Genomic DNA, 57671 nt, shown 5'->3' on the forward strand with positions numbered 1-57671 from the left:
TTGAGAATCAAGATACCCAATTGGTGAGATTTCGCTCCGGCGATTTAGATGTGATGGGAGATACTAGACCGCTTCGACCGGAGTATTTCTCATTGCTGAAGCGAGAAGACAAACGTGGAAACTTCCAAGTTCTAAACGGCGGGCCTTGGTCGGGAGTATTGTATCTAACGTTCAATCTCAGTAAAGCAAAAGATCAAAATGGAAAGCCGTTCGTTGATCCGATTAAATCGAAATGGTTTAATACACTAGAATTTCGGCAAGCGGTGGCATACGCGATCGACAGAGACCGCATCAATACAAACCTATTTCGAGGACTAGGAGTTGTACAAAACTCTCCGATTTCTGTGCAAAGTCCTTTCTCGCTTAAAGAAGGCTTAAGAGTTTATAACTATAATCCACAAAAATCGAGGGAGCTACTGAAAAAGGCGGGATTTAAGTATAACGATCGCGGACAGTTGTTTGACTCCGAAGGGAATCGTGTTCGGTTTACCTTGATGACTAATGCGAACAATCTGACGCGAGTTGCGATCGGCGCTCAAGTTCGACAAGACCTATCAAAAATTGGAATTGAAGTTGATTACAATCCGATTAATTTTAATGTTTTGATCGACCGGATCAATGGATCGAGAGAGTGGGATGCTCACATGATTGGTTTTACGGGTGGCATCGAACCACAGGGACTTGCTAATCTCTGGATGACCAGTGGTGGATCGCATTCGTTTAATTTGACCCAACAGCCAGGGCAACCCAAGATGCAAGGGTATGTGGCAAATGATTGGGAGAAAGAGATCGATCGCTTATTCATTGAAGGAGCGCGAGAACTCGACCCAGAAAAACGTAAAAAAATCTACGATGAATTCCAAAAATTAGTGCAAGAGCAACTTCCGGTGATTCATCTGGTGAATGATTCTGCACTCATGGCAGTGCGAAATCGAGTGCAAGGATTGAAATACTCTGGTTTACCGAGTTGGGGACTGTGGAATATTCAAGAACTTAGAATTAAAGAGTAAACTATGTCTCCTTAATAATGAGTCAACCCGAAGCGCTCAAAGCCTTACTTGATGAAGTTTCTCAAGGCAAAATTAGTTCAGCCGATGCTCTCAATAAGCTGAAGTATCTGTCGTATGAGCCTGTCGGTGGATTCGCCAATATTGATCATCATCGATCGCTTAGAACCGGATTTCCTGAAGTAATTTGGAGTCCCGGCAAAACACCCGAACAGATTGCCCAGATCATGGAATCCCTGCGCGGTAACGCTCCGGTTGTGATGGCAACTCGCATGGAAGCGGAAGTCTATGCTTGGGTCAAAGAAATGGTTCCTGATGCAATTTACTACCCGATGGCTCGAATCTGTGCGTTAAATTCAGTTCAAGCCCCAACGCATCTAGGCACGATCGGCATTCTTTCGGCAGGTACGGCTGACTTACCTGTTGCCGAAGAAGCAGCAATTACGGCTGAACTGTGTGGTTTTCGAGTGCAACGCCTTTGGGATGTGGGAGTTGCGGGTATTCACCGTTTACTCAGCAATGTTCAGGTATTGTCTGAAGCGGATGTGTTGATTGTTGTTGCGGGAATGGAAGGAGCGTTGCCGAGTGTGGTCGCGGGATTGTCGGACTGTGCGATCGTTGCTGTTCCCACAAGCATTGGTTACGGTGCAAGCTTTAACGGATTGTCGGCATTGTTGACGATGCTGAATTCTTGTGCAACCGGAATCGGAGTGGTCAATATTGATAATGGCTTCGGCGCAGCAATGTTAGCAGGTCAGATTTTGAGAACGGCGGCAAAGCTGAAATCAAGATGAAGCCGATTCGTTAAGTTGCTGTTGAAGCTGTTGAACTTGTTCGATCGTCAGTCCTGTGGCACGTGCGATCGTGGTGGCTGGAAGTCCATCTCTCAGTAAGTTAAGGGCAATTTCACGCTGTTTTTCTGCTGCTCCCTCCGCAAAAATTGAACGGTACACAGATGATTCCTGCATGATATCCCTCCGCAAAATTCGATAAATGATCTCATCTTCTAATCTTATCCCAGCCAAAATTGCTGAAGCTGCTGATAAATTTGCTCGAATTGTTGGATCTGTGATTCCGCCAATTACCTGAGAAGCTTGGCGCAATGCCATTTCTGAATCTGTTCGACCAAGAGCCGCAAACGGAATTAGTCCGGGATATTGCAAAAATAAATCCGTTGGTTGCTCCCACAGACGAATCACATCGAATTCATGTTGAGTCCGTTGCATGACAAAGCGAGTTCGGCGAACAAGCTCTGCTCCGGTGGGCTGGAGATAAATCACGACTTGCTGCATCGCTTTGTCTGGATACTTTCGGTAAACTCGCACCCGGTAATCCAACATTCGGAAGGGAATGGCTTTATCAGGGCGGGTCTGAAATTCCAAATGCAAAACAGTATCGTCGGACTGAAGCAGAATCAAAGCATCCGCCCGAATGGGATCAAGCGAGAGTTCGGAGGGTTTGAGTTCGGTCAGGGTAACAGACCTTCCAAGCAGCCAACTGGCAAAGTCGGTGGAGAACTGTTCAGCAAGAAAGCGGCAGGTGTCATCGTACATGGAGAAACTGTACGACTTGTTGTACTGATTGAAGAGGGTGAGGAGTGCGATCGTATTATTGTTAGAAACACTCACAAGGCTGTTTTTGCGGTTGCAGTCGCGCCAGAATTTGCTTCAGCACGATCGCACTCCAATCAATATCTTCCTCAGTCGTATACCGCCCCAACGTTAAGCGGATTCCCGATTTTGCCGCACGCTCGCTATATCCCATTGCTAACAAAATCGGACTTGGCTTCAGAGTGCCACTACTACAAGCAGCCCCCGCACTAATTCCAATGCCTGCTAAATTCATCTGACGGACTAAGACTTTTCCATTCAATGTTTCGCCATCTGCATCCGGCAAACAAAAACTGACATGATGCGGCAAGCGATGAATGCGATCGCCCGTCGTCACTAATTCAGGAACATCAGAAAGCTGATCGAACAAACGATCGCGCAATCGAATCAATCGCGGCGTTTCGGTTGGCAATTCTTGAGCGCTTAACTCGGCGGCAGTTCCAAAACTGGCGATCGCAGGTAAAGCTTGAGTGCCCGATCGTAACTTTCCTTCCTGCCCACCGCCCCCCAGGATCGGAACCAATTCCACACCCGGACGAACATACAACGCTCCGGCTCCCTGAGAACCATAAAGCTTATGGCTTGAAAGAGATAATAAATCGATCGGCAACTGTTGCACATCAAGCGGCAATCTTCCTGCGACTTGAACCGCATCGGTGTGAAAGATTGCGCCATGATTCCGCACGATTTGACCAAGTTGCGCGATCGGCTGAACGGTTCCGACCTCGCTTTGACCATAGATGATCGAGACTAATACCGTATTTGATCGCAATGCTGCCTGCAAATCAGCCGGATTTACCTGTCCCAACACATTCACCGGCAAGCGCGTAATTTCCCAGCCCCACTGCTCTAGAAGTCGAGCAGGTTCGGAGATTGCCGAATGTTCGACGCTCGAAATGATCATGTGTTGGGGGGTGCTGTACTGATGCGCGATTCCCATCACGGCAAGATTATTTGACTCTGTACCGCCAGAGGTAAAGACGATCGATTCAGCAGAAGCATTAATCAGCATCGCAATCTGCATCCGCGATCGCTCCAAAATCGTAGCGGCGCGGTTTCCCCAGGTGTGCAAACTCGACGGATTGCCCCATTGTTCCGCTAAGACTTGCTGCATTTGCGCGATCGCTTCGGGTCGCGTGGGAGTCGTTGCACTGTAATCAAGGTAGATTTGCATGAGCGGTGTTGACAAGAGAAGAATGGGTACGCTACGGATGCTGTAGAACTGCTGCTTTAACAGTAGCAAGCTCATCTTGCGGGGCAATCTAGCTTATGGGTAGACTCAATCACCTTCTTCAGTTTAGTCTCTGTGTGGCACTGTTTACAGGTTGTCAAGTTGCGTCTTCCGTGAGCGATCGCCCAAAGCTGCTCCCACAAGACCCCAATATTCAAGTTTTTACCAATCATGATCCGTCGTCTGAATACACCGAGCCATACCGGAAAATTACGCGATCGGGCAACAATCTAGAACAAGTTTTAATTGACGCGATCGCGACTGCAACCTCAAGTATTGATATTGCGGTGCAAGAATTTCGATTGCCGAATGTAGCGAAAGTCTTGCGCGATCGTGCTGCATCTGGGGTAAAAGTTCGAGTCATTTTGGAGCATGAGTATGCTCGTCCCTACAGCGCGTACACGACTGCGGAAGTTGAGAAGCTACCAGAGCGCGAGAAAGCAAGATATCAAGAATCACGATCGCTGATTGACGAGAACAACGATGGACAATTGAGTGAAGCTGAGATTCGAGAGCGTGACGCTTTAGTAGTTCTAGACACTGCGAAGGTTGCTCGAATTGACGATCGTGCTGATAACAGTCGCGGTAGTGGCTTGATGCACCATAAGTTTATGGTTGTAGATGGTAAGACGACGATCGCCACTTCAGCCAATTGGACAATGTCCGATGTTCACGGCGATCTGTCCCGTCCGAGCAGTCGCGGTAATGCAAACACGCTTTTGAAAATTAACAGTCCTGAACTTGCACAAGCATTTACTCAAGAATTTGAATTGATGTGGCGCGATCGTAAGTTTGGCGTGAAAAAGCCTGTTCGACCTGTGCAACAGTTCAATATTGGTGAAACGCAGATTGATTTACACTTTTCACCGCATTCTAATAAAGTTCCCTGGGAACAGACCTCGAATGGCTTAATTGCAAAGACGCTGGAACAATCAACCCAGTCGATCGACCTCGCCTTATTTGTGTTCTCGGATCAAGAGTTGGTCAATGCGATCGAACCTCGTCATAGTCAGGGCGTATCTATTCGGGCATTGATTGATCCTGGCTTTATCTATCGATCCTATAGCGAAGGCTTAGATATGCTAGGTGTTGCTTTAAGTGAGGATTGCAAGTGGGAAGTAAACAATCGCCCTTGGCAAAATCCGATTACAACAGTAGGTATCCCACAACTACCGCCTGGTGATCTGTTGCATCATAAGTTTGGTGTTGTCGATCGCCACACTGTCATCACAGGTTCACATAATTGGACAATTGCCGCCAATCGAAACAATGATGAAACCCTACTGATCATTCGCAGTCCAATTGTTGCAGCACACTTCCAGCGAGAGTTCGATCGACTTTATGCAAACCCAATTTTGGGAGTTTCGCCTGCAATCCAGCGCAAAGTTGAGGCTCAACAAAAACAATGCTCTCCTCCGACTGCTAGAAGCGATGGCAAAGTTAATCTAAACACTGCAACACAAGCTGAACTAGAAGCATTACCGGGTGTTGGTTCTGCATTAGCAAAACGGATGATTCAAGCAAGACCATTTAACTCAATAGAAGACCTCGATCGAGTTCCCGGTGTTGGTAAAAAGCTAATGGAACAATTGCGCGATCGTGTGGTGTTTTGAATGCATCGGTACTAGCATAGATAGAATTTTTCCCGATCGGGCAAAGATTGATCGGGCTTGTAAATCCATATTTGAAATTCAGAAATTGAAATGCGGAATTGAGTAACACAATTCCTGCACTCGATATCGTAATTGCAAAACTCAATGATCTAATTCGTTTACTCAATAAAGGAATTCTGAAACGAAATGACAATATCTACTTTCTTAAAATGCAATTCGTTTATCAAATTACGTAATACCAAAATTAAGAAACACAATTCTGAAACTCGATACTGCAATTTTGAAACAAGATGACAGAATTCATTGACTAGATGTTGGATTTTGCTCGTTGCGTCGCCCCGCCTACAAAAAAATTGCCAAAAATCCCCCTCGTCGCATTAGCATGAAAGAGTGATGGATTTTTATTCGCCCCGACGATCGCTACAACAAGGTCACTGGTTCAAACTCATTTGCGGAGCCAGTTTCCAACATCTCCCTGCCATTCGCACCCTTGCACTCGTGTATGCGCTTGCCGGGGCAGATTGTATTGATGTCGCTGCTGATCCGGCGATCGTCTCCACCGCACGAGAAGCGTTAGCCGTTGCTAATCAATTTGCCGAGGAAGCCCGCGATCGTGGCTATCGTCCCTCAATTCCTTGGCTGATGGTGAGCCTCAACGATGGCGAAGACCCGCACTTTCGCAAAGCAGAATTTGATCCAGCCGTTTGTCCACCCGATTGCTCAAGACCCTGTGAATCGATTTGTCCCGCTCGAGCGATCGTGCATTCTGGCGTGATCGACGATCGGTGTTACGGCTGCGGTCGCTGCATTCCGATTTGTCCGATCGGACAAATCACCACGCGGTCGTATGTCTACACACCCGAAGCAATTTCGCTGATGTTGCTTGATGCCGGAATTGACGCGATCGAGATTCATACGCAAGTGGGACGATTCGAGGACTTTCAGAGGCTTTGGAGCGCGATCGCACCCTGGGTCGATCGGCTCAAACTCATTGCGATTAGCTGCCCGGACGGAGACGGCTTAATCGAATATCTTTGGTCAATTTACAACTTGATCCGTCCGCTTCCTAACGAATTGCTCTGGCAAACCGACGGCAGACCAATGAGTGGAGATATTGGTGATGGAACAACCCGTGCTTGTGTGAAATTGGGCGAAAAAGTTCTCACCGCAGGTATACCCGGTCATATACAGCTAGCAGGAGGAACGAACCCGTACACTGTCCCTAAGTTAGAAGCATTGGGAATGTTGCACAATAGAGATAGAACATTCGTTTCGAGGTGCGTTTCTGGAATTGCTTACGGTAGTTACGCTCGGCGCTTACTTTTACCTGTCCTTAATCAGCTAGAAGCAATGGAGATGATACCCTTGAGCCGTCAATCGATCGTGTCGCAGAATGCAAGCCATTGTGCGATTGAAACCGTTCCTGAACTTCTGTGGCAAGCCGTTGATCTTGCCGCCTCGCTAGTGACTCAAATCAAATCTCCCGATCGTATCCGGCAAGTGATTTGACAGACATCAGCAGGAACCAAAACCTCCTACCCTAATCACAAGACAGTTTTTCCTGTCTTTTCCTCCCAGACTCAGAACACATGGCAGAATACAGCTCAGTTCCTTCCGCTCAACCCGATTCTCAGTTTTCCTCTGACCGTGAACTGACCGCTACAGACAAAAACCGGATGCAAATTACTGACGATTTAACGAAACTTCTAGATATCCTGCCGACGCATTTACGCGATCGCTTAATGCAGCACCCCGAACGCGATCGCTTAGTCGAAGTCGTGATGGACTTAGGACGCTTCCCCGAAGCTCGTTTCCCTGGCAGGGCTGAATATTTGTCCGATACGCCAATCACAAAAGCAGATTTGGCAGAAAGCACGAAAAAAGTCGGAGATTTTGGCGGCGATAACCGTGCTGGGATTGAGAAAACGCTGCACCGGATTAGCGCGATTCGTAACCGTCGCGGTGAAGTGATTGGGTTAACTTGCCGCGTGGGTCGAGCGATTTTTGGCACGATCGGGATGATTCGCGATTTGGTCGAAAGTGGTCGATCAATTCTGATGCTTGGTCGTCCGGGTGTGGGTAAGACTACGGCACTGCGGGAAATTGCGCGGGTGCTAGCAGACGAACTCGATAAGCGAGTAGTCATCATCGATACATCGAACGAAATTGCTGGAGATGGTGATGTCCCACATCCGGCGATCGGTCGCGCTCGTCGAATGCAAGTGGCTCGTCCGGAACTGCAACATCAGGTGATGATCGAAGCGGTGGAAAACCATATGCCCGAAGTCATCGTGATCGATGAAATCGGCACTGAATTGGAAGCGCTGGCAGCCCGAACGATCGCAGAGCGTGGCGTGCAACTTGTGGGAACGGCTCACGGTAACAAGCTGGAAAACCTGATTAAAAACCCAACTCTCTCGGATCTCGTTGGTGGGATTCAGTCGGTGACGCTGGGTGACGAAGAAGCCCGCAGACGTGGCACACAAAAGAGTGTGCTTGAACGTAAAGCCCCGCCGACTTTTGATATCGCTGTCGAAATGATGGAGCGGCAAAAGTGGGTAGTGCATGAGGAAGTGTCGGATACGATCGATATCCTCCTACGCGGCAGACAGCCGAATCCGCAAACCCGCACGACCGACGAAGACGGCAATGTGACGATCACGCACGAAACGCCGTCTGCACCCGAACCCCGGAGTCGTCCGCAAGCGGTTCCCGAAATCGGTAACTACTTTTCGGGGCAAGCGCGGGGCTGGCGATCGTCGGGACGGATGAAAGCGGTGGCAAGTCCGACGAATGTGCGATCGTTGACTCCAGAGCAGCAATCGTTTGAGCGGATGCTGGATGAGTCCTTGGGACGGAGCTTTGATCCCGTTGAGTCCACATCGTTTCCAGGGCCAAACGGTGAGGAATTGCCGTTGCACATCTATCCCTATGGAGTAAGTCGGCAGCAACTCGACCAAGTGATTCAAACGCTGAATTTACCTGTGCTGTTGACGAAGGACATGGATGGGGCTGATGCGGTGTTGGCGTTGCGATCGCACGTCAAAAACCATGCGAAGCTGCGCCATCTCGCTAAAACGCGCCAAATTCCGATTCACACCGTCAAATCAAACAGTGTGCCGCAGATTGCGATCGCGCTGAGACGATTGCTGAATATGGATGATTCGGGTGTACCCGGCGAAGCAGAGCTAAGCTTGATTGTGCGGGGCGATAACGAGGATGAAATCGAAGCGCTCGAAGAAGCACGGCTCGCCGTCGAGCAGATTGTAATTCCGAAGGGTCAGCCTGTGGAATTGCTGCCGCGATCGGCGACGGTGCGAAAGATGCAGCATGAATTAGTCGAGCATTACCGCTTGAAGTCGCGGAGTTTTGGTGAGGAACCGAATCGACGCTTGCGGATTTATCCCGCTTAGAACTGGGAGTTTGGTAGACTCAATATCTGCCAAACTTCTAGTTTTCTTGATCATGCTTGAGTTCATTCGCTCGGATCTGGCTCAATTTGCGGCATACAACACGCAGCACACGGACAATTCACATCTTGATCGCCCCGATCGCTTAGACGTGAACGAAAATCCGTATGACCTGCCCGAAGAACTCAAGCAAAAACTTGCCTGGAGTTGGCAAACTGCGATCGAATCAAATCGATATCCCGATGGCGGATATTTGTCGCTAAAAGACGCGATCGCCCAATATGTCAACGAAACGGCACATTCAGAATTTACAAACACAAATATTTCAGTGGGAAACGGCTCGGATGAATTAATTCGATCGTTGCTGATGGCAACCTGTTTGAATGGAGAAGGCTCGATTCTGGTTGCGAATCCCACGTTCTCGATGTACGGAATCTTGGCGCGAACGTTAGGAATTCCGACTATTAGTGTCGATCGGTCTGAGCAAAGTTTCGAGATCGATTTGACTGCTGCACGAAGCGCGATTGCCACTCATCCGATCCGCGTAGTTTTTGTCGTGCATCCTAATTCACCGACTGGAAACGCTCTCACAGAGTCAGAAATTCAATGGTTACGAAGCTTGCCGCAAAACATCTTGGTGGTGATCGACGAAGCGTATTTCGAGTTTAGTCAGACTACTTTAGCAGGGGAATTACCGCAGCATCCAAACTGGGTCATTTTGCGAACCTTCTCTAAGGCATTTCGGTTAGCGGCGCATCGAGTTGGATATGCGATCGCGCATCCTGAACTAATCGAAGCGCTAGAAAAAATGCGGCTCCCGTTCAACTTACCAAGCTTTTCGATCGCAGCCGCCCGCTTTGCCGTCTCCGAACGCCATTCCCTTTTAGCAGTCGTCACAGAATTGTTAAATGAACGCTCAAAGCTACAACAGCAATTAAAACAACTTCCAAATCTACAAACCTGGGATAGTGCAGCGAATTTCATTTATGCACGATCGCCCCAAGACCTAACTGAACTGTGCGATCGCTTAAGGCAGCAAGGCACGATTATTCGGCATACAGGCGGCGGCTTGCGAATCACAATCGGGACTCCTGCCGAAAACCAGCGAACGCTCGATCGACTGGCTGCGCTTCTGGGGTAAAGGTACCAAAAAAGAGCCTACAAGCTGTAAGCTCTCTAATCTTTGAGTAAACCAATTTCTCTAACCCAGTAAATACGCAGATTTAAGTGCCCACAAAATCAGCACTGCAATGCTTCCCAAAAGTAAAGTTGCAGAAACGCCAACCACGATCGGACTATCTGCACCGTCAAATTTCATAATGCCGCGATTCAGATCTGACATAGCTCAACACTCCAACATGACAACTCGGTGACTAACTCAAGGCTATTCAAGAAATTGCGTTGTTCCTTCTTTCTCAAGCATTATTTTATCTTCTCATTTTCATAAGTCCAAGTAATGAGCAGGATTTCTGCATCAATCTCTCTAAGAGCAGCCAAGATAGTAAGGCAAATTATATAGGCCCCGGATGAATTGGATCGTCCTAGCGATCGCCCTGATCACGATCGCGCTCATTCTTCTTGAACTCGCCCTTAGAACTTTGTTTGGCTTCGGTGAGCCACCGCTTTACATTCCAGATGCGGAAATCGGCTATCTGCTTGCTCCCAATCAATCGGTGCGGCGATTTGGCAACCGGATCGAAATCAATTCATATTCAATGCGATCGCGCCCCTTTGCCCCAAAACCCTCCACTGGCACAAAGCGCGTTTTGATGCTGGGCGATTCGATTATTAATGGGGGATGGTGGACAGATCAAAACGACCTGATTTCAGAGTTGATGATGCGATCGTCGGATCACCAGATCGAAGTCCTCAACGCCTCAGCGAATTCTTGGTCGCCTCGGAATGAACTCGCCTATCTCAAACGCTTTGGAACGTTTAATGCTGATGCAATTGTGTTAGTCATTAATACCGATGACTTATTTGGAACACCGCCGACAGCCCTCGGAGTCGGGCGCGATCGCAATTACCCGGATCGAAAACCAATGAGCGCGATCGTCGAGGTGATCGATCGCTATCTTCTACCTGCACCGAAATTACCGGATGAATTGAGAAAAATTCAGGCGGAACCGGGCGATCGAGTCGGCATTAATCTAGACGCGATTCGACAAATTCGAGATCTTGCGATTCAAAACAAAGCGAAATTTGTTTTAGTCATGACCCCACTATTACGAGAGCTAACGCCACCTGGATCACGCGATTACGAAATCACCGCACGCCAACGACTAACAGAAATGGCGCAATTAGAGCAAATTCAGTACCTTGATTTTCTCACTATTTTTCAAGGCGAATCGACCAGCCCACAAGAACTCTACCGGGATTCCATCCACCTCAGCTTACGTGGGAATCAACTGCTGAGCCATTGGATTTGTAAATCAATTTAATCGCATCTTCAACTAATCTCAGGCAAACTTGGGGAATTAAATCCTTCAATCGTGAATGTACCCAGTAGCAAGGTTTAGAGGTTTGAATTATGGCTTTATTAGGGATAGATGTCTCGACCTACCAGGGCGATATTGATTGGGCAACCGTCGCCAGCCAGGGTGTGTTTTATGGATTTGCCAAAGCCACCGAGGGCGCAACTAGCCGAGACGATAAATTTACGCGCAACTGGGCAGGAATGCGATCGGTCGGCATTGTCCGAGGTGCGTACCATTTTTTCCGCCCCGGTCGAGATCCTGCTACTCAAGCGAATAACTTCCTGCAAACTGTGCAATCGATCGAGGCATTCGATTTGCCTGCTGTGCTTGATTTAGAAATCGACGACGGATTAAGCGCGGCAACAGTGATCGATCGAGCGCTGCAATGGCTTGACATTATCGAAACCAGAACCGGACGCAAACCCATTCTCTATACATTTCCAAGTTATTGGGAAGAAAAACTTAAAAATCCTAAACAGTTTGCAGCCTACCCGCTTTGGATTGCGAACTTCGGCACCCGATCGCCCTTTGTTCCTGCCACCTGGAGCCGTTGGACATTCCATCAATACTCTGAATCCGGGACACTGCGCGGAATTGTAGGCAATGTCGATTTAAACCAATTCAATGGCAATTTAGATGGACTACAAAAGCTGTTAAAAGGTCGCATTCCCCTTAGACAAGGCTCAGAAGGAGATGTCGTGCAAGAAATGCAGAATTTGTTGGAAGCGCAGGGATTCGATGTCGGAACGCCCGATGGGGATTTTGGACCAAAAACCAAGGCGCAAGTCGCTGCGTTTCAAAGAGCAAAAAATCTAGTGGCAGATGGCATTGTTGGAGCGGCAACTTGGGCAGCGCTACTAGCAGGTAAAACCGCAGTACCGACTCCGACTCCGACTCCGATTCCAACTCCAACTCCCGCCTCTCCGCCCCCGATCGACCTCATCAACGTCGCGAAGTCCTACCGGGGTGCAGCCCATCAAGATGCTGCCCTGAAATGGCTGCAAAGCCAGATTCCTCGATCGGTTCTGGATGACTTCGCGAAGCGCTGGAGACAGCCATAGACACAAAAGAAGTCCGATTTCGCAAAAGAACCGGACTTCTGATACAAGTTGAGAACTATAAATTAGGTGTTTTTCTCGTCGGTTTCCTGTCGCCAGCAATGCTCCAGAAGGTAAACTTCCGATCGCTCCCAACAGCGCTCTAGCTTCTGAACACGATGGGTATGCCAAAACTTCTCTAATTTCCAAACAAACGGACGCTCACGGTCAAACAAGTGTTGATTCAGATAGTCCCACCACGGGAAACGATCGGAGGAATAGTTCATGCAAGGGGGTCGAGTAATCTGTGCTAGGAGTAGAACAAGTTCGGATGCACCTATCTAAGGAGTGATTTTTTGCATCACAAAGCTGTCCAATCAGTATGGCATTGAATTATTAAAATCGATCACAAAAAAGCCTGAATCTGTCAGGGTTTTCTAGCTTCTTTAAGAAATATCTAGATTGCGTGAAATTTCTATAAGGCTTGAAACCTTAGTTGTCATCGATCTGGCTGACTCGTCGCATATTCAGCACGTCTGTCATCTTTTTAATCTGAGCAAAGGTGCGTTCTAGCTGAGCGTGGTCGCAAATATCAATGCCCAGGTCAATCACCGCCGTTTGATCCGGAAAGGTTTTGACTTGGGCATTGCGGACGTTGATATTGTTGTCGGTAAGGCGGGAAAGAATGTCTTTGAGCACTCCCACGCGATCGATGACTTCGATTTGAATGTCGATCGGATAAGTTTGAGCGCGTCCAGTGATCTGTTGGGTAGGATTCCAGCTCAGGGGTACTAAACGATCGCCCGGAACAGAATCGACGTTGGGACAGCCTTGACGATGAATTGAAATGCCGCGATTGCTGCGGGTAATGACTCCAATAATCGATTCTCCGGGCAAGGGATGACAACAGCCTGCCATGTAATGCAACAAGCCTTCAACTCCCGAGATCGGGCATTTCGTCGTTGGTGCAGGTACGGCTCTCGGTGCTGCAGGAAGCAAGGGAATGAGAGCCGCATCGTTTGCCAAGCTTGACGGTGAAGGTTGAGGGTGAGACAGCGATTGCTGTGCTTTAACGGCATCTCGAATGCGGTTGAGTGCTAGATTCAAAGTGATTTCGCCGTATCCGACTGCCCCAACGAAATCTTCAACGCTGTGATAGTTGCATCGTTCAGCTGCCGTTAGCATCGGAGCGGATTTCATCAACGCTTCAAAGCCATTTTTGCCGAGTTCTTTCTCCAGCATTTCACGACCGCGCAGCACGTTCTCGTCATGATGCGATCGCTTGTACGCTTGTCGAATCCGGTTTCTTGCACCTGTGGTGACGACAAAATTTAGCCAGTCCAAACTGGGGCGGGCGTTCTTTTGAGTAATGATTTCAACGATATCGCCCATTCTCAATTGCGTATCGAGCTGAACCATGCGACCGTTCACTTTCGCGCCTGCACAGTGGTTGCCAACTTCGGTATGAATCCGGTACGCAAAATCTACCGGAGTCGATCGCGGACTGAGAGCAACGACTTCTCCTTTCGGCGTGAACACATACACATCGCCATCGAAGAGGTTGTCTTTAATGCTTTCAAGGTATTCTTGCGCGTCTTTAAGATCGTTTTGCCAGTCAAGCAGTTGACGCAGCCAGGTAAATTTCTCGTCGTCGCTAGTGAGCTTCGAGGTTGAGCCGCCGGATTCTTTGTATTTCCAGTGCGCTGCAATCCCGTATTCTGCGACATGGTGCATTCCGAGCGTCCGAATCTGGACTTCTAAGGGACGACCAGAATCTCCAATCACAACCGTATGCAGCGATTGATAACGGTTCGGTTTAGGTAAGCCGATGTAGTCTTTGAAGCGTCCGGGGATCGGACGGAAGGTGTCATGCACGATTGCGAGAGCGCGATAACATTCATCGTTGTTTTCTACAATGATTCGGACAGCCGCGACATCGTAAATTTGCTCATAGTCTTTTTGCTGACGCTGCATCTTTTGGTAAATGCCGTAAAGATGCTTGGGTCTACCGCTGACTTCGACGCAATGGACTCCTACTTGATCAAGACGACGTTTGAATGTCGCTGCAACTTCACTGAGTCTGGCTTCGCGATCACCCCGTTTTTCTGAAACTAATTTCTGAATTTCTCGATAAGCATCGGTTTCGAGATACTTGAATGCGAGGTCTTCGAGTTCCCACTTGATATTACCGATCCCCAAGCGGTTCGCCAGTGGCGCAAAAATTTCGCGGGTTTCGAGCGAGATTCGCTGCTGCTTCTCGGATGGCAGATGCTCCAGCGTTCGCATATTGTGGAGTCGATCGGCGAGTTTCACTACAATCACGCGGATGTCCTGCGCCATCGCCAGAAACATGCGGCGGAAGTTTTCTGCCTGTCGCTCGGTCTTGCTAGAGAAGTTAAATTTAGAAAGCTTGGTCACGCCATCAACCAGACATCGAACTTCAGACCCAAAGCGCTCTTCGATTTCTTCGGGTGTGACATCGGTATCTTCGACGACATCATGCAAAAATCCGGCGGCAATCATGACACCGCTCCCACCGAGATCCCTCAAAATGCCTGCTACCGCTACAGGATGAGCGATGTACGGTTCACCGGAGGCACGCTTCTGCCCTGCGTGCAGTTGATAAGCAAATTCAAACGCACGACAGATCAAATCTTGATCGCGTTGGTTTTCGTCGGAGGGTTTGAGGAAACACTCACGCAACCAATCGGGTAAAGCAAAGTCAATGGTGGGGATGGATGCCGCTACATTCATGCTGATTTGCGTGACTAGAGTGCAGGTTCAGACAATCAGATCTAGACAATAAAGAAATCGTGGAGGAAATTCAAATCCTAAATTAATGTATAGCGCTATACAAAAGAATCAATGAATAGAAAATGAGTCTAGCATAAGGAGCTTTCCTAACGGCTAGACACTAAGATTTGAACTTCAGAATCGACAAACAGCGGAACAAAAATTTCACAGAGATAGCGCCCTTGAAATCGTCTCGCACTCAGGTCGATTCAAGTGAAAATAGAGGGTATATCTTAAGCTTGTTAAAACAATCGTAACGCTCATTCTATCGAATGGTGATCTGTTTCTTGGCGGAAATTTTGGATTGTTGAGAAATTTTGCGATCGTCCTCAACTCAAGCAAAACTCAGGGTCCTGCATACCTACTCCCCACGATGTGGACAATTTCGAGCGAATTTATACCGAAAGCTTCAACAATCTACTGAAACACCGTTCTACATCAATTATGCTTTTCAGCGATCCCCGCTCTTTCACTAAAGTTCAAGCATGTTAACAGAGAACCAAGTCCGCGTTTTCCAACGATTCCAAAGCGCGATCGTTGCACTCGATCAAACTCTCAACACGGTCGAACTGGATCGACCTGCGCTTCATCAAAAGATACGATCGCTCCAGCAGATTTTCCAGGAGGAGATTCAGCCGATTCAATCCGAGCACTATCAAACGCATTCTGTCTTAGTGGAAATCAATAAACAAATGCGGTTGCTTGGGATGGATGGAATGTTTTTGCAGACTGCGCGGCAGGCTGGAACCGTCGAAATGCGGCTTGGGCAGGTTCGCGATCGCATTAAATTCTTGACAACCTATTGCAGTGCGATTCTAGGGACTGAGCCTGATTAAATAAGAAACGTCGGATTGAGGATTGCGCCATGCAGTGCCCAAAAGAGAGAAAAATCACGCTAATTGATGGCACATTAACCGAGGCATTAGCGGTGAAACAGTGTCCTGACTGTAAAGGAACTTGGATTCCGTCTGAGAATTACAAGGCATGGCAGGCAGAAAGACCCCATCCTAAAACTGTTGCAGATCTAATTCCCAAAACATTAGATGTGGAGTTCGTGCAGTCGCCGCTTGATGCTAAGGCAGCGCTGTGTCCTGAGTGCGGGAGCTATCTTGCGCGAGTCAAAGTCGGCATGAAAACGCCCTTCTATGTGGAACGCTGTTTAAGCTGTGGGGGAATTTGGTGCGATCGTGGTGAATGGGATGCACTCGAAACAATGGGATTGCACCTTGCGATCGAGCAGTTGTTTTCCAGTGAGTGGCAAACTTTATCGAGAGAGCGCGAACATCTAGCCATTGAGAAGCAGGCGACGATCGATCGCTTAGGAGTCGAGTTAGCAAGTCAAGTGTTTGAGTTAGCGGAAGTGCTGAAGAACCATCCAAACGGGGATTTTGGTGTAGCTTATTTGATGCGGCGATTTGAGAATTTTGCTCAGGAAGTGAAGCCGCAAAATTCTGAACCGAGGTAACTCCCAAAATTTGAGCAGTGTTTTAACCTTCAAAGTCCCCCATTCTGGGGGATTTAGGGGGCACCCCGGATACAGCATTGCAGCGAATACTTATCTGTAACGATCGCTCACTTTCTCACAGCGCGGAACATACCAAAGCGACACAATCCCGCCCCAAACGCTAATCGCATCAATAGCAGTGTTGGCACTTCTCGCAAAGACTTGATCAAGCCAGGAACTCCGAAGCGGATTAACCCTTGAGGACGTGCAACTCCTTGCCAAATCGAATCTAGCCAAGACGGTAGCGTTTCCCTTGTCCAATCTGCCGTCTGAACCGTGCCATCCGTCGAATGTGTTGCCTCTAATTGTTCTGCAAATCCTCCAATACTGGCAAACTCTGGATGTGCCCACTGATCCAGCAGTTGGCGCATCACCCAACGCTCCCACAAAACAAGCGGCTGCTTTCTCGCGTCTCGCTGATTCCAGTCCGCAACTACCAGAATTCCACCGGGTTTAAGCACTCGCATGAGTTCTTTTGCAAATACCGCTTTATCTGGCATATGTGGGCCTGCTTCAATGCACCACACCACCTCAAAACTGGCATCCGGGAACGACAGATTCATTGCATCATCCTGCTGGAATTTTGCCGAAAGTTCCGATGGCGTGAGTTCCTGTGCTCGTTTGACTTGTCCAGGACTGATCGTAATTCCCGTCACATCAAAGGCATAGTCTCTTGCCAAAATCCGGCTACTTCCCCCAATTCCACAGCCTACATCTAAAACGGTTGTCCCAGCGGGAAGCTTGTCTAATCCACCCCAGCGCACCATTTCATGCACAAAGTCTGATTTTGCTGTGAGAAAGTTTTTAGACCGAGGCGGAGAGCCGTAATGACCGAGGTGGATATGTTCTCCCCAGTAGAACTCTAGAATGCCGTCTTGAGTCCATTCATCATAAGCGGTCGCAACCGAATCACCCGATTGATACCGACGCGGATTAAGTAGATAGATCAGCGCCAATACGATCGACACCATCAACAAAAGCCAGACGATATTCATAAAACCATTGAGCAGAACTCTTTTATGATAAAAGCTTCTCCGCGCAAGATGAAGAAATGCTAATCTAGCAAAATCAGCCGGAAATTCAGTAATGACGCAATCGAACACACCCGGCGAGCGAGACATCAATCGACAATTTAAAGATTTAAACCGCCGAGTTGAGCGCATGGAGTACGCACAAATGCGGAGCAAACTAGATTGATTGAACAATCACTTCTGCGGCTTCGGCTAAGTTGGCAATCTTAAAATGAGGAGTTCGCGCTTCATTCAGAATCCACTCCGTCTCATTGCCGTTGTCGATCAAAATCGTCCGACATCCCGCACCTCGACCGGCTTCCACATCATTCAAAATATCGCCAATCATCCATGATCGCGCTAAATCAATCTGATGTTCCTGTGCCGCCTTGAGCAACATTCCAGCACGGGGTTTACGACACTCACACTCAAGGCGATATTCGGCGATCGTGCCCTGCGGATGATGTGGACAGTAATAAAATCCATCTAACTCAATCGGGTTCAGTAATTCCTGTAATCGCTGCTCAACGCCGATCAAGGCAGACTCAGGAAAATAACCCCGCGCCACTCCCGATTGATTCGAGACCACAATCAATTTGAATCCAAGATCGCGCAAAAGCCTCAACGCCGATCGTGCAAACTCAGCTAACTGAATCTTACTTGGTTCCACATTGTAAGGAATATCCGGAATCAGCGTTCCGTCTTTGTCAAGAAAAATAGCGGGAAACATACGATCGACGACTCCAAAAAAATTCTGCGAAATCTACCGATTTTCGCCTGAAGTTTTTAAACTAAAGGAGGCTGTCCGATTTGCATATCTGACGAGGCTCCGACCCTACTTTACGGGATCATTGAGCTAAACCCTACGCAAGTGCTGCAACATCAGCGGTGTGAGCTAACGTATAAAGCAACGGCAACTTCAACTCTAAGAAACGCCAGAAGGAAAGAACTATGGGATTATTTGACCGCATCAGCCGCGTTGTCCGCTCCAACGTGAATGACATGGTGAGCAAGGCAGAAGATCCAGAGAAGATTCTGGAGCAAGCTGTCCAAGATATGCAGGAAGATTTGGTGCAGCTTCGTCAAGCCGTTGCGCAGGCGATCGCTTCGCAAAAACGCACCCAGCAACAATATAATCAAGCTCAAACGGAATCGAACAATTGGCAACAACGGGCACAACTCGCCCTGCAAAAAGGCGACGAAAATCTTGCCCGCGAAGCCCTCACCCGCAGAAAAACTCATACTGAAACTGCGACCGCGCTCAAAACTCAACTCGATACCCAATCTAGTCAGGTTGATACCCTCAAGCGCAGCCTCATCGCCCTCGAAGGCAAGATCTCAGAAGCCAAGACCAAAAAAGATATGCTCAAAGCCCGCGCCAGCGCAGCCAAGGCTCAAGAGCAACTGCAAGGGATGGTTAACAACATGGGAACCAGCACCGCAATGGCAGCATTCGAGCGGATGGAAGACAAGGTGCTGCAACTCGAGGCACGATCGCAAGCCGCAGGTGAACTGGCTGGAGCCGACCTTGAAGCGCAATTCCGGGCGCTCGAATCTGGTGATGTTGACCTTGAACTCGAAGCAATGAAGCAGCAAATGCTAGCAGGTTCACAGCCAGCGCAGCAATCGCTACCCGGAACGGCAGCCCCTCAGACCACGCAAGCCCCGAAAGATACAGCGATTGATTCTGAGTTAGAGGATCTCAAAAAGCAGTTAGACAATCTCTAGGTGGGGAGTGGGGAGAGTTCCTCCCCGCTTCATCCCGTTATTAATAAGAAATCGTTACAATCAAAGAAAGTCTCTAGATTGAAACGAAAAGGTTTTTCATGGCTGACCAGTTAATTCGAGCAACTGCCGCAGAGGGTGGAATCCGGGCAGTCGGGGTGATTACCACCCGCCTCAGCGAAGAAGCAAGACAGCGCCACAAATTATCATATGTTGCGACCGCTGCACTCGGCAGAGCAATGTCGGCAGGATTGTTGCTGGCATCGAGCATGAAGCGATCGGAGTCACGAGTGAATATCCGCATTCGCGGCAATGGTCCCATGGGCGGATTGATGGTCGATGCAGGCACAGATGGAACAGTTCGCGGGTATGTGGACAATCCAGAGGTCGAATTGCCAGCCAACGCGAAGGGAAAATTAGATGTCGGCGGTGCAGTCGGTAACGATGGATATGTGTATGTTGTACGAGATGTCGGCTATGGTTATCCCTACTCCAGCACCGTAGAACTCGTTTCAGGCGAAATTGGCGACGATATTACTCACTATCTGGCATCATCAGAGCAAACCCCTTCTGCCTTGTTTCTGGGAGTTTTCGTTGATCCGAGTGGTGTGCAGGCGGCAGGGGGATTATTAATTCAAATTCTCCCGAAAGCCGCAGAAAATCCTGAACTTGTCGCCCTGCTAGAGTCGAGATTGGCCACGCTGCAAGGATTTACGCCTTTGCTGCAAGCGGGTAAAACTCTGCCGATGATATTCGAGGAATTGCTAGGGGATATGGGCTTGCAGCTCTTTTCCGACACGCAATTGGTACGATTTCATTGCGGCTGTTCGGTCGATCGCGTCCTGGGAGCGCTCAAACTGCTGGGCGAAGCCGAACTGCGTGACATGATTGAAACCGATCAAGGTGCAGAAGCAACCTGTCATTTCTGCGGCGAAGTCTATAAAGCAAACATCGACCAACTAGAACAGTTGATCGATGAGTTAAAAGAAGCAAACTAAATTCAGCAAAAAATCAGCTACAAAAGATCAACTACTCTGGGCGGCTCGATACGGGCTGTCCAGTTCTTTGCTCAGCATACATTGCCCGGAGAACAAGCGCGGGGTCAACCCATTGGCTTGAGTATTTCAGTCCCCAGTGCAGGTGTGGGCCTGTCGTGCGTCCGGTCATACCGATTCGTCCAATGCGCTGCCCTGCTGTCACCGTCTGACCTTCATAGATTTGGACATCGCCCGATCGAATAAACTTGCCTTGACCGTTACGCCCTGCTGATCCTTGCATATGGCAGTAAATATGCTCCCAGTCACCCGATCGGATTACAACCGATGTACCACAGGCGCTACCGTCTGAAACTTCAACGACTTTTCCTGTCCACCAGTTGCGAATGTAGCTGCCTTCCGGAGCTGCCATGTCTAAACCACGATGAAACTCGCGGTTGTAGGAGCCGTCCGGCGACAGCCGATAGCCAAAAGGTGAGGTGTAGCCTTGAAAGTTTTCTACAGGGAAAGATGCGCCCTGCCAGCTACTTCCAGTTGCGATTAAATTGGTCTCGGATGCTAAGAGTCCTTGTTGGCCCCAAGATAAAGCGATCGCTGCTAAAAATCCGAGACTGATGACGATGCAAAACCGTTTCAGCGTGAACCGCGATCGGGTGATTAATGACCTCCATACTTGCCTCATTCATTTCTCCTTGTGTGTGAAGAGCGCGGGCAGATGCGAACCAACAGACATCACACCGCAGAGCGTTGCGCTTTGGCGATGGAGCCAGCCAAGGGTAATTTAATCACAAAAAATCTTCATTACCCCCGTAATTTCCTGTAAACCTGTTTGAATCTTTTCCGTTTTATTACGGTTGCCTTACAAAAACTTCATTTTTCTCTGTATTGCTGCATGGAAAACAACTCAATGGAGTTTGTCTACCGCGAATTTTTTGAATAATTCTGTAAGCTGCAAAATTAACCTGCGTTGTTCACGGACTAATTGTCTCGTACCAAATTGATCTTTAATCCCTACAGATCTTGCAAGCCCCCTAAATCCCCCACGAGTGGGGGATTTAGGGGGCTTGCAAGATCTGTAGCATTAACAAATTGATTGGGTATCGGCTGCAATCGCTCCGGTTTTGTCCCAAGCAAAAACCTCCAGGCTCTCAAAGAGCCTGGAGGTTTGACCAACGATCAAGGGTTCTACAACGTCAAGGATTGAGCATCGGTTTCAATCAGTTTTGCTAAATCGCGCAGAAATGCTGCGGCATCAGCACCGTAAATAATTCGGTGATCGCAAGTAATGTTGACTTGCATTTGCCGACGAACGCCCAGCATTCCATCATCGGTGGCGACGACATTGGCGCGGGAAGCTCCGATCGCCAGAATTGATCCCTGCCCCGGCGGCAAAATTGCATCGAACGTATCGACTCCAAACATCCCTAAGTTTGAGATGGTGAAGGTTCCAGAGCTATATTCGTCGGGTTGGAGTTGTTTGGCGCGGGCACGATCGACCAAATCTTTCCAACTGCGAGACAGCGAGTAGAGATCCTGCTGATTTGCATTCTTCAATACCGGTGTGATTAATCCGCCATCTTCCATGGCAACAGCAACAGCAATATTAATCGAACCATTAAAGTGAATACCATTTTCAACGTAGCTTGCATATAGCAGCGGATGTTTTTGCAACGTTACAGCAACCGCTTTCGCCAATAGAGCAGTCATCGTTACGCCTTTCGATTTCACTTGCTTGTAAAGCTTGTCAAGTGCATCTGTCGTAATGGTGTAGCCGACGCGGAAAACTGGAACTTCCAGACTTGCCATCATGCTTCGCACAACGGCACCTTGCAGCGTCGTCATCGGCTGGATTTGTCCGGGCTGTGCAGGTGTTGGAGCGGGTGCGGGACGAGGTGCAGGAGCGACTGCGGCAACCGGAGCAGGAGCAGAAATCGTAGGAGCTGGAGCAGCGGGTTTTGCAACGGTTGCTGCGGGTGTTGGAGTTTTTCCAGCAGCAGATTCGACATCTTCCGCGACAATGCGACCGTGAGGCCCAGAACCTGCGATCGTCGCTAGATCAACTTTGAGATCTTTGGCAAGTTTGCGGGCGCGGGGAGAGGCGATCGTTCTACCGTTTTTGGCGGCGGTGCTGCTGCCGTTGGTCGAAGCGGCAACAGCAACAGGTGCGGGCGCAGGCGCAGGCTCAGCAGCCGGAGCGGAAACTGAGGCGGCTTGCTGTTTGGCAAGTTCGATTTCGGCTTCGGTTTCAGCAAGCAGCGCGATCGCGCTGCCAACGGGCGCGGATTCACCTGCTTGGGTGACGATCGTGGCGAGATAGCCTTCGTAAAACGACTCGACATCCATGTCGGCTTTGTCCGATTCCACCACCACGACGGTTTCGCCTTTTTCAACTTTGTCGCCCGGAGATTTGACCCAGGACACGATTTTTCCTTCGGTCATCGTGGAACTGAGAGCGGGCATGAAAATTTCGTGGATCATGGCGGTTAATCAGGGATAGGTCTAATCACAAGCAGTGCAGATCAGATTGTACCGAAGATTGGTCGGGACACCGCTATTTCTGCACGGCTGCCCGGATTGCCTTGAACAGTTCCGCAGGTTCGATCGGCTTAGTGACGTGCGCCTGAAATCCAGCCGCGAGGGCCGCTTGACGATCTTCTTCCCGCGCATAGGCAGTCACGGCGATCGCTCGAATCGATCGACCTTCTGCCCGGAGTTGCCGAATCAGTTGAAATCCATCGACATCGGGCATTCCCAGGTCGCTAATTAAAAGATCGGGCTGAAACTTTGCTAGCTTCGCTTGTGCTTCTTTGGCGGAACTGGTAGCCGTGACGATCGCACCTTGTTGCTCTAGCAAAAAGGCAAGCAGTTCGCGGGCATCGGCTTCATCATCGACAATCAGCAGCGATAGCCCGGTTAACTGCTCATCGGGGGTGTGATCCAGGGGGGCAATCGCAGAGTTTACAGGAGTATTCAATAACGGTAGCTCCACAATGAAGGTTGCGCCTTGATTTTCGCCCCTACTTTCGACGCGGATTTGACCCTGATGACGCTCGACAATATGACGCACGATCGCAAGACCCAATCCTAAACCGCCAAATTGCCGAGTGATGCTGCTATCGGCTTGGCGAAATTGCTCGAAGACGTGCGGTAAAAATTCGGGTGCGATGCCTTTTCCGGTGTCCTGAACCCTAATGTCGATCGTAGAGTCGGTGGCGCATAGCTCGATCGTAATGGTGCCGTGGTCGGGGGTGAATTTTACGGCATTCGAGAGCAGGTTCCAGACGACTTGTTGAAGTCGATTAAAGTCGCCGGAAACATAAGTGAGGTTGGCGTTGACGCGGGTTTGAATCTGAATATTTTTGGCTTGAGCAGAAAGGCGAACGGTTTCGATCGCCGATTCGATCACCGTGGCTAAATTGACAGGTGTGATTTTCAGCGCCAATTTCCCACGCAGAATTCTGGACACATCAAGCAGATCTTCGATCAGCTGGGATTGCAGCTTGGCGTTGCGCTCGATCGTTTCAAGGGCTTGCTGAGTTTGAGCTTCTCCCATTTTTCGGGTTCTGAGCAGTCTGATCCAGCCCAAGATCGGATTGAGGGGCGATCGCAGTTCGTGTGAGACGACGGCGAGAAATTCGTCTTTGGTACGGTTGGCTTTTTCTTGTTCAAGTCGGGCGGCGCGTTCTCGTTCTAAGGCGTTGTCTCGCTCTTCAATGAGTAATTTCTGATCGTGAATATCCGTGCAAGAGCCAAACCATCTGACGATGTCGCCGTCTGAATCGTGCAGGGGGAGCGCCTGGCCGAGATGCCAGCGATATTCTCCAGTTTTGGCGCATCGGAGGCGATACTCGACGTTATAAGGCTGTCCCGTTTTGAGGCATTCTTGCCAGGTTACAGCCGCTTTCTTAGCATCTTCCGGATGAAGGCAGGTTTGCCAGCCCTCGCCGTCAGTTTCTCCCGGCTTTGTTCCGGTGTAATCATACCAGCGTTGATTAAAGTAATCGTGATAGCCATTGCCTTGTGTGATCCAAAACATTTGCGGCATTGTGTCCGCCAGCGTTTTATAGATCAACTGACTTTCTTCTAACGCTTCTTCTGTGCGTTTTAGTTTTGTGATATCCGTTTGTGATCCGGTGACTCGAATTGCACGTCCAGTTTCATCCCAAGTCGCCTGACCCCGATCGAGCACCCAAACGATCGTTCCGTCTGGCTGTACGATCCGATATTCTTCGCTGTACTGTCCTGATCCCTGAGCAACATAGTGCCGAAATCCGTCTAAAACGCGATCGCGCTCGTCTGGATGTGTAGATTCGTACCAAGTAGTAACAGTATCTGCGATGGTGGCATCGGGGGCAATTCCGCGCAGTTGCTTCCAGCGATCGGAGACGTACCAGCGATCACGTACAACATCCCAGTCCCAAAATCCGTCCTGACTGCCTTGAACAAATCGCTTAAATCGCGCTTCACTTTCCTGTAGAGCAGCTTCTGTTTGGTGAAGGCGCTCTAGGATTTGGGAATTAGTTGGCTTTACTTTAGAAGCTTCTGCACGGCTCTCACCCTCGGAATTAGGGCGCGTTTCATAGAAATCATCGGTTTGAGAGCAAGAATCGTCCATCATGAGCAGACCAAGAATGGAGAAAATACCCGCATGGGGGCATTTTGATTAACCTAACACTGCGGATCTCTAGAAACTTCTATCCAAAGATGGAGGCGATATTTCTTTGTTGTTTGAAAAAGTCACCAATTAAATAGAGTGAGCCACAGAATACGACTAACTCAGCGTGGGCGATCGCGCTGTCTAGGGCAGTAGCGACATCTGGATAAATTTGACAATGTTCCAAACCGGGGCAAATTTCTTGGGCAAGATTGGCGAGTTCCGTGGGATCAGCCGAACTATGACCCGGAACGGGAACTAGAAAGAGGGAGTCTTGCGATCGTAAGAGTGCTTTGAAGATATCAGCATGATCTTTTGTGGATAACATTCCCATGACCCAGTGGGTTGGAGAGTGGTTTGAGCTTTGTTTAAGTTGATCAACATATTGTCTCAATGCTTCGGCACTCGCTGGATTATGTGCGCCATCAATCAGGATTTTATGCCCTTTCCACTCATACCACTGTAACCGCCCTGCCCATTTTGTGTTGCTAATTCCATTGACGATCGCACTATCAGAAATATTCCAGTTTTGCTGCCGGAGCAATTGAATCGCAGCGATCGCTAAGGCTGAATTGTGCAATTGAATGTCACCTTGGAGCGGCAATTGATATTTGAGTGTGCCTTGATGCGCCCAGCCGTCGATCAGCTTTGCGGGTTCGGGATAAACTGCGGGACAATTGAGATCAGCAATTCGACGATCGATCACCAATGCCGCTTCATCGGGTAGCTGTCCGATCACGGCAGGACATTCAGGTTTAAGAATTCCAGCTTTTTCACCTGCAATGCTCGATAACGTAAATCCCAATCGTTGCCAGTGTTCTCGACTAATCGAAACAATCACGCTGACTAAGGGATGCTCAATCACATTGGTGGCATCTAATCGTCCGCCTAAGCCGACTTCGATGATCGCAATGTCTACCTTTTGTTCAGCAAAATAGAGCCACATTGCCGCCGTGATCACTTCAAACTGAGTCGGAGAACAAGCCGGATCAATTTTCGACTGCACCTTCAGCAACGTTTGATAGAGTGCTGTGGGATCGATCGGTTGATTGTTAATACAAATTCGCTCTGTCCAATCGATTAAGTGCGGCGAAGTGTAGCGACCCGTTTTATAGCCTGCTTCGGTCAGAATGGTTGAGAGATAAGCACAGACCGAACCTTTTCCATTGCTGCCTGCCACATGAACGACAGGAACTTGCGCTTGAGGGTTTCCCAAGTCTGTTAACAGCTTTAGACTCGCCTCTAAGCCAAGATGCACCCCGGAGCGCTCGTAGGATTGCAGCAACGCTTCTATTTTGTCGATCGGTTCCGAATGGGTCATAGCCAAGATTCAAAATGCTTCTCTATTAAATCATTGTGATCGCTTACCCCTACAATAAAGGACTGAATTCTTAGTGCGATCGCTGCTCATGTCTAATGTTACTGTCCGTGTTCCTGCGACTACTGCCAATCTCGGTGCTGGGTTCGATTGTCTTGGAGCGGCGTTAACGCTCTACAACGAATTCCAGTTTTCCCGCACCGATTCTGTACTGAGAATTACCGCAACGGGAGCAGAAGCGAAGCGGGTTTCGCTGGGTTCGAGTAATTTGGTGTATCAGGCATTTGCAAAGCTTTACGATCGTATCAATCAACCCGTTCCAGCCGTCCAGCTCGATATCAAAATGGAGGTACCGTTAGCGCGGGGATTGGGCAGTTCGGCAACTGCGATCGTCGGCGGATTAGTCGGAGCAAACGAACTCGCAGGATCACCGTTATCACAGCTTGAACTTGCAGAGTTCGCGACCGAGATCGAGGGACATCCCGATAACGTCGTGCCTGCGTTAATTGGGGGCTGTCGATTAGCGGCATCAGGCATCGATCGCGCCTGGGAAATTTGTGACTTAGCTTGGCATTCGAGCATTGTACCGATCGTAGCCATTCCCGATTTTGAACTATCAACTGCCGAAGCTCGTAGTGTTTTACCTGCAACTTATAGCCGCGCTGATGCGATTTTTAATGCGTCTCACTTGGGGCTATTGATTCGGGGCTTAGAAACCGGAAATGCAGATTGGTTGAAAGCAGCATTGCGGGATAAAATTCACCAACCTTACCGGGAAAAGCTGATTAAAGGATACGACGCAGTGAGAACAGCGGCGATCAGTGTTGGCGCTTATGGCATGGTGATCAGTGGAGCGGGATCGACGGTGTTGGCGTTGGCGCATCAGGAAAAAGCTGAAGCGGTCAATGCAGCGATGGAGAAGGCTTGGATGGGATTAGGAGTTGGGGTGCAAGTGAAAAGTTTAGCGATCGATGTTCAAGGTACAAGTGTAACTTAACTATCCTGTTTGAGTTGTGAAGGAGTGGGGAGTAGGAGTTAAAAAGAACAATACCCCACTCCCCCTTATGTCAACATAACTGTAGAACAATAAAAAAGTTAAATAGTTTTGCCGACTGAAAGCACTGATTTTTCGTTTAGTCACAGACCTATTAAAAAATAAAGTTAAACAATTTTTTGCCAAAAGCTGGGTTTTGAAATAGGAAACATGGGCTTTTGCAATAAAGAAGTTAAACAATTCCTGAAGCCCTTTGTAGGAAACAGTTTGGCAAATCCTCAACTACAACCTTCTTAGGAAGCCTATATCGTGCTTAGGATATGGCAATTGCCCAGCCAACATCTTGCCGCTGCCAATAGCACCGCTCAATTTCCAGCTTTTCTAAGGTGCCTTGTGACTGCAGATCTTTGGCGCACTTAATTGCCCTTTTCTGAGCATACATACAGAAATCGATTGCAGAGGCAATGTCGGAGTTAGCAGTATTTTAACCACCGTTACTACATTAGACCTGCTTTGAAAATAGAGAACTAAGTTGATGGTTGAGCGGTATCAATGGAAGTCAGCTGCACTTGATAACCCAACCGCTCAATTTGAGCCTGTAAGGTTTGAACCTGATGTGATTGGGCAGGTTGCCCCAGTTGTAGTCGCCCGACAATCGCGATAAGGTTCGTGGCGCTTGAGAATGTGATAGACCGCAATCAACAGGCGATGGGCGACCGCAACGATAGCCCGTTTATGTCCATGGCGCGGGGCAAGTCGGCGGTAGACTCCCGCAAAGTGGGGGGATTTGCAGCACACCGCCGCATTTGCCATTTGCACCAAGATGCTTCGTAACCAGCGATTGGCAGGTGGAATTTTGCCAGAGGCTTGTTTGCTCGCATTTTCATGATTGCCCGGACAGACGCCCGCCCACTTACATAGATGTGCGGCACTGGGAAAGCGTCGCATATCACTGCCAGTTTCTGCCAGCAGTTCGGCACTTTGGCGTGCAATGCCTGGAATCGAGTCGAGTAGCGGGAGTGCTTGCTGCCATGCCAAGGGAAGATCGGGGGTCTCGGTCTGGCTTGCCGTCTCTGAGGTTGCAACCGCAGCGTTGCCTGCCACCATGTGTTGCTCAATCAATTGTTCAATTCGGGTATCAAACGGATTGAGTTGAGCATCGAGAAACCCTAGATGCGCGAGATGCGTTTGGATCAAGAAACGATGATGATCTCTGACTCGACCCGACAGCGATTCGACTAACTCCGCTTGCTTTGAGCGCATTCGCTCTTTGGCAAGGTCAGCTAACGCTTGCGGGTCTTCAGTTCCCGCCACGATTGCTTTGAGCATGGCGGGAACTGAGACTCCGCCAATATCACTGACCACTGAGGCAAGCTTCAGATTTGCCCATTCCAGCACTTTCTGTAAGCGATTGATCACGCTGGCACGTTCGCGAATCAGTTGGTCCGTTGTCGGGTTAAGTCGCGTAGATCGCGTTGTGGTAACGGTGGAATGAAACTACCTTTGACTAGTTCATAACTCAGGAGTTCGGCTAACCATTCCGCATCTTTGACATCGGTTTTGCGTCCGGGCACTTGCTTAAAGTGCTGGGAGTTGACCACCATTACCTCAAAGCTGCTCTCTAACAAGTTATACACGGGCTTCCAATATTCCCCCGTGCTTTCCATCGCTACATGCGTAATCTCAAAACTTGCCATCCAATCACACAGGCGTAATAGATCGCTTGTGGTCGTCGTGTAAGTCCGAATTTCGTGACAGGGATTGCCCGTTGCGTCGACACTCAGGCAACACACCATCATGGTCTTTTTGTGAGCATCGATTCCAGCACATCGAACATGGGTGACTTGCATGACTTTTCCTCCATTGCGTGAGAGTTTGCTGATTCACCCGTGGTTGCGACGATAGATCCTGCTTTGCGTGCTGTTTCGCGGGCGGCGAAATGCACAGTGGGGGATACCAAAAACGGGCGCAGTCAGTTTCCTGCTCAGGTTCAGGACACTAATTTCAATGCGACCTCTTCACCAGCTATGGTGACGTTACCATTTTCATTCCGGGAGGGTGAGCGCGAAAGCGGTCATGATGTCTCCTGCACGAATCCTGAACAGTGCGCCAAGCCCCACCGCGAGAATCTTCAGATCAGCCCGGACGATCGCGTCGTAATCGCCCCTGCTGTGAAGACAACTGCAGCTTAGATGAATATCTCGGTGCAGAAGGATCAGCACGATTTGATTTCGATGTCGATAAAGATGGCAATGTGTTCAACGTGCGCTTGAGACAATCCAGCGGCAATCCAGAGATTGATCGCAAAGCTGAAGAAGCAATCCGTCGGCGCAGATACGAAGCCTCAGAAAGTGGCTTCCAGAGTCAACGTATTCGAGTCACTTCGGAACAGGAAGGCTCCGATTTCCAGCGTCAAAATGCCGATCGCCGTAGTCAAGAAGAACAAGACCGCGCCGCACGAGAAGCAGAACGCGCTGCATAGGAACGTTTGGATCAAGAGCGCATCCAACGCGAAGCGCAAGCAACCTCCTGCATCTGCAACGCAGCCGAAGCAACCCTCGCTAAGTGTGCCACCTGTCCCTATCGCGCCCTCGCCCGAACCTGTCCCCGCTACACCCCCTGAACCTGCCCCAACAGAGGCACCCCCTGTCGCGCCCTCGCCCGAATCCGCGCCAGTCACAACTCCGCCCATTGAGGCCCCACCGCCTGAGCCTGCTCCTGCAGAGATGGCACCGCCTGCGGATCCTCCGTCAGCAGAGCCGTCTAATCCATAGCTTCTGCTATCAGTTCTGATTACTCTAGTTCAGTGTGCAACGTAGCCTGCTCAGTGCAGGTCTTTAGTTTCACTCGCTTGGAGTTGCATCATGATGGGGTAGCATGCGCTCAACGTGACGCAGCGTGGAAAAAGCATACCCACCTAAGCCGACCAGAATGAGTCCTAGCGAGGTAATGCCATAGAAAAGCGTCACTCCTGCGCCCCGCCCAGTGCCGACGATGTTCCCAAAAATAAAGGTTAGACCATTGTTAGACATCATTATCGGCTCAAATATACGATCAACCAACGGCCCAGCTATCAGCATCGCGCTTGCGGAAATGATCTGCAAAATCAGAGATCGGGTTGCGAGAACCCGCCCTTGAACATCGGGGTTCACTTTTGCAAGCCAAATGGCTTGTTCAGAACTGGTGAGCAGCGGAAAATTTAGCGAAGAACAGAATTGAGCAGGGTACCAGACCAACGGCATGCGAGCTAGACCAAAAATTGTTTTGCTCAAGCCTGCCCCGACCATTCCCAAAAGTACTCCATGAATGTGGCTTTTTGGTCCTCCCCAAGTGCTTAAAATTAACGCGCTAGTCATCCCGCCCAAGCCTGCCGCAGACGCAATCGTGCCAAGGATCTGAGCATCATTTCCGGTGCGCGCCAGAATCAGCGGGGCATAAACAGCGCCTCCTAAATCGTGAGCTAACCAAAACAGGGACATTAAGACAACGATCGCCCGTAAGCCAGGACGAGCGACAATGTAGCGAAAGCCAAACACAAGTCGATGCCAGATTGTCGCTGCCGTTTCATGATCGTTTTGGCTGAGTGCCAGTTGAGGAATCTGCACTGGCAGGACTGTCACCAGCGCGACGACGAAAGCAATGAGATCAATCATCGCAATGCCTGCAAGACCAATCTTGGCGTAGAGTGCACCTGCCAAAGCAGGCGCGAGAATAATGGCTCCATAGTGAATTGAAGCGTTGAGACTGCTGGCACGTCCATACTGGGATTTGGGAACCAATAACGAGATCGAAGCCGAGTGAGCCAGCGTTTGAATTTCGACAAAAATTCCTTCAATTGCGCCCAATATGTAGATCTGCCAAAGTTGCAACTGGTGGGTGAGAAACAGACACAGAATGGTCAGCGTCGAAAGTGCCGCTACAGCATCTCCAATAATTAATAGCCATTTGCGATTCCAGCGATCGATGATCATTCCTGCAAAAAACATGACCAAGATACTGGGCAGAGTAGAAAAGAATCCCACTAATGCTAGGGCGGTTGCTTGTCCCGTCAGTTCCCATGCCCAAATCTGAATGGCAAAACTGGTCATGCGGCTACCAAACGTAGACACAAGCTGACCCAGCCAGATGATAAGAAAAGTACGCATCGTGATGTAACGGCTAGGATTCAGTTTGTGCGGTAGGCAGCAGTGATCGAGCAGGGAGCAGAAGCTCGATCACTTGCTTCAGAATGAGTTCAGCAGCGATCGATCCTTCGATACGGCTCCAAAGTTGGCAATCAACAAAGTGAACTTGTTGAGTTTGACCGGCAGGCAGCGATTGAAGAATAGCAGGGATCACTACTTGCTCTCCAGCGCTATTGCATTTTTTTGCTCGACTAAATGTTGAAACAGATCATCTAACACCCGATTTGCCGCAATAACTCCCCATCCAGCAATCCAGATGTAGCTATCAACCTCATACACTTTGTTCTGTTTGACAGGCTTCAACCGCGACCACAGCGGATGCTGTTTAAACTGCGTTAGGTTTGACTCATTGTGATCGCCCAGGAGCAAGAATATGACATCTCCGTTCATTTGAGGAATCAACTCTAACGACACGCGTTCCCATAGTTTGTCTTTATTCTGATCTGGAGGACGGGGCAACCCCACTTCTTGCAAAATCAGTCCGCTGAAAGACTGCTTCATGTAGATGCGAACGTTGTTTTGCCAGAAATTGACGACAGAGATTTGGGGGTTAGGCGAGCGATCGCCCATTGATCGCTTTAAGGTTTGCACTCGTTGTTCGTAGTTCTGCAAAAGCTTTTCTGCTTCTAGCGTTTTTCCTAGCGCTTCTGCTTCTTTTTTCAGCCAGGTTTTCCACAAGCGGTTGTCATCGGTTTGCACAAAAACCGTCGGTGCAATTCGAGAGAGTTTATCGTAGGTCTCTTTACTATCCCAAGTGGTTCCCAAAATCAGATCCGGCTTCAGCAGAAGAATTTTTTCTAAGTTAGGTTGGCTATAAGTTCCGACACTCTCGATGCCTTGGGTTTGATCAGCAAGATAGTTGATAAACTTACCATTACCAAGCGTGGATGCTCCGACGGGTTTGACTCCCAACGCTAAAACATTATCCAGGTTGGTGAGAACAACCACCCGTTTTGGATTGAGTGGAACGCAAGTTTGGCCCATGCCGTGTTCTACAGTTCGACAGGGCGTTGAGGCAGTGGGAGCATTAGGCTTATTGCTATTCGCTGAATTGCAGGCTAACAACAGCAAAACGATCAAAGGAAGAAGCAGCGATCGTGTGGCTAGACTTAAGCGCCCCGTGATCTCCGAACATTTCTTGTTTAGAAGAATTGGGGGAATTAAGTATTGTTGCTTCTTTAACAGAGAGGCATTTGACCACGATCGCAGCATTGTTCGCATCTAATTTGATTCCTTCAACCGATGTTTGAGTAGGAAAGCCTGACGAGATTTTGAACCGTATATTGCGACATCTTGTAGGTGTCTGTGCTGCCACAGCTACCCCGCAACTGCAATGCTTGACTCGCATTTTCAATCACATCCGCTTGATACGTTTCTAAGCTGTGCTGCGAAGCAGTTCCCCCTTCGGGGCCATCGAGTCTTGCAAACGTTAGTTCAACCCGATTATGGCTTTCGTCTTCGTTGTGATCAATGACTCGACCCGTTACTTGATAGTCAAACCACTCCCACCCGTGTTTCAGCAGCAATTCCCGCTCTACCACTTGCGCGGCCCAAGGAAGTACGCCCCAACCTCGGTAAACTTGGTTGAAGTATTGGATATCACCACTCCGCGTCAGAATTGCCGTCAGCGTTTCTTGATTGAGCCTGCCGTAGTATCTGCCATCCGGAAACGCGATCGCGGTGGGCGCAAAGCGATGTCCGCCGATATGACTCGCTTGCCAAAGTCGCACTTCCGAATTGAGTGCCAAACCAGCAACAGTCGAGATCGCTTGGCGATAAAACGACTGACCATACTTCGCACAGCATTTATCGTAACTGCCATGTGTGCAAACGAGAATGTCCTTAGTTTGGATTGCTACAGGTTCATCGTGCACGTCTCCGTTAGACAAAACTTCTGTTACCAGCGGCGCTACTGCGTCAAGGCTAGAAACCTGGAACTCTTGCTTGCTATACCCTTCTGAAAGCCCTGCTTGCTGACGAAAAATCAGGACGCTGGTGCGGTGTTCTTGCTTTGATCGATCGCGGTAAATCAGCAACGGTCTAATCAACCGTTGATCTTGCTTCAGTTCTTGAACCAAAGTTCGCAAATTGGTGGGAACTTGTTTGGAATCAAAAGCATTCGCTGACCAAGGCGGAGGACACTCTATAAGAACGTAGATTTCAGCAGCTACAGCAGAGCCAATTAAATCCTCACCCGCGCCCTGGGACTCCTCGGCACAAAAGAAGCTGTTCATCATGAGAACCCATCCTTAGAATTCGACGGAGAGAGAACCGACTACGGTAAAAGGCGAGCCCGGATACACTAAAGAGCCTTGAGCTTCATAGTATCGAGTGCCGAAGAGATTTTTGAAGTTGATTGCCGCGCGGTAGTTATTCCGTCGGTAAAATATAGTGGCATCGCCTCGCACAAACGAAGGCAGCTCGATCGTGTTCGGCAATTCGGCTTCGCGATCACCCACGAAAAAGATGCCGCCACCGAACCCTAATCCCTTCAGGCTGCCGCTTTGAATTTCATAGGTTGTCCACAAGCTTGCACTATGTTGGGGCGCGTTGACCAATCTGCTCCCTACAGGCAAACTATTATCTTTGCTGACAAACGCATCATTATAGGCATAGGAAGCAATCACATTCCAACCCGGAGCGAGTCTTCCGACCACATCTAGCTCGATGCCTCGACTTTTAATTTCACCCGCTGCGATCGAGAAATCAATATCATTGGGATCCGTCGTGGCGACATTGGTTTTCGTAATACTGTAAGCCGCAAGAGTAGCAGAAAGCCTACCGCCTAATAGCTCACTTTTCACCCCAACTTCGTACTGCGTTCCTCGTTCGGGTTCAAGCAACCCTCCATTGCTTGTTACTGCCAGAGCATTCGGTTTAAACGATTGGCTAAAACTGGCGTACAGCGACACGGGCTCGATCGGCTGATATACAATTCCAACGCGAGGCGAGAATGCGGTGTAGTTACGGCTAGAAGTCGTATCGATCAATCGGTCTTCATTCTCGAAATCAATCAGATCGAGGCGACCACCAACAAGCAGTTTGAGATTGGGACGTAGCGCGATTTGATCCTGTAAATAAATCCCAAGTGTGTCGCTACGTCGATCGTTATCAAATACAGTGTCGAGATCAGTCGGAATCGGAGAACCGTAAACCGGATTGAAGATGTTAATCGGAGTAAACTCGGTACGCCGCAACACAGCATCATAGGTGTTGCGGCTCAATTCAATTCCTGCTAGCAACTCATGTCTAACAGAGCCAGTATTGAAGTTGCTAATCAAATCGGTTTGCAGCCCAAAATCTTCGGCTTTCTCTTCAGAAACTGTGTATCTGCGTCGCAAGGTTTCACGATCGGGTTGCAGTCGAAACGTGCGAGCTTGGGCATTAGAACGATCGGCATCAAAGATTTGAGCCGTGAATGCACTTCTTAATCGTAGGTTTGGGCTAAACTGATGCTCTAAAGTCAAGCTGGGCTTGTTCGCTGTCAAGCGATACCTGTCGCTCGGTTCTCCCAAAAATCGACGAATCGGAAGCCTAAAAATCTCTGGTTCGGAAGGAAAGCCGCGATCAAAGGTTCGATCTATCTTGATATATTCGTACTCTAAAGCCAAATTTGTGGCATTACCGAGCTTGAACGTCAAGACTGGAGCTGCGACAAAAACTTCATTGTTGACAAAGTCGCGAAAACTACCTGCGTTTTCGTAGGCAAGATTTAAGCGATATAAAACCGATTTATCTGGAGTTAGGGGACCCGAAACATCGATCGACGGACGGTAGAAGTTGTAGCTACCAATCCTTAACTCACCGGAATAATAGGGATTACTCAATGGTTTTTTCGTGACATAGTTCACCACGCCGCCTGGCTCAAACTGTCCATACAGAACTGAGGCTGGCCCTTTGAGCACTTCGATCCGTTCGATGTTGGCAGGATCAGTAAAAGCGAGAAACCCGTCATCTCTAAACCCGTTTCTTAAGTTACTCGAAGCCTCTAAACCCCGAATTGTGTATCTATCGGTCGAGCCACCATATCCTTGCAGCACAGTCACACCACTGACATTGCGTACTGCGTCCCCAATACGAGTGACCTGCTGATCCTGAATCACCTGCCGGGGTATGACTTGAATTGACTGAGGAATGTCTCGTAGGGGAGTATCTGTTCTGGTTGCCGTCGCAGCACTGGGAGCACGATATCCTGACTCTTGATCCCCAGTGACCACAACCTCTTCTTCATCAGCAGATTCTTCCTCTGATTGAGTGACTGATCCAGCAGGCGCAGATGAAGTAGACTGACTTACCTTTTCCTCACCATCGGCAGATTGCTCTGGCTGAGCGGGTTGAGTGGCTGAGTTAGAGTTTGTCTGCGCTGAGTTGAGGGTTAGTTCAGAGGGAGAGAGGGGTGTTGTGGCAGCCGTGGAAGAAGCAGTGACACTGAGAACGAGTCTTTGCGTATTTTGAACAACTTGGGCGGAAGGCAGCCCTGCTTTGCCGACGATCGTGACTCGCACCGTGTTGGCACCGAAAGGTGTTACGGCGATACTAGCGATTCCATCGGCTGGGTTATCTTGGCGAAACGCTTTACTCTTCGACAATTGCGCGTTAGCAATGTCTGCGATCAATGTTTGACGATCGCGGGTTGTAAACACTTGGAGTGGTTGGCTGCTTGTGCTCTCTAAAAAGAGTTCAATCCCGTTAGATGTTGGTTTGACTTGCACGGCTGTAATTTGTGTAGCCTCAGCCCAAACCGACTGAGCCATCAAAACCGATGCTAGACCTGCAACACCCAAACAAGTAAATGACTGCGCTTTCAACATCTCTCCTCACACGAAATCATAGGAACGGGATAACAATTTGTCATGATGAAACAGCCTCTCCGGGATGAACACTAGAGGCGAAACTACAATCAGCGCAGAGCACAGCCCCAGAAGAACCGCTCTTCACAAACGCTAAAAATACTATTAACTGCTTGAAAAATTATGCTAGTCGTATCAAGCAAATGACATAAATTATCATTAAGCAGCTAATTAGCGCACTTGTCAACTGTGTTCTGATCAGGAAGTTCACTTCTTGATTAATCGGTAAATCAGCTAATAGCTCTTAACAGCCTTTTTGGGAACTAGCCCTGCCTCATCTCGTTTCAATCCACTTTCTGAGCGCTAATCAATGGGTCTAAATTCAGCTAATCGAAATTTCTTGCAGCTCTACTTACAAGATGACAGCTAACCATTTAATCTTATTGAGAAAACTTTTCAGCTTACTCAACCCGTGTTTGATTTTGTCATCAGACTTGTCGCTCCTCGTGATCGCTGTCAATTCTTACAAACTCCTTGAGGAGATGAAGGACGTGGTAGAACCATCTTCACGACTCGGGGAGAAGACGCAATCCTCTCACAAAATTATGGCGCGATCTCAGATGCTACTGTCTATGGGACTCGCGCTATGTTTGCTGACTCTTGGAAAACACCCGCTTGCAACACTATCTGGCTCGACTGCATCGTAAAACATTGTGCTACTCAACGTCGATCAAGATGCTGAAATACTCGATTCGGTTACTTCTGCATTATCTCAAATTCCGGGATGTGCCGATCTCACGCTAGTTCATCTTCTTATTCAGCAATGCCGCATACCGAAATCGTCATTATAGACCTCCTGCACGAATCACTTTGACCCTGCAAGTTCGTAGTTGAGCAACCCTGCAATCAAGTTGAAGCGTAACCCAAACCGTTTGCGGGGGTTACGATAGCGCTCGGATAAGATGCGAAAAACCTTCAGCTTGCGGATGGTGTGCTCCACCGTAATCGGCACTTGTGCCAACTGCCGATTAAACTGACGCTCCTGCTGCGAGAGTGAGCAGTGGCGGGACTTTTTGTGCGGGGTGCAACTGTGAGCGTGGAACTTGGTTAATCCTTGGTATCCTCGGTCTGCCACCCATAATTGTTCGACTTGTGTGGGAAGTCTTGAGGCTTTGAACAGGCGGAAATCATGCTGTCGTCCCTTACCAAACGCAGTGCAGACAATTTGCCCGCTCAGATAGTCCACGACCACTTGTACTTTTAGCGTGTGCCAGCGTTGCTTGCCACTGTAGTAGCGTCTTTGGTTTTTTTCGGGCGTTCAATGGGACTTTCACTCACATCGATTAACAGGACGTTCCATTCGGTCTCGGTCGAGTGCAGTGCTTTTTTACCCGGCAGGCGGAATTCACCCGACTGGATCAGGATGTTCTCAATTTTGCGAACAATGCGTCCCACGGTCGTCTCATGAATCCCCAGCTTTGTCCGATGTGGAACTGGTGCTCAATCCTGTAGGAGGGTTTCCCTCCGTAGGGAATTGAGTAAGACGGTGCGATATTCGCGCCAGTATTCCATTGCTATCAGCAGTTGGTCTTCGACTCCAAACTTGCCTTGTCCGCCGCGTTTCCCTTTGCGCATCAGCTTGGGTCTTAGGACTTCGACCATTTTCTCGAAAGTCTCGCGCTTCACCCCGCACTTGCGTTTGAATGATTTTGGCGGCAAGTGTTGAATACGGTCACCCCTATCCTGAGCAGCTTCTACCCTCTTTTTCAGGGTTCAAATCGCTGCTCAGGATTCATGCAGGATATCTAATCTTTCAAGTCATCGTTGACACGCCGACGATGTTCGCGAGTACTTCTTCGCCAACTTCCGCTCCGAGACTCTGGTTGATATTGCCATTTCAGGAGATGAAGCAGGATCACGATGAGATTACTTTTCAGGCTTTTCCGCTCCCGTCTGGACATATCTTCGATTTCTTCGATTAGGTTTTGCCAATCGACACAAGCATAGTTTTAAGTCCGCAATTGTTCTGCGGTTGTCTCAGCCCATTTGACAAAATCGGTTTCATAAAGACTTGTTTGGCTGGCTTTCAGTTCAGTTGACATGATTTTGTCTCCTGTATCTTGACCTTTGCCTTATTGTTGCTCAGAAAATGCGTCTCTTAAGGAAAGCGTTACAATCTACTCATAGGACTGAGTAGATTCGACTATGAGTACCCTTGACCAAGGGCTGGAAAGTGCTTTGCAGCTACCCTACGAGCAACAAGAAATCCTCGTCAAGATTCTACAAAATCGCTATCATGAAAGCCGTCGAGCAGGGATTGCTACAGACGCTCAGCAAAGTTTGGCTGAATTCCGTGCGGGTAAATTTCGATCGCAACCCGCCGACAGTGTAATTGCAGGACTGTATCAATCTCTAAATAATTAACTAATCGAGCGCACAAACCCCTCAATACTCTCCACAAATTCCTTTGTTGATTCGTAAGGCAAAACATTTCGACCAGGAATGATTACTCCCTTGGCATTGGGAAATTTTTCTAAATAATCATCTAGTCGATCGCTTGCCTTTTCCCCTTTCCCTTCACGACTAATACTCGAAGCTTGATCCCCAAATACTGCTAAAACAGGCTGATGAATTTTCGCAATTCTTTCTGTGTAATCTTGCCGCCAAAAGCTCGATAAGAAGGCGAACACCGCATGACGACTTTCTAAATCTTCCGCACCTTTTTTCAACATTGATAACCATTCAGAATCAACCTGAGCTTCATCGACAAACAGTTGGCGAATCGAAAATCGCTTGAGAAATTCGGTTCGACGAGCATAGCGATAAAACCCATTTCCAAACGAAGAATCGAACACATTCCAGGCAATTCGATGCGAGCGCTCTGAAGTGTCTCGACTCAACAGCGACATTGCAGGAGAACCGCTTAGAACGATCGCTTTCACTAAATCCGACTCAATCGCGGCAAGGTCGATCGCAACCGGAGATAATGCGCCTTGAGCAACAACGATCGCAGGCGTTTTGATCACCGTTTGCAAAAAGAATTGCAGTTGACGTGCCCAATCGATCGGCGCATAAGCAATTCGCGGCATATCAGATTCACCGCATCCGAGTAGATCCGGATTGTAGATCGGGTTCGGTTGCCAAGCTTGAATGAATCGGTTCCAAAACTGCCGTGAAAGTCCAACTCCAATCGGGTGAATCAATAGCAACGGAACGCCCTGACCTTCGTGAAAATCATACGCACACCGAAACTGATTCCATTGATAAAACTGTGTTTTGTTTAATTGCTGCATGATTATTCCTCCTCTTTCAAAGGGTACTCGGCATGAATTTGCCAGCGTCGCCCGTCATGTTTTAGCAGCGTGAGATGGGATGCTGTGAACTCGAAATGGAGAGATCGCTCCTTAAATTCTTGCCACGCCAGCTTAAAATTCTGCTTGGTTAAATCCCGAAATGCAACTGTCATATGAGGGGCATACGGGCGAGATTTTTCTTTCGGATCAACCAGCGCGATCGACGTTTCTAGATGCTCAATGAATTTCCGATGAAGTGTCCGGAGTGCCTCGGTTCGCTCGACGTTGATGTAAATGACGCGCGGCGGAAAAGCTTCAAATCCATTGAGGGTGATTGGGATGGCAGCGTGAGATCGGGCAAAGGTTGCGATCGATTCATTTAGGATTGGGAAGCGATCGTGCTGCCATCGAAACGGAGGTTGTAGCGTAATGTGCGACGGTGATTTGAATGCGTGGCGACTCGCATAATGCTGATCAAAATACGATTTAACTTCATTGGCATACTGTTGAATCTCTAATGTGGGAAGTAGCGCGATAAAGAAAAGTGACTCTGTGTTCATACAATGTTAAAAATCTGACTCACGCCCCTTAAATCCTGTCAAACTTTACTCAGGTGCTGTAATAATCCATTTACGCTACAGCATAAGTCTCCGTTGATAAAGAGGAAATGGGTCAATGCCGTGGTTCGTCAAAATTGAAAAAGGAATTGTAGACAAAGCAACCTTCGATCAGTATGTTCCAGCCCACAAAGCATTTGTCAAAGATTTGATCGCCAAGGGGTACGAAGCGAAAAGCGGATACTGGAGCTGTTTTGGGGGTGGAATGTTGATGTTTAAGGCGAACTCGATGGACGAAGCCGAAAAAATCGTCAAAGAAGATCCGCTGATTCGCAATCAGTGCGTCGATTACAAGCTCTACGAGTGGAAAGTTGTCGTCGAATAAACCAAGAAATTGTCAGCAGACGATCGTAGAGAGTGCTATGCTAGAAAGCGACTCGGATCTACGCGATCGTAACGCCCAAATCTTGTCAGGGCCGGAAGGCAGCAGCAATACGGGATGCTTATGATAGGCGTAGTCTCCGGGTCTCCTTTGTTTTAAAGCGTTTTAGAGTTCAAAGGGTCGGTTTTCTACACCGCAGGCGGGAAGTATCGCACTAGGCAACCGATTAGAATTCTGCGTATCTTGGAGGAAATGAGTACCAGGAGCGCAAGTTTTATGGGTTTGGGAGATTTAGTTCAAAAAGCAATGTATCTGGGCATCGGAGTTGCCTCTTATGCCGGGGAAAAGGCAGGCGAGAAGCTTTCCGAGTTGCGAGTACAGGTGCAGAAAGTCGCAGATGAAATGGTCGATCGCGGTGAGATGAACGCAGACGAAGCGCGGCGATTTGTCGATGAAATGGTCAAGCGGGCACAGCAATCGGCTCCGACTACCTCCGTACCCGAACAGCGTCCCACGGAGCCGCGCAAGATTGAGATTTTAGACGATGAAGAGCCAGCACCGACGCAAACTGCAGTAGATGATATGCGTCAACAAGTGGCAGATCTGCAAGAAGAACTGCGGCGGTTGAAAAAGAACTAATCATCACAAGAAGGGTAGCGCTCTGCCCTTCTTATTTTTTAACGGTTGTGGAGAAGTCCTCAAACCAGCCTTTGCTCTTGAAAAAATAGACCAAGCCAAGCGCAATCGCAATCATCACTCCCCAGCACAGCGCATACCCCCAATACCAATTCAGCTCTGGCATATTGAACGGCGATTTTTCGGTGTTGAAATTCATTCCATAAATCCCCGCAATAAAGGTGAGCGGAATAAAAATCGTTGAAATCACCGTTAGCACCTTCATAATTTCATTCATGCGGTTACTGACCGAAGAAAGATAGACATCCATCAAACTAGACGCTAACTCTCGATAAGTCTCCACCATATCGAGGACTTGAACCGTGTGGTCGTAGCAATCGCGCAAATAAATCTTCACGTCATCGCTGACCAACTCAGAACTGCCATCACGAATCAGAGAATTAATGGCATCTCGTAGGGGCCAAATCGATCGCCGCAACGTCAGCAATTCACGCTTAACGCCATGAATCTTTTCTAAAGTCGGTCGCGTTGGGCTGGAAACCACCTCATCTTCGAGTGCTTCGATTTCTTCGCCATAAACTTCAAGAATTGGAAAAAAGCTATCGATAATAGCATCGAGGAGCGCATAGGCGAGATAGTCAGCCTTGCGCTTACAAATCGTGCCTTTTGCTGCCTGAATACGATCGCGCACCATCCCAAAACAATCATGCTCCGGTTCTTCCTGCACCGTCAGCAAGTAGTGTTTGCCTAAAATAAAGCTCACTTGCTCTGAGTGAAACCCTGAACCTGATTCCTTTAAAACAACCATTCGAGTGACGATCAAAATCTGATCCTCGTACTCCTCAACCTTCGGGCGCTGTGGCACATTCACCACATCTTCTAAAACCAGCGGATGTAGACTAAAAACGCGCCCCAATCTCAGTAGAATATCCTCGCTGCCTAATCCCTTCACATCCACCCAGGAAACCGACTCTGTATCGAGATAAGGCGCACATTGTTCTGGCTCTTCGATTTGGAGCCGGACGGTTTCGTCGTCGCTGTAATCGATCAAGACAATAACGGGAGGCTCCGCATTTTTGGGAATGGTCAACGTGCCCGGAATCGTGCCGGGAACGTGGTAGTGATAGTCGATCGAGCGATCGTCATCCGGTGGATCGATGAGACTTGTAGGTTGAAGGCGTTTTCCGACCATGCAGAGTCCTCTTACAATTAACTGAAGATATTTACATAAGCCAGCCAAACTCAGTTATAAACGAATTTGATATGCTTAATGCCGAGTTTGAAACAGGTAGTGCCCTTTGACTGAATCGCCCCAGACATCTTCTGCACTCGGATCTTGGAGTCGTCGTTTGATTGCCGCCATCTTACTGGGAGGGCAAGTCATCGTACATCTACTATCCGGTAAGATTAATCGCCGCAATACGGTTGATCAGATGGCAAACGTTGGACCCGAATCCCTGCTCATTGCCTTGATCACAGCCGCATTTGTGGGAGCCGTATTCACGATTCAGGTAGCGCGTGAGTTCATCAATCTTGGCGCGGGAACGGCAGTCGGGGGGGTGTTAGCAATTTCGCTGTCGCGGGAACTCGCCCCAGTGCTGACAGCAGTCGTTCTAGCGGGTCGGGTTGGGTCGGCATTTGCGGCTGAGATTGGGACGATGAAAGTGACGGAGCAGATTGATGCGCTCTATATGCTCAGGACTGACCCGATCGACTATCTCGTTATCCCCCGCGTGATTGCTTGCTGCGTGATGTTGCCGATTTTGACGCTACTCTCGCTGGTGACGGGCATGGCAGGCGGAATGGTAGTGGCGAATTCACTGTATGGCATCTCGAATACGATCTTTCTCAATTCAGCCAAGAATTTCCTCAGCGTTTGGGATATTTGTAGCTCACCGATCAAGGGATTGGTGTTTGGGTCGATGATTGCGATCATTGGGTCGAGTTGGGGACTAACGACCACAGGCGGTGCGAAAGGGGTTGGACAATCGACGACAACGGCGGTTGTCACTTCACTCTTAGCAATTTTTATTGTGAATTTCTTTTTGTCGTGGCTGATGTTTCGAGGGACGGGAAGCGCTCTCAATCAAGGGCTGTAATTTTCTTTTCAGAACGTCTGTACTTCTAATTGATTTTTCTGTATGGTATTGGCATCAGGGAAAAGTCATGTGCTGGTCAGAGGCGGCGGTGCTATCGATTCACCAAAATGATCTTGACGCTTTGCTATATCTGGTGTTTTATAGTGAAGCGGCTCGAACAGAGACGCTACATCTAAATCTAAAACAGTAAATTGCCCCAGTTGAGACAGTCCTATGGTTTCGCAAGTTGAAACACCTGTGTTTGATGCTCCACACTCAAGAAATCTGGCGCGCAATCTGAGCGTGGAAGGATTGGTGCAGGTGTTTACTTCGTTTCATCGCAATTTTTTTACAGGTGTGATGGCGCAGGCGATGCGGATTGCAGGACAGGGAACCCCAGTTCTAGTGGTGCAGTTTCTCAAAGGGGGCATCGGGCAGGGCTACGATCGACCGATGCAGCTTAGCCAAAATCTCGATTGGATTCGATGCAATATGCCACGCTGCATTGATTCACCGCAGATTAGCGAGGAAGAAGCACGATCGTTGTTAGAACTCTGGCAACATACGCGGCGGGTCGTCGAGCAAAATCGCTACGATCTTGTGGTGCTGGATGAGTTGAGTTTGGCGCTTCGCTTCGGGTTTATTCCGGAGGCGGAAGTGCTAGATTTCTTGCGAACTCGTCCGCGTCATGTCGATGTGATTTTGACGGGGCCTGAGATGCCCGACGCGCTTTTAGATGTAGCGGATCAAATTACGGAACTGCGTCGCACTCATCAACCCTAAAACATTAGCATCATGATCAAGAACGATACCTGGATTACGCAAATGGCGCAGGAAGGCATGATTGCGCCGTTTGAACCTCAGCTTGTACGACGAATTCATGGACTGCCTGTGATTTCGTATGGGTTAAGCAGCTACGGCTATGATTTGCGCCTGTCTCCGTCTGAGTTTCGGATTTTTAGACATATTCCTGGCACGGTTGTTGATCCGAAGAATTTTAGCGATGCGAACTTAGAGCCTGCACCGTTACATCAAGATGATAATGGTAGCTTCTTTATTCTGCCTGCTCATTCCTATGGATTAGGCGTTGCATTGGAACGATTGGAAGTGCCAGATAACGTGACGGTGATTTGTATTGGAAAATCCACTTATGCGCGGATTGGACTGATTGCAAACTTGACTCCGGCGGAAGCAGGTTGGAGAGGACATTTGACGCTGGAGTTCTCGAATTCATCGAGTGCAGATTGCCGGATTTATGCCAATGAAGGGATTGTGCAGTTATTGTTCCTTGAGGGCGCGCCTTGTGCCGTGAGTTACAACGATCGACGCGGCAAATATCAAGATCAAGTCGAACGGGTTACGCTGGCAAGAGTTTAAGAAAAGATGCGATCGTGCTTGTGAAGTGCGATCGCTGTAATTTCACACAGCAATGGCTAAAGATATATTTCACGAAGCTGTAAAACGTGCATTGCAAGAAGATGGATGGACAATTACTCACGATCCTTACGAACTGCATGTGGGTGGTGTGGAAATGCACATTGATTTGGGAGCCGAGCAGCTAATTGCAGCCGAACGAGATCAAACGAAGATTGCGATCGAAATCAAAAGCTTTATCGGAACTTCTGCAATTTCAGAGTTTCACGCTGCACATGGACAGTTTCTTGATTACCGCTATGCGCTGGAAGAAGAGGAGCCTGATCGTCACCTTTATCTAGCAATTCCGGTAAAAGCATATCGAGCCTTTTTCTCGTTACGGTTTATTCAAGCTGTAATTGAGCTGTAATTGAGCGCAGTCAAATCGATCTCTTGATCTATGATCCAGATCAGGAGGTGATTGTGCAGTGGAATCTGTAGAGCGATATCGAAAAATTATTCAAAAGTTATTAGGCGATCGGGCAGCCCGATCGCAACGTTCTAATTCTCAAGTTGAAGCTTAGACAATTTTTGATACTGAGCGCGACCATTATCAGCTTGTGTATGTAGGTTGGAGACGGAACGGCGATCGGGATTATGGATGCTTAATTCATCTTGATCTAAAAGGGGGCAAAATCTGGATTCAATACGATGGAACTGAAGGCGGAATTGCTCAAGAGCTTGTAGAACAGGGCGTTTCAAAGGAAGACATTGTTTTGGGGTTTCACCCGCCTTCAGTTCGGAAGTTGACAGAATTTGCAGTGGGATGAGCTATTTGATGCGTCTGCGCTGCCAAGCAAAATAGCTCTCCTGTAAATCCTGAAGGAAGTTATTTCGCTTTAAAGTGCGCCATTCATGAACCGCATTTTTGAAGACTTCCGCCAATGCTGGAGACGCATAAGAAAAACGATCGAAGCGTTGAAGCCTGAGATTCTCAGACATTGCAAGCGAGATTAAGTGAATGAGTTCGATCGCACCGTCGCCAACAATATGAGCGCCGACAATTCGACCATCACGCCGCACAATCAATTTACATAGCCCCGTTGTTGCTCCAGTGATTTGAGCCTGCATCAACGAGTGAAAGGGCTGCCGCAATACGATGACATCGCGGCGATACCGACGAATTGCTTGAGTTTCAGTTAGTCCGATCCATGCGAACTCAGGATCAGTTGCAACAGATTGAACTACACGATCGTAATCAACTTTGAAAATCGGCAGCGACGAGAGATTCTTAATCACGACATCTGATTGATAACGGGCGATCGATTGCAGCGGATGAGCGACCCAATACACGCGCCGATGAACAGTTTGTAAGCGATCGTTGAGTTGAATCGGTTCCTGAATCCCCATTGCGGGTAGATTTAGGTTCGCTAGGATAGGCTGCCAACCCACAGCGATGAGAACTTCATCCGTCTCGATCGTTGTGTTCTCAATCTCAATAATTTTCTGATTTCCGTTCTGCTGAATTCCTCGAATGTGCAACGTATTAATCACTCGAATTCCCTCCGCTTCGAGTGCGGCTTGGACGAGAAATGCTGCTTCAAGATCAGCGATCGCGAGGAGATGCGCCTGCCGAATCAGCATCGTTACCTGTGCGCCCAATCGTGAATACAACTGCGCCAACTCAACACCGATCGGATCATCGCCGATAATCACGATCGATTTAGGAATTTCCGTCACGATCGAGTCTGGTGTGAGAAACGGAATAGCAGACGGCTCTAGAAAGGCTGGAATCGTCGATGTGTAGTCTGTGGCAATCAGGTAAGAACGCGATCTAAGAATGCGCCCATTGACGGCAAATCCGGTCTGTGGCTTGCAGCAAAACTCACCTGAACCCGAAATCAACTCAATCCCTAATCCCTCCAGTTTTGCAGGGTCGTAGAACTCCTGATGAGATTGAGCGATCGCATCAACATAGCGATTCACCGGATCAAGCCGGAGCGATCGCACATCGAAATCGAGAAATAGACGTGATCGAGAAACTTGATGAATCGTTTTGGCAAAATGAGCGAGAACGCGAGCGCGTGGAATTTTCGGCTGACAATTTTGCGTAATCAGTGCGACTCTTGCTCGTTTTCGAGCCGCTTGGATTGCCGCATAAATTCCAGTCTCAGAATATCCGATGATTACGAAATCGTAGTCAGCAGGCATGAAGTCAGCCCATCAATCAAACGTTGATTTTCCGAAGTTAAGCGAACTGCCACTCGGAAATAGCGATCACCCAGTTCCGCGAAACTGAGACAATCTCGAATAAGAATCTTATCGTGTTCCAGCAATTGTTTTTGTAGCTGTGGGACGGAACATTCAGACTGGACTAAGAAATAGTTTGCAGCACCGGGGAGCGGCGACAGTCCTGGAATCGCCTTCAAGCCCTCAAAAAGCTGTGGACGGGCTAAATTGAGCCAAGCGAACGTCTGTTTTTGAAATTCGTGATCCTGTAAAACGGCTTCAGCCGCAGCCGCAGCTAAAGTATTCACCGACCAAGGATCGCGCCGTTGCTGCCAAAGTTTCAGGCGATTTGGATGCGCGATCGCGTATCCAAATCGCAATCCTGGCAACGCATAGAACTTAGTCAACGATCGCAAAATCACCAAATTCGGATAGTTCTGCACCTCCGAGATTAAACTCTGTTCTTGATCGGGCGGCAAGAAGTCCATGAACGCTTCATCCACGACGACCAATCCAAACTGATTGAGCTGTTCGAGAATCCAAGCCCGATCGAACAGTTTCCCAGTCGGATTGTGCGGATTGTTTAACAGCAATCCAGTCGATTTTGAGCCTTGCAGATTTGAACCGATCGACACACGCTGAACCTTCGCGCTAAAGGCATCCAGCGCCCGAAAGTAATCCCCAAATGCAGGCGTAAATAGGACAGTCTGATCAAACTCCGCTAAATCCCAACACGCCCAAGTCAGCAACTCTGCCGACCCATTTCCGGGCAAAATCCAATCCGGAGAAAGCTGGTGGATCTGAGCTAGCATCGATCGCACCTGCTGATAATTCGGATCAGGATAGTCCCGTAGAAGCGGCAAATGCGCTTGAATCGCATCAATTGCCGATCGAGGTGTTCCCAGAGGATTGATACTGGCAGAAAAATCAAGAATTGCAGCGGGGGAACAGCCAACCAGACCTGCTGCCCAAGATAAATTTCCCCCGTGCGCTGGACGAACCAAAATTGTTTCCTGCCTGTTGTTAACGATGAGCGAATTAATCTTCTGACTGAGGCGCGACTTTCTCTTTGAACAATTTGCCCGCCGAGAATGCCGGAACGCGAGTTGCAGGAATTTCCATCTTATCCCCAGTTTTGGGGTTACGTCCTTCCCGTGCTTGACGTTCGCGTGATTCAAACGAGCCAAACCCAACCAACGTTACTTTATCGCCAGATGATACTGCTTCGACGATCGTTTCGATCGCGGCTGACAAGACTGCATCGGCTTGCTTCTTTGTGACACTAGCTTTTTCTGCCACTGCATCAACGAGTTCACCTTTGTTCATAAAAATCTCCCATGAGTTAAAGAAAGGGCGTTTTGTCTCAAATGAGACGGATTGGCTAACTCCGAGGTTGGAGAGTTCAGATCGCCTGAAACTCCGATTCTCTCGAAATTTCAATTGCTCATTCTATAGGCTGTTTCCAAAATCTGAACGCCTGAAACCTTTAAGTTATATGGATTTGAGAATTATTTTTTGATTTTTCCGGTTTTGAGTAAGCATTTGTACTCAAAAAATTAGTTTTCCTGATCGAATTGAGACAGAATCTAACGATTTGGCAATATTCATCAGCGATCGAGAGACGATCGGGAAGAGGGCGATCGCCTTACTAACTCAGTCTCATTTAAGACAGAAGAGAGAATCGAGAAAAATAAAATGCGACGAATCTAAAGTATCTAAAGTAGGTAGACAAGCCTAATTAAACATCAGACCACCGAGCCGCTCTCACCCAAAATCTCTCCCACAGGAGAGGGAGCTAAAAGTGTCGATCGCCCCAATTCAAACCTCATCTGGGTCGATTCCTAATTCCCGTAGCCGCGCTGCCAATCGTTCTGCTCTGGCTCGTTCCTGCTCCGCTCTGGCTCGTTCGTGCTCTGCTCTAGCTCGTTCCTGCTGGAATTGTTGGTTTAGTTCGCTATAGCTCAAAAACTTCTCACCATTTGGGCGATAAATTTGCATCGGATTCAGCGTGACATCAAACCAAATGCCCAAACGAGGGCTGACATAGCTCGAAAAATCCTCAATTTCTTCGAGAAAGACATCGGTTCGGAGCCAACCGCGCAACTGGTTTGTATCCGGATCGTAGAGATAATACTCCTCAACCCCGTAACGATCGTAAAACAACAATTTCTGCTCCATTTCCCGCCGCGTATTGCTCGGAGACAAAATCTCAAACACAACATGAGGCGGAATATTTTCCTCTCGATGTTGAAGATAAGAACCCCGCACCGCACCACTCACTCCGAGGGGATCGCCTTTCGGTCTGCCAAACACGACCATTGCATCCGGAGCAGTACAAATACCAGGCTTGCCTTCGACGGGATACCATAGCAAATCGCCAGCAACAAAAATGTTCGGATGATGTTGAAACAACAAATCCAGATTCTTCTTGATCAACACAATCCATTCAAACTGCTTGGTATTATCCGCCATCGGCTTACCATCGCTGTCCGGGTAAATAATGTCCGATTTGATTTCAGCAACCATAAGCTACATCCAATCGACTGCAAATTTCCGTTCTAGCAAGCCCAAACCTAAATCGTCGGAAGTCAGCGATCTCACCTCATACAGCGCCATCATATCTTTCAAGCTCGGATTGCCCCGGCTCGCCCCCGTCAATCCTTTTGCAATCAACAACCCACAAATTCCTTTGGTTTTCTTGCAGCGCTGATCCCACTTTTTTCGCGCTTGGGCATGAGTTGGATCATCTTCTTCAAACTCCCCGAATAGATGCAAATCCCCATTCTGCGTTTGCAGCAAGCCGATATCGTAGCGATCGCCCATAAACGGATCAGCCCCCGGATTAAAGCAAATTCCACCCAATCCCCCCGCTGCTTCGATTTCTTCAATCATCTGCTTCGCTTTGGGGCGTGAGGTCTGAATCAAAATAATCGGCAATCCGTCGCCTGCTTGCGTTGGAGAATCGAGTTGAACATGAGTTGCACCCGATCGTAGCCCTTCCACGACTTCCCAGGGCACGACTCCCAAACTCAAGAAAGAATTTTCGGGCACCAGATCATCGCGAATCATTGGCATCTGGCTCAGGTCAGCCTCATCGTCCTCGACCATTGCATACAGTTCTTCTGCGACTTCCGGTAGCGTTGAAACTTTGACCGAAATCGTATCCCCTTCAGGAGAAGGAATCTTAAATCGGCTACTAATTGCAGGGAATTCATCATTCATTAACTTGCGGCGATGCGATTTGAGAAACCGATGGAACGCCTCTAAAACAACGATCAACGCCGTCGCTTCTTCTTCGTAAAGAAACGATCGAATCCCTTCCAGCGGATGCAAATTTCCAAAAACAGGATTGAGCAGAGCGTCGGGCATTCCCTCTAAATCGCCGTCGAACTCCTCATCGTCGTTATCGGTTTCGTAAGTCAGAAACAAGCAATCCTGCGCCAAGAACGCCTCTTCCATGCGTTCCATTGATTCGTTAGAAAGCACTCGCTGCCGAAACTGCCTGAGTGAATCGAGCGATCGGTACAACAAAATGCCGTACTCCATCCCCAGCATTCCCATGACCGAGGCGTAGACACAGCCCAAATCCCAGCGATTTAGCTCGATCTCTAGAATCTTGTGATCTGGCAATAGTGACCAAGGGGCATCCTCCCAGAGTGAACTTGCTTTTGCCAGTAACTCTTCTGCAAACTGCGGTGGTATTGCAGGCGGACGAGTATTCGTCGTCTCTTGAAATCCCCGAAAGATCTCATCGATCAGCGGCAGTTCCGGGACATAATCCAGCACAATCTCTAAATCTTGAAGTACGCCTCTAAGGTAGAAGAGCGTTTCTCGATCGCGCACCACAATCTTCTGCGGTCGAGCCGGTTTCGCGGGATTGTGGGGATGCTCCATCGCCCGCAGGAGCGTTCTCACGATCGCTTCATGCCCCGTCTCAACGGGTACGACATCCATCGCCCGCACTACGCCCTGAGAGCCATCCACCCAGAGGATACATTCTCCTTCGGTTGAAGAAGACTCAGACCAAGCCGGATCGATCGGCGCACCAGAAGTGAGGATTCGTCGATCGCCTTCCCAGACCGAGGAAATTTGGGGGAGTTCTAGCAGCCGACGATGAGTAGAAGGATTGAGACCAGTCATAACGCGCCATGAAACAACGGGGGAATGCTGCACACGCAGTAGACTTTATCTTAATCTGTTCACCCTATCTCAGCACCGAAACGATTAAGGTTCTGCAATGTTTAATCGAAGCTTTAGGGAGACAGAAAGACATCTCCCTAAAAAACATCTTCCTAAGTTGGCTGAATTAACTGCGCTTTGATTCGACCGGAGCCGCCGGAATTTCAGCTTCTTGAGCACGTTGAATTTTCGCACCCAAACCGCGCAGCTTTGCCTCGATGTTGTCATACCCACGATCGAGGTGATTTAGTCCGCGCACCGTGGTCATTCCGTTTGCTGCTAAGCCTGCAATCACTAAGGCAGCAGATGCGCGTAAGTCGGTTCCTTGGACGGGCGCACCCGACAATTGGGGAACACCCCGCACGATCGCAATATTGCCTTTCAAGCGGATGTCGGCTCCCATACGATTTAGCTCTGCGACGTGCTGGAGCCGATTCTCAAACAGCTTCTCCGTAACCATGCTGTCGCCTTCCGCTAAGGTTAGAAGCGACATGAACGGAGCTTGCAGATCCGTTGGAAATCCTGGAAAGGGGAGGGTTTCGATGTCGGTTCCTCGGAATTTTTCAGTCGGAAGTACCCGAATTCGATCGGGTGCATCGATCGCAACTTTCACCCCAATTTCACTCAGTTTCGCGATCGTAGCACTCAGATGATCGGGCACGATCGGAGATAAGCTAATCTCCGATCGTGTAATTGCACCTGCCAGCAAAAAGGTTCCAGCTTCGATACGATCGGGAACGACAGAATACTCGGTTTCGTGCAGTTGCGGCACCCCATTGATTACAATGCGATTTGTGCCCGCACCGCGAATTTGTGCGCCCATTGCCCGGCAGAAATTTGCTAGATCTACGACTTCAGGCTCTTGAGCTGCATTCTCGATGATGGTTTCCCCTTCGGCTAGAGTTGCCGCCATCATGATGTTCTCGGTTGCACCAACGCTGGGAAAGTCGAGATAAATCCGCGCCCCAGTTAATCGTTTGCGATTGCCACGAAGACGAGCATGGACGACTCCGTGTTCGATGATCACTTCTGCGCCCAGGGCTTGCAATCCTTTGACGTGCAGATCAACGGGTCGATCGCCGATCGAGCAACCGCCGGGTAAGGGAACCTGTGCCACTCCGAGCCGCGCTAGTAGCGGGCCTGCAACGAAAAAGCTGGCTCTAAGCTGGCTCACCAAATCATAGGGTGCTTTCGACTGCGTAATTTCGGACGCATCGAGATCTAAAATTCCTTGACTGTGAGAAACTTTCACGCCCAATGCGGACAAGATTTCACCGATGCGGGTGATGTCCAACAGAGAAGGAACATTGCGTAATCGACAAGTGCCTGAGCATAAGATTGAGCCTGCCATCAGGACGAGTGCAGAGTTTTTGGCACCGCTAATGGTGACGTGTCCACTCAGGGACTGGCGACCCCGGATGTGCAGGACAGAGTGGCGTTCTTCGGGTGAAGAATGGGAGTTAGACAAGTTGGGAGCGAGAGTAATGGCTTTATCCTCCTGGACTGCAATCGTTACAATTACTTTAAAGTTGGTTTAGATTCTACCGGAAAGTCGAAAATTGTCCAGCATTATGCTAAACCGTCCGTCGAAGCGGGTGAGGAGAAGCGCGATCGCGCTGGGCAAAATCAGATTACCCAAAAGATTGACATTTTGAGGCAGGTGCGTAACAATCAGAGATCGCGATGCTTAAATGCTTCGCCCTGCGGGACTGGCGGAATTGGTAGACGCGCTAGATTCAGGTTCTAGTGTTCGCAAGGACTTCCGGGTTCAAGTCCCGGGTTCCGCATCTTCATAACGATGCCTTTGATGGGTTGCTCAAAATCAAGAGCAGCCCATTTTTGATTAAGACGATCGTAAATTGCAATCAACCCTGCTTCTGCGATTCTGCTTATCGATCGTGCGGGGTTAGTTGGAAAAGTCTAATCGCTACAGTTGCCCTGAAATGGGCTGACAGGTTTTGCTCACGGCAGTTGTATTAATCGGGATGAGTTCGTCGCGCTGCAAGATTTGATTGTCTACGCCCAAGGCTCTGACATCGCAAATCGCTGTTGCTCCAGGGGCAACGAGTAACAGCATTCCATCCAGGCTGTTGTCGCGTAAAACTTTTCCATTGTTGAAGGTGACTTCTACGGCTGCAACGGTTGGCGATAGCACTTCTCCATAGAAAACTGCTTGTCGCTCTTTACCCTTGGTGGTCGTGCGCCCGACGCTGTACTCAATCAGTTTTTTAGACTTGGAAGAAGCAGATTTGCTCTGCTGACTGACATAGCTCCCGGTATCAATCAAGTTCCATTCCATGCCGCTGCGCTTTACGACTCGGTAGCTCAACATCGATTGAGACTTAGTTTGGAAGGTTGAGCGATCGCTGTTGCAATGGCCACGGTACAGGGCGACTAATCCTTGCGACCATTTTCGTACCGTAAGTACCTGAAAATTTTTTGCTTCGGCTTCTGATTGCCCTGGACAGGTGAAAGGACGGCGGATCACTTCTTCAGGTGTCGCAGCCACGATCGAAACCGTGTAGCCAACTGTTGCAACACAGACCACTCCCACCAAACCACCCAGCCAGCGTCGATTCATGGTCAGTTCCCTAAAGCAACCCAAATGTCAAGCTCCACCTTAGTTTGCCTGCTTTCTCGAAAAATCTTCTCTTTCTAGGGGGGAGTTTTAGAATTGCTGATACTCTAGCTGCTCAATGCGGGTGCGCGATCAATTTTTGTGGGATGAGCCGCTGGTGGTTGCGATCGTCACCATCAGAGCGATCGCAACCACTAGCCGTGTGTTGTTTTCTAGAGAATTTATTTGAAGGGTTCAAGCTGATCTTGTCTCAACCAAATATTCGGTGTGGGAACGGTGCCAAACTTGACGTAAGCATAGTCGCCCTTGAGGTCAACAATTTCGCCTTTTGTTTCAAAAATGTAGTTGGGGAAACGCGGATCACTGGCTTTGGCTTCGAGGCTGTTTTCGAGCTTTTCGCGGATGACACGAACCATGTCGCCTTTTTTGACGGGCATAACCTACCTCACGAGTCTTTCAGTTTCTATTATGTTGCACAGGTGTATCGAGTTCGATGGAAGTTTGTAAGCGTCTCCATAGATAGATTACGACAAGATTCTTAATCATTGTCAGTGAGTGCAATATGATGAAACGGTTGCAAGCCGATCAAGTTCGATGAGTTTTGAGAAAAAACACTGGTTGAGAACCGCACTGCAAATTAAAGGATCGGTGTTGCTGCAAGTGCTGCCCCGATCTCTCTTTTGCGGTGGGTTTGCGTTGCTGATTACGATCGCGTTCGTAAAGGGACAACCTGTTTCGCTGCCGGCATTAGCGAGTTTGATCCCGAATATTGTGCTGGGATTGCTGCTGGTGTTTCGCACGAACACGGCTTATGACCGATTTTGGGAAGGGCGGAAGGCTTGGGGAAAACTGGTGAACGATACGCGCAATCTGGCGCGGCAGATTTGGGTTGCGGTGGCGGAAGTCACAGAAGGCGACAGAGCCGGAAAAATTGAAGCGCTGTATTTGCTGGTGGCGTTCTCTGTGGCAGTCAAATCTCACTTGAGACAAGAGCCGTTGGGATCTGAGATTGAAGTTGTAATTTCGCTTGATCGCGTAGCGCGATTAAAGGGGATTCAAAATTCACCATTGAGGGTTGCATTCTGGATTGCAGATTACTTGCAGCTTCAGTATCAGCGCGATCGCGTCAAGATTCATCAGCTCACCGAAATGCAGCGTTTATTAGATGGGTTAGTGGATAGCTTGGGTGCATGTGAGCGAATTTTAAAGACACCGATGCCGATCGCTTACGCGATTCACTTAAAACAATTAATTCTGCTGTACTGTCTCTCTTTGCCATTTCAAATGGTGGGAAATCTGGGTTGGTGGACTCCTCCGGTTGTGGTGCTAATTAGTTTTACGCTGTTTGGAATTGAGGCAATTGGAATTGAGATCGAAAATCCCTTTGGGCGCGACCCGAATGATTTACCGCTCGACGCGATTTGCGAAACGATGTTGAAAAACATTCAAGATTTAACGGAACTTAGACCGAGTAATCATCCTCAGGATCTACCGTTGATTGCGGCTTATGAAGAACAGCAAAACGGCGGTTATTCCTAATAATGTCGGGGTTAGCCAATTACCCCATTTCACATAGAAAGTCTGTGTTTGCTGGCGATAGATTGTGTCTGCGTGTGTTTGGTATTGATTGTTTTGCGATCGCCATTTGACGCGACCATGCGGATCAACAATGCCCGAATATCCGGTATTTGTCACGCGCACTGCCCAGCGGTCGGTTTCGATCGCCCGAATAATGTCATGAGCTTCATGTTGTGCCATTAATACAGTGCTGTAGGGATCTAAGTTTGATGCAGTGATGAGAAACTCCGCCTTGTTTGCAACTTGATGACGAAAGACTTCTGAGAATGCAGAATCAAAACAAATGCCGATCGCAATCCGTCCAATGGGTGTTTCAAACTGTTGGTTAAAATCGCCCGGGATCATGAAAGCGTCGATCGGAGATAAGCGCCCAATTAATCCACCCAGTAATTTTTCAAATGGCAAATACTCACCTAATGGAACTAATTTGATTTTGTTGTATCGAGCGATCGGATTTCCATCAGTTGCAGTTGCAATTAAGCTTTGCGTGTATCGCGTTCCTTCTGGCACAAAAGTTCCAAGCAACGCTAAAACTCGTTTTTCTGCGATCGCTTGCGTGACAGGATTTCGGATGTTTTCACCCTGCCATAGAAATGGTAAAGCGCCCTCTGGAGTTACAACAAAGTCAACCGGCTGATCTGCCAGCGCTCGATATCCCGATGAATATCCATCTAATGCTTTTCTCAATCCTTCGGCAAATAGTTTCTGTCGAGTTAGAACATTGCCTTGAATAATTCCTGCGGTTAACTTTGCTTCGGGAGATTGTACGATCGTCGTTTGATATAATCCGAATCCGATCAGATGCAGAATGATTAATAGCGTGATCGCACTTGCAATAATTTTTTTACTCTTAGCTAACCATGCTTCTGCAATTAATCCATTTACGGCAACGATCGAGGCTGTTACGGTCAATGCTCCAGAAATTCGCCCCAAATGCAGAATCACTAAGTTATGCGGACTCTGCGTATAACTTAGTGATGTCCAATCCAATGCACTCCACTGCCGCACGAATTCTAATCCGCACCATAGCGCGGTTCCTGCAATGACTCGCACAATCGAACGATTGGGAATTCGCGCTAATCCCCACGCCCAAATCCCTGTGCAGAATGCGCCCCACAAGGTAATGAACGCCCAGACGAACGCGACGATCGACACGCTTGCAGCCCAGGACAATCCCAACCACATTAATGGATGCAATCCTGTAATCCAGTGCAGTGCAAAACCGTGATAGATAATGCCCCAAACGATCGCAGGCTTGATCGATCGTGTTCTTACAGTCATCGCCCAGACTGGAGCTAAGGCAAACCACGCCAGCCACCAAAAGCTAATGGGTGCAACAGCAAGCCCCATCAGAAAAGCGCTGAGAATCGCGATCGTCAACGCTGTTCGTCCCTTCATAAAATTACTCAATTGCTGATTCAACGCAAGTTTACGATCTCTGTAGAACTTTGTTGCTCTCGTCGTTCCTGCAATGCTCGTTCAATTAACTTTGAAACGAGCCAGGAAACCGATCGTTCGTCCGCTTGTGCCCATGCTTCTAGATCCTTCTTCCACTCCGGAGGCACATAGGCAACCACTCGCTCTAAGTCTGTTTTTCCGCCCATAGTCGAGATCTTGTTCTGATAGTCTATAGCATCCTATCAGTCCCGCCTGTGTTACGCTAGGCTATGCTGTGCCAGCAAGAGAACGCTATGAATCTGCAAAATTTATTGTCCATTGCCAAACCTGCAACTCAACATCGTGGAATTGTTCTGCTTTCAGCGCGGGAACTCGACAAAATGCGGACAGTGGGCAAGCTTGCAGCACAGTTGTTGGATTATCTTGAACCTTTGGTACAACCGGGAGTTAGCACTCAAGAATTGAATGACGAAGCCGATCGCTGGATGAAAGAACACGGTGCAATCAGCGCCACACTCGGCTATGCTCCTCCAAATCATCCGCCTTATCCCGGTTCCATTTGCACTAGCGTTAACGAAGTTGTTTGTCACGGCATTCCCAGTTCCAAGCAGAGTCTTAAAGACGGCGACATTATTAATATTGATGTCACTCCGATTCTCGATGGTTATCACGGGGATACATCGAGAATGTTTCTGGTTGGGAATCCTTCGGAGGCGGCTCGAAAGTTAGTCGAAGTGACAAAAGAAGCAATGATGCGCGGCATTGCGGCAGTGAAACCGGGTGCAAGGGTGGGGGATATTGGTGCGGCGATTCAGGAGTATGCTGAGGCGAATGGTTTCTCAGTTGTGCGCGATATGGTGGGTCACGGGGTGGGACGAGTGTTTCACACAGAACCGCAGATTCCGCACTTTGGCAAGCGAGGAACAGGGGTGAAGCTGCGTCCGGGAATGGTGTTTACGATCGAACCCATGCTGAACGAAGGCACGTATGAACTGAAGTTTTTAAGCGATCGTTGGACTGTGATCACCAAAGATAAGAAGCTCTCTGCACAGTTCGAG

Annotated in this window: 55 protein-coding genes, 1 tRNA gene, 1 other RNA gene and 4 pseudogenes (2 of these 61 cut by a window edge); 28 read left to right on the forward strand and 33 right to left on the reverse strand. The window is 48.7% G+C overall.

All coding sequences use genetic code 11. The annotated features are described in order from the left end of the window. Both NC980_RS00870 and larB read left to right on the forward strand, forming a co-directional pair. Positions 1 to 1010, forward strand: partial view of an ABC transporter substrate-binding protein gene (locus tag NC980_RS00870; RefSeq protein WP_199298666.1) — the 3' portion only. It extends 787 nt beyond the left edge of the window; only the last 1010 of its 1797 coding nucleotides appear in the window; the start codon falls outside the window, past its left edge; its stop codon occupies positions 1008 to 1010. 17 nt (positions 1011 to 1027) lie between these two features. Then, positions 1028 to 1801: a nickel pincer cofactor biosynthesis protein LarB gene (larB, locus tag NC980_RS00875; RefSeq protein ID WP_190378604.1), complete on the forward strand. Its 774-nt coding sequence runs from the start codon at positions 1028 to 1030 to the stop codon at positions 1799 to 1801. Here the strand turns inward: larB and NC980_RS00880 are convergent. Both NC980_RS00880 and NC980_RS00885 read right to left on the reverse strand, forming a co-directional pair. Continuing rightward, positions 1793 to 2560 (reverse strand): Rpn family recombination-promoting nuclease/putative transposase, encoded by a 768-nt coding sequence (locus tag NC980_RS00880; RefSeq protein WP_190378891.1) that lies wholly within the window; start codon positions 2558 to 2560, stop codon positions 1793 to 1795. The genes larB and NC980_RS00880 overlap by 9 nt on opposite strands. Positions 2561 to 2621: 61 nt before the next feature. Continuing rightward, entirely contained in the window at positions 2622 to 3791 is a 1170-nt protein-coding gene (locus NC980_RS00885) for a cysteine desulfurase family protein (protein ID WP_190378605.1), read from the reverse strand. 95 nt (positions 3792 to 3886) lie between these two features. Between NC980_RS00885 and NC980_RS00890 the strand changes: the two genes are divergently transcribed. From NC980_RS00890 to NC980_RS00905, 4 genes are all read left to right on the forward strand, one after another. Then, positions 3887 to 5461 carry a phospholipase D-like domain-containing protein gene (locus NC980_RS00890; RefSeq protein ID WP_190378606.1) on the forward strand — a complete coding sequence of 525 codons (1575 nt, stop codon included), beginning with the start codon at positions 3887 to 3889 and terminating at the stop codon, positions 5459 to 5461. Positions 5462 to 5854: 393 nt separating this feature from the next. Next, positions 5855 to 6970: a circadian clock protein LdpA gene (locus NC980_RS00895; protein WP_190378607.1), complete on the forward strand. Its 1116-nt coding sequence runs from the start codon at positions 5855 to 5857 to the stop codon at positions 6968 to 6970. A gap of 167 nt (positions 6971 to 7137) precedes the next feature. Beyond that, positions 7138 to 8874 (forward strand): R3H domain-containing nucleic acid-binding protein, encoded by a 1737-nt coding sequence (locus tag NC980_RS00900; protein WP_190378892.1) that lies wholly within the window; start codon positions 7138 to 7140, stop codon positions 8872 to 8874. A 52-nt stretch (positions 8875 to 8926) separates the two neighbouring features. Continuing rightward, entirely contained in the window at positions 8927 to 10012 is a 1086-nt protein-coding gene (locus tag NC980_RS00905; protein WP_190378608.1) for a histidinol-phosphate transaminase, read from the forward strand. 60 nt (positions 10013 to 10072) lie between these two features. Here the strand turns inward: NC980_RS00905 and NC980_RS00910 are convergent, their stop codons facing one another. After that, a complete protein-coding gene (locus NC980_RS00910) occupies positions 10073 to 10213 on the reverse strand; it encodes a hypothetical protein (protein WP_190378609.1) in 141 nt (46 codons plus the stop codon). A gap of 184 nt (positions 10214 to 10397) precedes the next feature. Between NC980_RS00910 and NC980_RS00915 the strand changes: the two genes are divergently transcribed. Continuing rightward, on the forward strand, positions 10398 to 11312 hold the full coding sequence (locus NC980_RS00915; protein ID WP_190378610.1) for an SGNH/GDSL hydrolase family protein: 915 nt from the start codon (positions 10398 to 10400) through the stop codon (positions 11310 to 11312). 89 nt (positions 11313 to 11401) lie between these two features. Then, on the forward strand, positions 11402 to 12409 hold the full coding sequence (locus tag NC980_RS00920) for a GH25 family lysozyme (protein ID WP_190378611.1): 1008 nt from the start codon (positions 11402 to 11404) through the stop codon (positions 12407 to 12409). A gap of 62 nt (positions 12410 to 12471) precedes the next feature. Here the strand turns inward: NC980_RS00920 and NC980_RS00925 are convergent, their stop codons facing one another. Continuing rightward, positions 12472 to 12672: a hypothetical protein gene (locus tag NC980_RS00925; protein ID WP_190378612.1), complete on the reverse strand. Its 201-nt coding sequence runs from the start codon at positions 12670 to 12672 to the stop codon at positions 12472 to 12474. Positions 12673 to 12877: 205 nt separating this feature from the next. Then, positions 12878 to 15139 (reverse strand): bifunctional (p)ppGpp synthetase/guanosine-3',5'-bis(diphosphate) 3'-pyrophosphohydrolase, encoded by a 2262-nt coding sequence (locus NC980_RS00930; protein WP_190378613.1) that lies wholly within the window; start codon positions 15137 to 15139, stop codon positions 12878 to 12880. 524 nt (positions 15140 to 15663) lie between these two features. Between NC980_RS00930 and patD the strand changes: the two genes are divergently transcribed. Both patD and NC980_RS00940 read left to right on the forward strand, forming a co-directional pair. Then, complete coding sequence (patD, locus tag NC980_RS00935) at positions 15664 to 16014, forward strand: heterocyst frequency control protein PatD (protein WP_190378614.1); 351 nt, start codon at positions 15664 to 15666, stop codon at positions 16012 to 16014. Positions 16015 to 16043: 29 nt separating this feature from the next. Continuing rightward, positions 16044 to 16643 carry a zf-TFIIB domain-containing protein gene (locus tag NC980_RS00940; RefSeq protein ID WP_190378615.1) on the forward strand — a complete coding sequence of 200 codons (600 nt, stop codon included), beginning with the start codon at positions 16044 to 16046 and terminating at the stop codon, positions 16641 to 16643. 107 nt (positions 16644 to 16750) lie between these two features. On the opposite strand, the gene NC980_RS00945 is transcribed toward NC980_RS00940, so the two are convergent. Further along, entirely contained in the window at positions 16751 to 17677 is a 927-nt protein-coding gene (locus tag NC980_RS00945) for a methyltransferase domain-containing protein (RefSeq protein WP_190378893.1), read from the reverse strand. Positions 17678 to 17870: 193 nt separating this feature from the next. Beyond that, positions 17871 to 18422 carry an HAD family hydrolase gene (locus NC980_RS00950; RefSeq protein WP_190378616.1) on the reverse strand — a complete coding sequence of 184 codons (552 nt, stop codon included), beginning with the start codon at positions 18420 to 18422 and terminating at the stop codon, positions 17871 to 17873. Positions 18423 to 18643: 221 nt separating this feature from the next. On the opposite strand from NC980_RS00950, the gene NC980_RS00955 reads away from it, so the two are divergent. Further along, complete coding sequence (locus tag NC980_RS00955; RefSeq protein ID WP_190378617.1) at positions 18644 to 19420, forward strand: PspA/IM30 family protein; 777 nt, start codon at positions 18644 to 18646, stop codon at positions 19418 to 19420. 98 nt (positions 19421 to 19518) lie between these two features. Next, complete coding sequence (gene hslO, locus NC980_RS00960; protein WP_190378618.1) at positions 19519 to 20415, forward strand: Hsp33 family molecular chaperone HslO; 897 nt, start codon at positions 19519 to 19521, stop codon at positions 20413 to 20415. A 31-nt stretch (positions 20416 to 20446) separates the two neighbouring features. On the opposite strand, the gene NC980_RS00965 is transcribed toward hslO, so the two are convergent. The 4 genes from NC980_RS00965 to NC980_RS00980 all read right to left on the reverse strand — a co-directional run bounded on the left by NC980_RS00965 (position 20447) and on the right by NC980_RS00980 (position 26387). Beyond that, on the reverse strand, positions 20447 to 21094 hold the full coding sequence (locus tag NC980_RS00965; RefSeq protein ID WP_190378619.1) for a M23 family metallopeptidase: 648 nt from the start codon (positions 21092 to 21094) through the stop codon (positions 20447 to 20449). A 503-nt stretch (positions 21095 to 21597) separates the two neighbouring features. After that, positions 21598 to 22890, reverse strand: coding sequence for a dihydrolipoamide acetyltransferase family protein (locus tag NC980_RS00970; RefSeq protein ID WP_190378620.1), 1293 nt, complete (start codon positions 22888 to 22890; stop codon positions 21598 to 21600). Between the two features lie 73 nt (positions 22891 to 22963). Further along, positions 22964 to 25030 carry a PAS domain-containing protein gene (locus NC980_RS00975; RefSeq protein ID WP_190378621.1) on the reverse strand — a complete coding sequence of 689 codons (2067 nt, stop codon included), beginning with the start codon at positions 25028 to 25030 and terminating at the stop codon, positions 22964 to 22966. A gap of 76 nt (positions 25031 to 25106) precedes the next feature. Further along, on the reverse strand, positions 25107 to 26387 hold the full coding sequence (locus NC980_RS00980; RefSeq protein ID WP_190378622.1) for a folylpolyglutamate synthase/dihydrofolate synthase family protein: 1281 nt from the start codon (positions 26385 to 26387) through the stop codon (positions 25107 to 25109). An 88-nt stretch (positions 26388 to 26475) separates the two neighbouring features. On the opposite strand from NC980_RS00980, the gene thrB reads away from it, so the two are divergent. After that, entirely contained in the window at positions 26476 to 27381 is a 906-nt protein-coding gene (gene thrB, locus NC980_RS00985; protein WP_190378623.1) for a homoserine kinase, read from the forward strand. A gap of 582 nt (positions 27382 to 27963) precedes the next feature. Here thrB and NC980_RS00990 read toward each other — a convergent pair. Next, complete coding sequence (locus NC980_RS00990; protein WP_190378625.1) at positions 27964 to 28797, reverse strand: transposase; 834 nt, start codon at positions 28795 to 28797, stop codon at positions 27964 to 27966. Positions 28798 to 28814: 17 nt separating this feature from the next. Further along, positions 28815 to 29228, reverse strand: a complete 414-nt coding sequence (locus NC980_RS00995) for a transposase (RefSeq protein ID WP_190378626.1) — start codon at positions 29226 to 29228, stop codon at positions 28815 to 28817. Positions 29229 to 29482: 254 nt separating this feature from the next. Between NC980_RS00995 and NC980_RS01000 the strand changes: the two genes are divergently transcribed. Together NC980_RS01000 and NC980_RS01005 are read left to right on the forward strand one after the other, a co-directional pair. Beyond that, complete coding sequence (locus NC980_RS01000) at positions 29483 to 29860, forward strand: TonB family protein (protein WP_190378627.1); 378 nt, start codon at positions 29483 to 29485, stop codon at positions 29858 to 29860. A gap of 85 nt (positions 29861 to 29945) precedes the next feature. After that, positions 29946 to 30152 (forward strand): hypothetical protein, encoded by a 207-nt coding sequence (locus NC980_RS01005; protein WP_190378628.1) that lies wholly within the window; start codon positions 29946 to 29948, stop codon positions 30150 to 30152. A gap of 69 nt (positions 30153 to 30221) precedes the next feature. On the opposite strand, the gene NC980_RS01010 is transcribed toward NC980_RS01005, so the two are convergent. Genes NC980_RS01010 through NC980_RS01030 form a run of 5 tightly spaced genes read right to left on the reverse strand, consistent with a single transcriptional unit; the run spans position 30222 to position 36373 of the window. Next, a complete protein-coding gene (locus NC980_RS01010) occupies positions 30222 to 31523 on the reverse strand; it encodes an MFS transporter (protein WP_190378629.1) in 1302 nt (433 codons plus the stop codon). A 13-nt stretch (positions 31524 to 31536) separates the two neighbouring features. Next, positions 31537 to 31716, reverse strand: a complete 180-nt coding sequence (locus NC980_RS01015; protein ID WP_190378630.1) for a hypothetical protein — start codon at positions 31714 to 31716, stop codon at positions 31537 to 31539. Further along, positions 31716 to 32783 (reverse strand): iron-siderophore ABC transporter substrate-binding protein, encoded by a 1068-nt coding sequence (locus NC980_RS01020; RefSeq protein WP_199298667.1) that lies wholly within the window; start codon positions 32781 to 32783, stop codon positions 31716 to 31718. The genes NC980_RS01015 and NC980_RS01020 overlap by 1 nt, the downstream gene beginning before the upstream one ends. Positions 32784 to 32797: 14 nt before the next feature. Continuing rightward, positions 32798 to 33799: a sucrase ferredoxin gene (locus NC980_RS01025; protein ID WP_242027122.1), complete on the reverse strand. Its 1002-nt coding sequence runs from the start codon at positions 33797 to 33799 to the stop codon at positions 32798 to 32800. Positions 33800 to 33811: 12 nt separating this feature from the next. Further along, complete coding sequence (locus NC980_RS01030; protein ID WP_190378631.1) at positions 33812 to 36373, reverse strand: TonB-dependent siderophore receptor; 2562 nt, start codon at positions 36371 to 36373, stop codon at positions 33812 to 33814. 642 nt (positions 36374 to 37015) lie between these two features. Between NC980_RS01030 and NC980_RS01035 the strand changes: the two are divergent. Then, positions 37016 to 37156, forward strand: a pseudogene (locus tag NC980_RS01035) (IS1 family transposase); the annotation flags it as partial. A 61-nt stretch (positions 37157 to 37217) separates the two neighbouring features. Here NC980_RS01035 and NC980_RS01040 read toward each other — a convergent pair. Both NC980_RS01040 and NC980_RS01045 read right to left on the reverse strand, forming a co-directional pair. Continuing rightward, positions 37218 to 38080, reverse strand: a pseudogene (locus tag NC980_RS01040) (IS5 family transposase). Positions 38081 to 38160: 80 nt separating this feature from the next. Beyond that, positions 38161 to 38454: pseudogene (locus tag NC980_RS01045) on the reverse strand (DUF29 domain-containing protein); the annotation flags it as partial. A 103-nt stretch (positions 38455 to 38557) separates the two neighbouring features. On the opposite strand from NC980_RS01045, the gene NC980_RS01050 reads away from it, so the two are divergent. Beyond that, complete coding sequence (locus NC980_RS01050; RefSeq protein ID WP_190378632.1) at positions 38558 to 38776, forward strand: hypothetical protein; 219 nt, start codon at positions 38558 to 38560, stop codon at positions 38774 to 38776. Here NC980_RS01050 and NC980_RS01055 read toward each other — a convergent pair. Together NC980_RS01055 and NC980_RS01060 are read right to left on the reverse strand one after the other, a co-directional pair. Continuing rightward, positions 38773 to 39645: an alpha/beta fold hydrolase gene (locus NC980_RS01055; RefSeq protein WP_190378633.1), complete on the reverse strand. Its 873-nt coding sequence runs from the start codon at positions 39643 to 39645 to the stop codon at positions 38773 to 38775. The two genes, NC980_RS01050 and NC980_RS01055, sit on opposite strands and share 4 nt — an antisense overlap. Positions 39646 to 39647: 2 nt before the next feature. Next, positions 39648 to 40205 carry a 2'-5' RNA ligase family protein gene (locus NC980_RS01060; RefSeq protein ID WP_190378634.1) on the reverse strand — a complete coding sequence of 186 codons (558 nt, stop codon included), beginning with the start codon at positions 40203 to 40205 and terminating at the stop codon, positions 39648 to 39650. Between the two features lie 115 nt (positions 40206 to 40320). On the opposite strand from NC980_RS01060, the gene NC980_RS01065 reads away from it, so the two are divergent. From NC980_RS01065 to NC980_RS01075, 3 genes are all read left to right on the forward strand, one after another. Further along, a complete protein-coding gene (locus NC980_RS01065) occupies positions 40321 to 40587 on the forward strand; it encodes a YciI family protein (RefSeq protein ID WP_190378635.1) in 267 nt (88 codons plus the stop codon). Between the two features lie 49 nt (positions 40588 to 40636). Continuing rightward, positions 40637 to 40733, forward strand: an RNA gene (ffs, locus tag NC980_RS01070) — signal recognition particle sRNA small type. A gap of 103 nt (positions 40734 to 40836) precedes the next feature. Then, positions 40837 to 41223, forward strand: coding sequence for a phasin family protein (locus NC980_RS01075; RefSeq protein WP_242027124.1), 387 nt, complete (start codon positions 40837 to 40839; stop codon positions 41221 to 41223). 31 nt (positions 41224 to 41254) lie between these two features. On the opposite strand, the gene corA is transcribed toward NC980_RS01075, so the two are convergent. Further along, on the reverse strand, positions 41255 to 42412 hold the full coding sequence (gene corA, locus NC980_RS01080; protein ID WP_190378636.1) for a magnesium/cobalt transporter CorA: 1158 nt from the start codon (positions 42410 to 42412) through the stop codon (positions 41255 to 41257). Positions 42413 to 42518: 106 nt separating this feature from the next. Between corA and NC980_RS01085 the strand changes: the two genes are divergently transcribed. The 5 genes and pseudogenes from NC980_RS01085 to NC980_RS01105 all read left to right on the forward strand — a co-directional run bounded on the left by NC980_RS01085 (position 42519) and on the right by NC980_RS01105 (position 45481). Further along, positions 42519 to 43319, forward strand: coding sequence for an MlaE family lipid ABC transporter permease subunit (locus NC980_RS01085; protein WP_190378637.1), 801 nt, complete (start codon positions 42519 to 42521; stop codon positions 43317 to 43319). 213 nt (positions 43320 to 43532) lie between these two features. Continuing rightward, on the forward strand, positions 43533 to 44081 hold the full coding sequence (locus NC980_RS01090) for a P-loop NTPase family protein (RefSeq protein ID WP_190378638.1): 549 nt from the start codon (positions 43533 to 43535) through the stop codon (positions 44079 to 44081). A 12-nt stretch (positions 44082 to 44093) separates the two neighbouring features. Then, a complete protein-coding gene (gene dcd / locus NC980_RS01095) occupies positions 44094 to 44675 on the forward strand; it encodes a dCTP deaminase (RefSeq protein ID WP_190378639.1) in 582 nt (193 codons plus the stop codon). A gap of 52 nt (positions 44676 to 44727) precedes the next feature. Further along, a pseudogene (locus tag NC980_RS01100) lies at positions 44728 to 45152 on the forward strand (XisH family protein). A gap of 86 nt (positions 45153 to 45238) precedes the next feature. Next, a complete protein-coding gene (locus NC980_RS01105) occupies positions 45239 to 45481 on the forward strand; it encodes a XisI protein (protein ID WP_347273002.1) in 243 nt (80 codons plus the stop codon). A gap of 1 nt (position 45482) precedes the next feature. On the opposite strand, the gene NC980_RS01110 is transcribed toward NC980_RS01105, so the two are convergent. From NC980_RS01110 to murA, 6 genes are all read right to left on the reverse strand, one after another. Beyond that, on the reverse strand, positions 45483 to 46862 hold the full coding sequence (locus tag NC980_RS01110; RefSeq protein WP_190378640.1) for an NAD(P)/FAD-dependent oxidoreductase: 1380 nt from the start codon (positions 46860 to 46862) through the stop codon (positions 45483 to 45485). Continuing rightward, entirely contained in the window at positions 46838 to 47884 is a 1047-nt protein-coding gene (cobD, locus tag NC980_RS01115) for a threonine-phosphate decarboxylase CobD (RefSeq protein WP_190378641.1), read from the reverse strand. The genes NC980_RS01110 and cobD overlap by 25 nt, the downstream gene beginning before the upstream one ends. Positions 47885 to 47918: 34 nt before the next feature. Next, positions 47919 to 48206, reverse strand: coding sequence for an HU family DNA-binding protein (locus tag NC980_RS01120; RefSeq protein ID WP_190378642.1), 288 nt, complete (start codon positions 48204 to 48206; stop codon positions 47919 to 47921). A 492-nt stretch (positions 48207 to 48698) separates the two neighbouring features. Beyond that, on the reverse strand, positions 48699 to 49406 hold the full coding sequence (locus NC980_RS01125; protein ID WP_190378643.1) for a Uma2 family endonuclease: 708 nt from the start codon (positions 49404 to 49406) through the stop codon (positions 48699 to 48701). Between the two features lie 3 nt (positions 49407 to 49409). After that, positions 49410 to 51020 carry a hypothetical protein gene (locus NC980_RS01130; RefSeq protein WP_190378644.1) on the reverse strand — a complete coding sequence of 537 codons (1611 nt, stop codon included), beginning with the start codon at positions 51018 to 51020 and terminating at the stop codon, positions 49410 to 49412. Between the two features lie 166 nt (positions 51021 to 51186). Next, positions 51187 to 52527, reverse strand: a complete 1341-nt coding sequence (murA, locus tag NC980_RS01135) for a UDP-N-acetylglucosamine 1-carboxyvinyltransferase (RefSeq protein WP_199298669.1) — start codon at positions 52525 to 52527, stop codon at positions 51187 to 51189. 235 nt (positions 52528 to 52762) lie between these two features. On the opposite strand from murA, the gene NC980_RS01140 reads away from it, so the two are divergent. After that, positions 52763 to 52846: transfer RNA gene (locus tag NC980_RS01140), tRNA-Leu, on the forward strand. A 140-nt stretch (positions 52847 to 52986) separates the two neighbouring features. Here the strand turns inward: NC980_RS01140 and NC980_RS01145 are convergent. After that, positions 52987 to 53640: a hypothetical protein gene (locus NC980_RS01145; protein WP_190378645.1), complete on the reverse strand. Its 654-nt coding sequence runs from the start codon at positions 53638 to 53640 to the stop codon at positions 52987 to 52989. Between the two features lie 218 nt (positions 53641 to 53858). Beyond that, a complete protein-coding gene (locus NC980_RS01150) occupies positions 53859 to 54074 on the reverse strand; it encodes an NAD(P)H-quinone oxidoreductase subunit O (RefSeq protein WP_190378646.1) in 216 nt (71 codons plus the stop codon). A gap of 157 nt (positions 54075 to 54231) precedes the next feature. Here NC980_RS01150 and NC980_RS01155 point away from each other — a divergent pair, with 157 nt between their 5' ends. Further along, positions 54232 to 55176 carry a bestrophin family ion channel gene (locus NC980_RS01155; RefSeq protein WP_190378647.1) on the forward strand — a complete coding sequence of 315 codons (945 nt, stop codon included), beginning with the start codon at positions 54232 to 54234 and terminating at the stop codon, positions 55174 to 55176. Here NC980_RS01155 and lnt read toward each other — a convergent pair. Both lnt and NC980_RS01165 read right to left on the reverse strand, forming a co-directional pair. Continuing rightward, positions 55126 to 56613 (reverse strand): apolipoprotein N-acyltransferase, encoded by a 1488-nt coding sequence (lnt, locus tag NC980_RS01160; protein WP_190378648.1) that lies wholly within the window; start codon positions 56611 to 56613, stop codon positions 55126 to 55128. The two genes, NC980_RS01155 and lnt, sit on opposite strands and share 51 nt — an antisense overlap. Positions 56614 to 56633: 20 nt before the next feature. Further along, complete coding sequence (locus NC980_RS01165) at positions 56634 to 56819, reverse strand: CopG family transcriptional regulator (protein ID WP_190378649.1); 186 nt, start codon at positions 56817 to 56819, stop codon at positions 56634 to 56636. A gap of 87 nt (positions 56820 to 56906) precedes the next feature. On the opposite strand from NC980_RS01165, the gene map reads away from it, so the two are divergent. Beyond that, a protein-coding gene (gene map, locus NC980_RS01170; RefSeq protein ID WP_190378650.1) for a type I methionyl aminopeptidase crosses the window boundary here: on the forward strand, positions 56907 to 57671 show its 5' portion. Its footprint extends 96 nt past the window's final position; only the first 765 of its 861 coding nucleotides appear in the window; it begins with the start codon at positions 56907 to 56909; the stop codon falls past the right edge of the window.

This window comes from Leptolyngbya sp. AS-A5 (assembly GCF_039962495.1).
Classification (GTDB): Bacteria; Cyanobacteriota; Cyanobacteriia; order Leptolyngbyales; family Leptolyngbyaceae; genus Leptolyngbya.

Bases quoted from the DNA above. Each gene is read 5' to 3' on its own strand.
- larB (WP_190378604.1), top strand. From the start codon at position 1,028: ATGAGTCAACCCGAAGCGCTCAAAGCCTTACTTGATGAAGTTTCTCAA.
- NC980_RS00880 (WP_190378891.1), bottom strand. From the start codon at position 2,560: ATGTACGATGACACCTGCCGCTTTCTTGCTGAACAGTTCTCCACCGAC.
- NC980_RS00885 (WP_190378605.1), bottom strand. From the start codon at position 3,791: ATGCAAATCTACCTTGATTACAGTGCAACGACTCCCACGCGACCCGAA.
- NC980_RS00890 (WP_190378606.1), top strand. From the start codon at position 3,887: ATGGGTAGACTCAATCACCTTCTTCAGTTTAGTCTCTGTGTGGCACTG.
- NC980_RS00895 (WP_190378607.1), top strand. From the start codon at position 5,855: ATGGATTTTTATTCGCCCCGACGATCGCTACAACAAGGTCACTGGTTC.
- NC980_RS00900 (WP_190378892.1), top strand. From the start codon at position 7,138: ATGCAAATTACTGACGATTTAACGAAACTTCTAGATATCCTGCCGACG.
- NC980_RS00905 (WP_190378608.1), top strand. From the start codon at position 8,927: ATGCTTGAGTTCATTCGCTCGGATCTGGCTCAATTTGCGGCATACAAC.
- NC980_RS00910 (WP_190378609.1), bottom strand. From the start codon at position 10,213: ATGTCAGATCTGAATCGCGGCATTATGAAATTTGACGGTGCAGATAGT.
- NC980_RS00915 (WP_190378610.1), top strand. From the start codon at position 10,398: ATGAATTGGATCGTCCTAGCGATCGCCCTGATCACGATCGCGCTCATT.
- NC980_RS00920 (WP_190378611.1), top strand. From the start codon at position 11,402: ATGGCTTTATTAGGGATAGATGTCTCGACCTACCAGGGCGATATTGAT.
- NC980_RS00925 (WP_190378612.1), bottom strand. From the start codon at position 12,672: ATGAACTATTCCTCCGATCGTTTCCCGTGGTGGGACTATCTGAATCAA.
- NC980_RS00930 (WP_190378613.1), bottom strand. From the start codon at position 15,139: ATGAATGTAGCGGCATCCATCCCCACCATTGACTTTGCTTTACCCGAT.
- patD (WP_190378614.1), top strand. From the start codon at position 15,664: ATGTTAACAGAGAACCAAGTCCGCGTTTTCCAACGATTCCAAAGCGCG.
- NC980_RS00940 (WP_190378615.1), top strand. From the start codon at position 16,044: ATGCAGTGCCCAAAAGAGAGAAAAATCACGCTAATTGATGGCACATTA.
- NC980_RS00945 (WP_190378893.1), bottom strand. From the start codon at position 17,677: ATGAATATCGTCTGGCTTTTGTTGATGGTGTCGATCGTATTGGCGCTG.
- NC980_RS00950 (WP_190378616.1), bottom strand. From the start codon at position 18,422: ATGTTTCCCGCTATTTTTCTTGACAAAGACGGAACGCTGATTCCGGAT.
- NC980_RS00955 (WP_190378617.1), top strand. From the start codon at position 18,644: ATGGGATTATTTGACCGCATCAGCCGCGTTGTCCGCTCCAACGTGAAT.
- hslO (WP_190378618.1), top strand. From the start codon at position 19,519: ATGGCTGACCAGTTAATTCGAGCAACTGCCGCAGAGGGTGGAATCCGG.
- NC980_RS00965 (WP_190378619.1), bottom strand. From the start codon at position 21,094: ATGAGGCAAGTATGGAGGTCATTAATCACCCGATCGCGGTTCACGCTG.
- NC980_RS00970 (WP_190378620.1), bottom strand. From the start codon at position 22,890: ATGATCCACGAAATTTTCATGCCCGCTCTCAGTTCCACGATGACCGAA.
- NC980_RS00975 (WP_190378621.1), bottom strand. From the start codon at position 25,030: ATGATGGACGATTCTTGCTCTCAAACCGATGATTTCTATGAAACGCGC.
- NC980_RS00980 (WP_190378622.1), bottom strand. From the start codon at position 26,387: ATGACCCATTCGGAACCGATCGACAAAATAGAAGCGTTGCTGCAATCC.
- thrB (WP_190378623.1), top strand. From the start codon at position 26,476: ATGTCTAATGTTACTGTCCGTGTTCCTGCGACTACTGCCAATCTCGGT.
- NC980_RS00995 (WP_190378626.1), bottom strand. From the start codon at position 29,228: ATGCAAGTCACCCATGTTCGATGTGCTGGAATCGATGCTCACAAAAAG.
- NC980_RS01010 (WP_190378629.1), bottom strand. From the start codon at position 31,523: ATGCGTACTTTTCTTATCATCTGGCTGGGTCAGCTTGTGTCTACGTTT.
- NC980_RS01020 (WP_199298667.1), bottom strand. From the start codon at position 32,783: ATGCGAACAATGCTGCGATCGTGGTCAAATGCCTCTCTGTTAAAGAAG.
- NC980_RS01025 (WP_242027122.1), bottom strand. From the start codon at position 33,799: ATGATGAACAGCTTCTTTTGTGCCGAGGAGTCCCAGGGCGCGGGTGAG.
- NC980_RS01030 (WP_190378631.1), bottom strand. From the start codon at position 36,373: ATGTTGAAAGCGCAGTCATTTACTTGTTTGGGTGTTGCAGGTCTAGCA.
- NC980_RS01050 (WP_190378632.1), top strand. From the start codon at position 38,558: ATGAGTACCCTTGACCAAGGGCTGGAAAGTGCTTTGCAGCTACCCTAC.
- NC980_RS01055 (WP_190378633.1), bottom strand. From the start codon at position 39,645: ATGCAGCAATTAAACAAAACACAGTTTTATCAATGGAATCAGTTTCGG.
- NC980_RS01060 (WP_190378634.1), bottom strand. From the start codon at position 40,205: ATGAACACAGAGTCACTTTTCTTTATCGCGCTACTTCCCACATTAGAG.
- NC980_RS01065 (WP_190378635.1), top strand. From the start codon at position 40,321: ATGCCGTGGTTCGTCAAAATTGAAAAAGGAATTGTAGACAAAGCAACC.
- NC980_RS01075 (WP_242027124.1), top strand. From the start codon at position 40,837: ATGAGTACCAGGAGCGCAAGTTTTATGGGTTTGGGAGATTTAGTTCAA.
- corA (WP_190378636.1), bottom strand. From the start codon at position 42,412: ATGGTCGGAAAACGCCTTCAACCTACAAGTCTCATCGATCCACCGGAT.
- NC980_RS01090 (WP_190378638.1), top strand. From the start codon at position 43,533: ATGGTTTCGCAAGTTGAAACACCTGTGTTTGATGCTCCACACTCAAGA.
- dcd (WP_190378639.1), top strand. From the start codon at position 44,094: ATGATCAAGAACGATACCTGGATTACGCAAATGGCGCAGGAAGGCATG.
- NC980_RS01110 (WP_190378640.1), bottom strand. From the start codon at position 46,862: ATGCCTGCTGACTACGATTTCGTAATCATCGGATATTCTGAGACTGGA.
- NC980_RS01120 (WP_190378642.1), bottom strand. From the start codon at position 48,206: ATGAACAAAGGTGAACTCGTTGATGCAGTGGCAGAAAAAGCTAGTGTC.
- NC980_RS01125 (WP_190378643.1), bottom strand. From the start codon at position 49,406: ATGGTTGCTGAAATCAAATCGGACATTATTTACCCGGACAGCGATGGT.
- NC980_RS01130 (WP_190378644.1), bottom strand. From the start codon at position 51,020: ATGACTGGTCTCAATCCTTCTACTCATCGTCGGCTGCTAGAACTCCCC.
- NC980_RS01145 (WP_190378645.1), bottom strand. From the start codon at position 53,640: ATGAATCGACGCTGGCTGGGTGGTTTGGTGGGAGTGGTCTGTGTTGCA.
- NC980_RS01150 (WP_190378646.1), bottom strand. From the start codon at position 54,074: ATGCCCGTCAAAAAAGGCGACATGGTTCGTGTCATCCGCGAAAAGCTC.
- NC980_RS01155 (WP_190378647.1), top strand. From the start codon at position 54,232: ATGAGTTTTGAGAAAAAACACTGGTTGAGAACCGCACTGCAAATTAAA.
- lnt (WP_190378648.1), bottom strand. From the start codon at position 56,613: ATGAAGGGACGAACAGCGTTGACGATCGCGATTCTCAGCGCTTTTCTG.
- NC980_RS01165 (WP_190378649.1), bottom strand. From the start codon at position 56,819: ATGGGCGGAAAAACAGACTTAGAGCGAGTGGTTGCCTATGTGCCTCCG.